We start from the raw sequence: 57,671 nt of genomic DNA, 5'->3' as shown, positions 1-57,671 counted from the left end.
CGTCCGGCGCCGTCGAGCTGGTCACCGGCAGCCGCGCCTGGCCCGACACCGGGCAGCCGCGCCGGGCCGGCGTCTCCTCCTTCGGCGTGAGCGGCACGAACGCGCACGTCATCGTGGAGCAGGCGCCCGCCGATGAGCCCGATGAGCCCGATGAGCCCGATGAGCCCGCCGAGCCGGTCCTGGCGGCCCCGGCCGGGATGGTGGCCACCGGCACCGTCGTCCCCTGGCCGGTCTCCGGACAGTCCGCCGCCGGACTGCGCGGACAGGCAGCGCGGCTGCGGGAGTTCACCGACGCCGCCGACACGTCCGCCGTCGACACCGGCTGGTCGCTGGCCACCACCCGCGCGGGCCTCGAACACCGCGCCGTGGTGCTCGGCGGCACCGCCGACGAGTTCGCCGCGGGCCTGGCCGCCGTCGAGAACGGCGAGCCCGCCGCGGGCGTCGTCTCCGGCGTCCTGTCCGGTGAGCTCTCCTCCGACGTGGTGTTCGTCTTCCCCGGCCAGGGCGCGCAGTGGGCGGGCATGGGCACCGAACTCCTCGACTCCTCACCGCTGTTCGCCGCCCGCTTCGCCCAGTGTGCGGCCGCCCTCGCCCCGCACATCGACTGGTCGCCCGAGGACGTGCTGCGCGAGCGCGAGGGCGCCCCGTCCCTCGACCGGGTCGACGTGGTCCAGCCGCTGCTGTGGGCGGTCATGGTCTCCCTGGCCCACTTGTGGCGCGGCCACGGCATCGAGCCCGCCGCCGTGGTGGGCCACTCCCAGGGCGAGCTGGCCGCCGCCGTCGTCGCCGACGTGCTCTCGCTCGACGACGCCGCTCGCGTCGTGGCGCTGCGCAGCCGCCTCATCGGCCGGCAACTCGCGGGCCAGGGCGGCATGGTCTCGCTGCCGCTGCCCCGGGCCGCCGCCGAGGAACTCATCGGCCCTTGGGGCGGCCGGATCGACGTCGCCACCGTCAACGGCCCGCAGTCCACGGTCGTCGCCGGTGAGGCCGCGGCTCTGGACGAGCTGATGGCCGCCTGCGAACGCGACGGGACACGCGCACGCCGCATCCCCGTGGACTACGCCTCCCACACCGCGCAGGTCGAGCGGCTCCGCGAGGACCTGCTCGAACTCGCCGCCCCGGTGACCCCGCGCCCGGCCCAGGTGCCGATGTACTCCACGGTCACCGCGGAGCTCCTTGAGGACGGCACGGCCGACGCCGAGTACTGGTACCGCAACCTCCGCGAGCCCGTCCGCTTCCACGACACGATCGAGACCCTCGTCAGCGAGGGCAGCACCACCTTCGTCGAGGCCAGCGCCCACCCGGTGCTGACCGCCGCCGTCGAGGACGTGGGCGGCGCCCTGGACACCGAGGTCGTCGCCGTCGGCACCCTGCGCCGCGGCGAGGGCGGCCCGCGCCGCCTGCTCACCTCCCTCGCCGAGCTGTGGGTGCGCGGCGTGGAGCCCGACTGGTCCGCCGTGTTCGCCGGGACCGGCGCGGCCCCTGTCGCCCTGCCCACCTACGCCTTCCAACGCCGCCGCTACTGGCTGGACAGCGCGGCGGGCGCCGCCGACGTCTCGGGCGCCGGGCTGACCGCCCTCGCCCACCCCGTGCTGTCCGCGGGCATCGCCCTCGCCGACGGCGAAGGGTACGTGTGCACCGGCCGCCTGGGCCTGGACTCCCACGCCTGGCTCGCCGACCACACGGCGGCGGGCCGCACCGTGGTGCCCGCCTCCGTCCTGCTCGAACTGGCCCTGCACGCGGGCGAGCACCTGGGCGCCGACCGCCTCGCGGACCTGGAGGTCCACCAGCACCTCGTGCTGCCCGACGCCGCGCAGGGCAGCGCGTCCGCCGTCGACATCCAGGTCGTCGTGGACGCCCCCGGCGAGCACGGTGACCGCCGCGTCCGGATCTTCGCGGCCGCCGACGCCTCCGACGAGCCCGAGCGCACCTGGACCCCGCACGCCACCGGCACCCTCGGCACCCGCTCCGACGCGGGTTCCCCCGGTGAACTCGGCGGCGCCTGGCCGCCCGTGGGCGCCACCGCGGCCGACCCCGATGAGCTGTACGCGCGCCTGGCCGAGGCAGGCCTCGCCCACGGCCCGGTCTTCCGCGGCCTGCGCGGACTCTGGCACAGCGGCCGCGACACCTTCGCCGAGGCCGAGCTCGCCGAGTCCGCGACTGGTGACGCCGCGCGGTTCTGCGTGCACCCCGCCCTGGTGGACGCCGCGCTCCAGCCGGACGAAGGGTCGAGCGCCGCCGCCTTCAAGGGCGTCGAGCTGCACGCCACCGACGCGACCGCCGTCCGCGTACGACTGCGCTCCACCGGAGCCGACACGGCCGAGCTGCTCCTGACCGACCCCACGGGCCGTCCCGTGCTCACCGTCGAGCAGGTGACGACCCACCCATTTGACGCCGCCACCGCCGAGGCGGCCGGGACGCCGCAGGCCCTGTCCTCGCTGTACGAGGTCTCCTGGACGGCGCTGCCGGACGCAACCGCCGTACAGGGCAACGACGTTCAGGCGGTCCTGGGCGGGGGGCAGGCGCCTGAGGGCGCCGTCCTCCTCGCCGACCTCGACGCGGTGCGCGCTGCCGTGGCGGGCGAAGGCGGGTCCACCGCACCCGACACGGTGTACCTGACCGTGCCGACCACCGCGGGCACGGGAGCGGACACCGGGGCCGGAACCCCGCAGGCCGCCAGGGCAGCCGCCGTCGACGCCCTCGAAGCCGTCCGCGCCTGGCTGACCGACGACGCACTCGAAGCCGTCCACCTCGTGGTGCTCACCCACCGCGGCACCGCCGTGTCCGCCGACGAGCCCGTCGAGGTCCCCGCGGCGACCGCGCGCGGCCTGGTGCGCTCGGCCGCCGCCGAGTATCCCGGCCGCCTCACCCAGATCGACCTCGACGGCACCGCCGCCTCCCTCGCGGCCCTGCCCGACGCCGTGACGGCGGCCAAGGCCGCCGGGGAGCCGGAGGTCGCGCTGCGCGAAGGCGCCGCCCGGGTGCCCAGGCTGTCCCGGGTCCGCGACGCCGAGCCCGCGCCCTTCCCGCGCGACGGCGAGGGCCCCGTCCTGATCACCGGCGGCACCGGGGTACTCGGCGCCGCCGTGGCCCGCCACCTGGTGACCGAGCACGGCGTGCGGAACCTCGTGCTCACCGGCCGCCGCGGCCCGAAGGCCCCCGGCGCCCGGGAGCTGGCCGCCGAACTGGCCGGGCTCGGCGCCGAGGCCCGCGTCGTGGCCTGCGACGTCGCCGACCGGCACGCCGTGGCCGAACTCGTCGCGTCCCTGCCCGGACTGCGCGGCGTCGTGCACGCCGCCGGTGTCCTGGACGACGGCGTGCTGTCCACCCTCACCCCCGAGCGCCTCGACACCGTCCTTCGCCCCAAGGCCGACGCCGCGTGGCACCTGCACGAGCTCACCGAGGACCTGGACTTCTTCGTCCTGTTCTCGTCCGCCGCCGGCGTCTTCGGCGCCCCCGGCCAGGGCAACTACGCGGCGGCCAACGCGTTCCTCGACGCCCTCGCCCAGCATCGCCGCGCCCAGGGTCTGCCCGCGCACTCCATGGCCTGGGGCCTGTGGGCCGACGCCAGCGCCATGACCGGCGTACTGGACCAGGTCGACCTGCGGCGCATCGGCAGGTCCGGCGTCCGTCCGCTGGACACCGCGACCGGGCTCGCCCTGTTCGACGCCGCCCTCGGTCTCGACCGGGCGCTCACCGTGCCCATCGGCCTCGACCTGGCCAAGGCCCGCACCGCCGACACCCTGCCCGCGCTGCTGCGCGGCCTCGTCCGCCCGCGCCGCGTCCTCGGCCGCGCGGCCGCCGAGAGCGCCACCCTGGAGCTCGGCGACCGGCTCGCCGCGCTCCCCGAGACGGAGCGCCGCCGCACCCTCGTGGAACTGGTGCGCGCCCAGGCCGCGGCCGTGCTCGGGCACGACGACACGGGCGAGGTCGGCGCGGACCGGCCGTTCAAGGCTCTGGGCTTCGACTCGCTCACCGCCGTCGAACTGCGCAACCGCGTCAACACCGCCACCGGCGTACGGCTCCCCGTCACCGCCGTGTTCGACCACCCCACGCCCCTCGCGCTCGCCGCGCACCTGCTGCCGCTGGTGCTGCCCGACGCCGCGCCCGCGACCCCGGACCGCCCCCTCACGGTCACCGCGGCCCGCGCCGACGACGAGCCCATCGCCATCGTCGGCATGGGCTGCCGCTTCCCCGGCGGCGTGACCTCGCCCGAGGACCTGTGGCGGCTCCTGGCCGAGGAGACCGACGCGCTCAGCGACTTCCCCACCGACCGCGGCTGGGACCTGGACGCCCTGTTCGACGCGGACCCGGACCGCGCGGGCACCTCTCACACGCGCACCGCCGGCTTCGTCGAGGACGTCGCCGGCTTCGACGCGGAGTTCTTCGGGATCTCGCCGCGCGAGGCGCTCGCCATGGACCCGCAGCAGCGGCTCCTCCTGGAGACCACCTGGGAGGCCATGGAGCGCGGCGGCATCGACCCGCTGAGCCTGCGCGCCACCCCGACCGGCGTCTTCATCGGCGGCGCCGTCTCCGGTTACAGCACCGACCTGTTCACGGCGGAGGACGGCCTCGACGGCCACCTGCTCACCGGCAACGCGACCAGCGTCGCCTCCGGCCGGCTCTCGTACACGTTCGGGTTCGAGGGTCCGGCGGTGACGGTGGACACGGCGTGCTCGTCGTCGCTGGTGGCGCTGCACCAGGCGGTGCAGGCGCTGCGGCAGGGCGAGTGCGGCCTCGCGGTGGCGGGCGGCGTCGCCGTCATGCCCACCCCTCGGCTCCTCGTCTCCTTCAGCAGGCAGCGCGGGCTGTCCCGGGACGGCCGCTGCAAGGCGTTCGCCGCGGACGCGGACGGCACCGGCTTCGCCGAGGGCGTCGGCGTCCTGCTGGTGGAGCGGTTGTCGGACGCGCGGCGCAACGGTCATGAGGTGCTGGCGGTGGTGCGGGGTTCGGCGGTGAACCAGGACGGCGCGTCCAACGGTCTGACCGCGCCGAACGGTCCCTCGCAGCAGCGGGTGATCCGTCAGGCCCTGGCGAGCGCGGGTGTGCGGGCCGCCGAGGTCGATGTCGTGGAGGCGCACGGCACCGGTACCCCGCTCGGCGACCCGATCGAGGCCCAGGCCCTGATCGCCGCCTACGGCCAGGACCGGGCGCCGGATCAGCCCCTCCTCCTCGGGGCCCTGAAGTCGAACATCGGTCACACGCAGGCCGCCGCCGGTGTCGCCGGGGTCATCAAGATGGTCGAGGCGATGCGGCGCGGCGTGGTGCCGAAGACGCTGCATGTCGACGAGCCGACCCCGCACGTGGACTGGTCTGCGGGCGCGGTGGAACTGGTGACCGAGTCACGGGAGTGGCCGGAGACCGGCCGCCCGCGCCGGGCGGGCGTCTCCGCGTTCGGTATCAGCGGTACGAACGCGCATGTCGTCCTGGAGCAGGCGCCTGCGGCGGAGCCCGTGACGGACCCTGTGGCGGAGCCCGTGGTGGAGGGCGTGCTGCCGTGGGTGCTCTCCGGCCGCACCGCCGCCGGGCTGCGCGGACAGGCCGCGCGGCTGCGGGAGTTCGCGGCCACGACGGACGCCGCCGACATGGACCTCGCCTGGTCGCTGGTGTCGACCCGGGCGAGCCTCGAACACCGCGCCGTCGTGCTCGGCGAGAACCGCGCCGAACTCCTGGCCGGGCTGGATGCCCTGGCCGCCGGAGAGCCGGCCGGGAACGTGGTGCGCGACATCGTCGCGGGCGACCGGCGCCTCGCCCTGGTGTTCTCGGGGCAGGGGGCTCAGCGGGTCGGTATGGGCCGTGAGTTGCTGGGTGTGCCGGGGTTCGGTGAGGTGTTTGAGGAGGTGTGCGGTGCTTTTGACGGGGTGTTGGAGGTGCCGTTGCGCGAGGTGTTGTGGGCTGGGGAGGGTTCACAGTTCGCGGGGCTGCTCGACGAGACGGTTTATACGCAGGCTGGGTTGTTTGCGTTCGAGGTGGCGCTGTTCCGGTTGTTGGAGCGGTGTGGGGTGCGTCCTGATTACGTGATGGGCCATTCCGTGGGTGAGTTGGTTGCGGCTCATGTGGCGGGTGTGTGGTCGCTTGAGGATGCGGTGCGGGTGGTGGCTGCGCGGGGTCGGTTGATGCAGGGCCTGCCTGTGGGTGGGGTGATGGTGTCGTTGGAGGCGTCGGAGGAGCAGGCACTGGCCTGGATTGCGGAGGCTGCGGCGGGTGAGTTGGTGTCGTTGGGGGCGGTGAACGGGCCGTCGTCGGTGGTGGTGTCGGGGTCCGGGGTGGCTGTGGAGCGGGTGGTGGAGCTGGCTCGGGCGGCTGGGTGCCGTTCGCGGAAGTTGCGGGTGAGTCAGGCGTTCCATTCGCCTTTGGTGGAGCCGGTGCTGGAGGAGTTCGCGGCGGTTCTGCGGGAGGTGTCATTCGGTGAGCCGGGTATTCCGGTCGTGTCGAATGTGTCGGGTTCCCTGGCTGGGGAGTTGGGGAGTGTCGAGTACTGGGTGCGTCATGCCCGTGAGGCGGTGCGGTTCGCCGATGGTGTGGAGTTTCTGGTTGAGCGGGGTGTGACGGAGTTCGTCGAGGTGGGTCCTGAGGCCGTGCTGAGCGGTCTGGTGCAGGGCCGGGGTGAAGGTGTGGTCGCGGTGCCCGCGGTGCGGGTGGGCCAGGGCGAACTGGCTTCGCTCGTCACGGCGTTGGCGCGGCTGCATGCTCGTGGCGCCTCGGTGTCGTGGCCGACGCTGCGTCCCGGGCGCCGGGTCGCGCTGCCCACGTACGCCTTCGACCGGCAGCGCTACTGGCCCCGGCGCTCCGCCCCGGCCGGTGTGGACGCCGCCGTCGGGTCCGTGGGGCTCGAAACCACCGGGCACCCGCTGCTCGGCGCCAGGGTCGGCCTGGCCGATGGCAACGGGGTGCTCCTCACCGGCAGGCTCTCACTGGCGGAGCAGCCCTGGCTGGCCGACCACGCGGTACTCGGCACCGTGCTCTTCCCCGGCGCGGGCTTCGTCGAGATGGCGCTGCGGGCCGGCGACGAGGTCGGCTGCGACGGCGTCGAGGAACTGACGCTGCACGCGCCGCTGGTCCTGCCCGAGGGCGTCGCAGCGCGGGTCCAGCTGACGGTGGACGAGGCGGACGACGACGGGCGGCGCCCCTTCGCGGTGTACGCGAGGCCCGGCGACGCCGGAGCCTGGGTCACCCACGCCACCGGAGTGCTCTCCCCGGCCGATGCGGCCCCCGAACCGCCGCCCGCGGCCCAGGTATGGCCGCCCGAAGGCGCCGTACCCGTCGAGGTGGACGGGCTCTACGACACGATGAGCGAGGGCGGTTTCGCCTACGGCCCCACTTTCCAGGGGCTCACGGCCGCATGGCGGCGCGGCCCCGAGGTCTTCGCCGAGGTGCGGCTGCCCGAGGGCGGGGAAGCGGGCGACGCGGGCGACTTCTGCCTCCACCCGGCCGTGCTCGACGCGGCCCTGCACGGCGTCTCCCTGCTGGAGGGCTCCGGCGGCAGTGAACCGCCGCGCGGCCTGCCGTTCGCCTGGGAGGGCGTGCGTCTGTACGCCACCGGCGCGGCCGCCGTGCGCGTCAGCCTCGCCCCCGCGGGCACCGGCGGCGTCACGGTCACCATGACCGACGGTGCGGGGCGGCCGCTGGCCTCCGTCGACACGCTCGTCCTGCGCCCGGTCACGGGCGACCAGCTGCGCGCGGCGCGAGGGCACAACGACTGGCTGTACCGGACCGGTTGGGCGGAGGTGTCCCCGGTGGCGGGCGACGGCTCCCGGCCTGCCTGGGCGGTCGTCGGCGACGCGGCCGCGGCCCTCACCCGCGCCGCGGACGCCGACACCGAGGCGTACGGGGATCTCGCGGACCTGGCCGCGGCGATCGACGCGGGAACCGCCGTGCCGGACGCCGTCGTCGTCGCCTGCCCCGACTCCTTTGCCGACGTACCGGAGGCCACGAAGGCGGCCACCGCCTGGGCGCTGGGGACGACCCAGACCTGGCTCGCCGACGACAGGTTCACCCCGTCCCGCCTGGTGCTCCTCACCCGCAACGCGGCGACCGTCGAAGGCGGCGCCCCCGACGAACCCGCCCCCGACCCGGCGCACGCCGCAGCCCGTGGGCTGCTGCGCTCTGCCCAGTCCGAGCATCCCGGCCGCATGGTGCAGTTCGACCTGCCTGCCGGCCCCGCCGACGACGACACGGCGGCGGCACTCGCGTCGGCGATCCGGACCGCCCTCGCGGCCGACGAGCCCGAACTGGTGCTTCGTGGCGGCGCGTTGTGGGCGCCCCGGCTCGCCCGCCCCGTCCCCGCGGCCCCCGCCACGCAGGACGGTGACGAGCAGGCACCGGTCTGGGACCCCGACGGCACCGTCCTCATCACCGGCGGCACCGGCGTCCTCGGCAGTGCCGTCGCCCGTCACCTGGCGGGCGAGCACGGCGTACGCCATCTGCTGCTGCTCGGCCGGCAGGGCCCCCGGGCCGCGGGCGCCCAGGAGCTGGTGGTCGAACTCGCCGGACTCGGCGCCGAGGCCACCGTCGTCGCCTGCGACGTTGCGGACCGGGAGAGCCTGGCCGCCGTCCTCGCGGACATCCCCGCCGACCGACCGCTGCGCGGCGTGGTCCACTCCGCGGGGGTCGTGGACGACGGCGTCATCTCCTCGCTGACCCCGGAGCGGGTCGACACCGTGCTGCGCCCCAAGTCGCAGGCCGCCTGGAACCTGCACGAGCTCACCGAGGACCTGGACTTCTTCGTCCTGTTCTCCTCCGCGGCCGGCATCCTGGGCGCGGTGGGCCAGGCCAACTACGCCGCCGCCAACACCTTCCTCAACGCCCTGGCCGAGCACCGCAGGGCCCAGGGGCTCGCCGCGCACGCCCTTGCCTGGGGCCTGTGGGAGCAGCGCAGCACGATGTCGGGCGTCATGAGTGAGCAGGACCTCGCCCGCGTCTCCCGCGGCGGCATGTCGGCCCTGTCCATCGAGGACGGCCTCACGCTGTTCGACGCGGCACTCGCCGCGGACGAACCGGTACTCGTCCCCATGGCGTTCGACCCCGCAGCCGTCCGCGGCGAGGCCGCCGGAATCCCCCCGGTGATGCGCGGCCTCGTCCGCGGGCCCTCCCGGCGAGCCGCGGGCGCCGAGCCCGTCGGCGGACTCCGCGACCGGCTGCGCGCCCTGTCCGCCGCCGCCCGCGAGGAGGCCCTGCTGCGGCTGGTGCTGCGGCACGTCACCGCCGTACTCGGCTACGCCCCCGACAGCGACCTGGAGCCCGACCGGGCCTTCTCGGACCTCGGCTTCGACTCGCTGACCGCGGTGGACCTGCGCAACCAGCTCGCCAACGCCACCGGAGTACGGCTGCCCGCCACCCTCGTCTTCGACTACCCGACGCCCGCGGCACTCGCCCGCCACCTGCGCTCCGAACTCTTCGGCGAGGCGGGCACGGAGATCGAAGCGGCGGCCACTGGCCGTACGGCGACTCCGGCGGCGTCCGGTGACGACGACCTGATCGCCATCATCGGCATGAGCTGCCGCTACCCCGGCGGCGTCCGCACGCCCGAGGAGCTGTGGCAGCTGGTCGCCGAGGGCAGGGACGGCGTCACACCGTTCCCCGAGGACCGGGGCTGGAACGTGCGCGAACTCGTCGACCGGGACGGCACGCGCCCCCACACCAGCTACGTCGGCGAGGGCGGATTCCTGCACGACGCCGCGGAGTTCGACCCCGAGTTCTTCGGGATCTCGCCGCGCGAGGCGCTCGCCATGGACCCGCAGCAGCGGCTCCTCCTGGAGACCACCTGGGAGGCGTTCGAGTACGCGCACATCGACCCCGCCGCCGTGCGCGGCAGCAGGGTCGGCGTGTTCGCCGGACTCATGTACCACGACTACGCCGCCCGTCTGCACTCCGTCCCCGAGGAAGTCGCCGGCTTCCTCGGGAACGGCAACACCGGCAGCATCGCGACCGGCCGCGTCTCGTACACGTTCGGGTTCGAGGGTCCGGCGGTGACGGTGGACACGGCGTGCTCGTCGTCGCTGGTGGCGCTGCACCAGGCGGTGCAGGCGCTGCGGCAGGGCGAGTGCACCCTGGCCCTGGCGGGCGGCGTCGCCGTGATGGCGACCCCGGACTCCTTCGTCGAGTTCAGCCGCCAGCAGGGCCTCGCCCCCGACGGCCGCTGCAAGTCCTTCGCGGCCGGCGCCGACGGCACCACTTGGTCGGAGGGTGTGGGCCTGCTCCTGGTGGAGCGGTTGTCGGACGCGCGGCGCAACGGTCATGAGGTGCTGGCGGTGGTGCGGGGTTCGGCGGTGAACCAGGACGGCGCGTCCAACGGTCTGACCGCGCCGAACGGCCCGTCGCAGCAGCGGGTGATCCGTCAGGCCCTGGCGAGCGCGGGTGTGCGGGCCGCCGAGGTCGATGTCGTGGAGGCGCACGGCACCGGTACCCCGCTCGGCGACCCGATCGAGGCCCAGGCGGTCCTTGCCACGTACGGCCAGGACCGCACCGACGGACAGCCGCTCCTGATGGGCTCCCTGAAGTCCAACTTCGGTCACACGCAGGCCGCCGCCGGTGTCGGCGGAATCATCAAGATGGTCGAGGCGATGCGGCACGGCGTGGTGCCGAAGACGCTGCATGTCGATGAGCCGACCCCGCAGGTCGACTGGTCGGCGGGCGCGGTGGAGCTCGTCACCGAGAGCCGCGCGTGGCCGGAGACCGGTTGCCCGCGCCGGGCCGCCGTCTCGTCGTTCGGCATCAGCGGTACGAACGCGCACGTCGTCCTGGAGCAGGCACCGGTGGAGCAGTCCGCCGAGCCGGCCGTGGACGAGCCACCCGCCGAGCCCGCCGAGAACGGCACGAGCGCCGTGGTGCCCTGGGCGCTCTCCGCACGGTCCGCCGCCGGGCTGCGCGGACAGGCCGCGCGGCTGCGGGAGTTCGCGGCCACCGCGAAGGCGTCCGACACGGACATCGCCTGGTCGCTGCTCTCCGCCCGGTCCGCCATGGAGCACCGCGCCGTGGTCACGGGCCGCACCCGCGAGGAACTCCTGCGCGGCCTCGACGCCGTCATCTCCGGCGACCCCGCCCCGCACACCGTCCTGGACCGCGCGAAGCCGGGCCGTTCCACGGCTCTGGTGTTCTCGGGGCAGGGGGCTCAGCGGGTCGGTATGGGCCGTGAGTTGGTGGGTGTGCCGGGGTTCGGTGAGGTGTTTGAGGAGGTGTGCGGTGCTTTTGACGGGGTGTTGGAGGTGCCGTTGCGCGAGGTGTTGTGGGCCGAGGAAGGATCGGACGCCGCGGCGCTGATCCACGAGACGCTCTATACGCAGACGGGTCTGTTCGCGTTCGAGGTGGCGCTGTTCCGGTTGTTGGAGCAGTCGGGGGTGCGTCCTGATTACGTGATGGGCCACTCGGTGGGTGAGTTGGCCGCCGCGCATGTGGCGGGTGTGTGGTCGCTCGATGACGCGGTACGGGTGGTGGCCGCTCGGGGCCGGCTGATGCAGGCGCTGCCCACCGGTGGCGTGATGGTCTCCCTGGAGGCCTCGGAGGAGCAGGCGGGGGAGTGGATCACGGAGGCTTCGGCCGGCGACCAGGTCTCGCTCGGCGCGGTGAACGGACCCTCCTCCGTGGTGGTCTCGGGCGCCGAGGCCGCTGTGGAGCGGGTCGCGGAGCTGGCGCGGGCGGCCGGTTGCCGTACGCGGCGGTTGCGGGTGAGTCAGGCGTTCCATTCGCCTTTGGTGGAGCCCGTGTTGGAGGAGTTCGCGGCGGTTCTGCGCGAGGTGGCCTTCGACGAGCCGTCCATCCCCGTGGTGTCGAATGTGACCGGGGCGGTCGCGGACGCGGGCGAGCTGGGTTCGGTCGAGTACTGGGTGCGTCATGCCCGTGAGGCGGTGCGGTTCGCCGATGGTGTGGAGTGCCTGGTCGGGCGGGGTGTGACGGAGTTCGTCGAGGTGGGTCCTGAGGCCGTGCTGAGCGGTCTGGTGCAGGGCCGGGGTGAAGGTGTGGTCGCGGTGCCCGCGGTGCGGGTGGGCCAGGGCGAACTGGCTTCGCTCGTCACGGCGTTGGCGCGGCTGCATGCTCGTGGCGCCTCGGTGTCGTGGCCGACGCTGCGTCCCGGGCGCCGGGTCGCGCTGCCCACGTACGCCTTCAACCGGCAGCGCTACTGGCTGGACGCCCCCGCCGGCACCGGCGATGCGCACGCCTCCGAGGTCGACCAGGCCTTCTGGTCCGCGGTGGAGGGCGAGGACATGGACGTCCTGGCCCGCACCCTCGGCGTCGACGAGGCGGAGCGGCAGGCACCGCTGCGGGAGATCCTGCCGGTCCTCGCCGACTGGCGCCGCAGGTCCAAGGAGCGTTCGGACCTCGGCGAACTCTGCTACGACGTGCACTGGCGCCCGCTCGCCGAACCGGCCGCACAGCCGACCGGCACCTGGGTGCAGATCACTGCGGGCGGGCCGGTGGCCGCCGCGTGCGTCGCCGCGCTGGAGCGGCAGGGCCTCGATATCGTCACCGTGGACGTCTCCGCCGACCTCGCGGGCGCCACAGACCCCGACGCCCTCGCCGAGCGGATCCGGGCCGCGCGCACGGACACGTCCGTGCGCGGCGTGCTGTCCCTCCTCGCCCTGGCGGACGGCCAGGACGACGCCTGGCCGCTGGCCGCCACCCACGCGCTGGTGCGCGCCCTGGGCGCGGCGGACGTGACGGCGCCCCTGTGGTGCGTCACCCGGGGCGCGGTCGCCGTCACCGCCGACGAGCAGGCCGGGCCGGCACAGGCGCAGGTCTGGGGCCTCGGTCGCGTGGCGGCGCTGGAGCACCCGGAGCGCTGGGGCGGTCTCGTCGACCTGCCCGAGGAGTTCGGGGCCCGGGACGCCGCACGGCTGGCCGCCGTCCTGGCCGGGGCCACCGGTGAGGACCAGGTGGCGTTGCGGCGGGCTCCTCGCCCGGCGGCTGCGGCGCGCCCTGCTCGCGGTCACGGCGGGCGGCGCGGGCTGGACCCGCGCGGCACCGCCCTGGTCACCGGTGGCACCGGCGCCCTGGGCGCCCACGTGGCCTGCTGGCTGGCGCGCTCGGGCGCGGAGCACCTGGTGCTGACCAGCCGCAGGGGCCCGCGGGCACCCGAGGCGGCGGCCCTGGAGGCCGAGCTGACCGGCCTGGGCGCCCGGGTGACCATCGCCGCGTGCGATGTCGCCGACCGGGGCGCGCTCGACGCGCTCCTCGGCAAGCTCGCCGCCGACGGCGTCCGCGTCAGCTCGGTGCTGCACACCGCGGGCGTCGCCCAGTCCACCCGCATCGACGAGACGCGAGCGGACGACGTGAGCGCCATCAGCGCGGGCAAGGCCGACGGCGCACGCCACCTCGACGAGGCGTTCGCCGACACGGAGCTGGACGCGTTCGTGCTGTTCTCCTCCACCGCCGGTGTCTGGGGCGGCGCGGGACAGGGCGCCTACGGAGCCGCCAACGCCTACCTCGACGCGCTCGCCGAACGGCGCAGGGCGCGCGGCGCCGTCGCCACGTCGGTGGCGTGGGGCCCGTGGGGCGAGGGCGGCATGGCGGCCCAGGGCGACGCCGAGGCGCACCTGCGCCGACGCGGCGTGCGGGCGCTCGCCCCGGACACCGCGCTGACCCTGCTGCGGCACGCGATCGACCAGGGTGTGGCCTGCCTGACGGTGGCCGACGTCGAGTGGGAGAAGTTCGCCCTGTCGTACACCTCGACGCGGCCGAGCACCCTGCTGTCGGACATCCCCGAGGCGCTGCGGGCACAGACACCGGCCGAGCCCGCCGAGGACGGCGCCGACGAACTCGTCCGGCGTCTCTCCGGGCTCTCGGAAGCCGAGCGGCGGCAGACCCTGACCGAGTTGGTGCGCACGCACGCGGCGGCCGTACTCGGGCACTCGGGGATCGCGGCGATCGAGGCGGACAAGCCGTTCCGCGACGTGGGCTTCGACTCACTGGCGGCCGTCGAGTTCCGCAACCGGCTGACCGAGGCCACCGGCCTCGCCCTGTCGGCCACCTCGATCTTCGACTACCCCACCCCGGCCGAGCTCGCGGAGCACCTGCGCTCCGAACTGGGCGAGGACGAACTGTCGGAGAAGTCGGTGCTGGCCGAGATCGACCGCCTCGAGGGCAGGCTCGCCGCGGTCGCGGCCCAGGCAGCCCCCTCCCCGGACGTCCTGGCCAGGCTGACGGCCCTGGTGGAGCGCTGGTCCTCGGACGCGCCCCGCGAGGCGGCGGCCGAGCACCTGCGGTCCGCGTCGCGGGACGAGGTCTTCGACTTCATCGAGAACGAGCTCGGCCTGTGAACGACAGCGGACCGGGCGGCACGAACGGGCCGGCACACGCCGGCGGAACCGCGCGCGGCGGCGGGCGGCAAGGCGTAAGGCGGCGAGACACACGAATGGGACCCACCATGGATGAGGACAAGACTCTCGACTACCTCAAGCGGGTCACCGCCGACCTGCACAAGGTCCGCGGCCGGCTGCGCGAGGTCGAGGACGCCGAGCGGGAGCCCATCGCCATCGTGGGGATGAGCTGCCGGTTCCCCGGCGGCGTCGGCTCCCCCGAGGAGCTGTGGCAGCTGGTGCTCCAAGGGGCCGACGGCGTCAGCGGGTTCCCCGAGGACCGCGGCTGGGACCTGCCCGCGCTCTTCGAGGGCGGCCCCGGCCAGGAGGCCGGATCGGCCACCCGCGCCGGTGCGTTCCTGCACGACGCCCCCGACTTCGACGCGGACTTCTTCGGGATCTCGCCGCGCGAGGCCCTCGCCATGGACCCGCAGCAGCGCCTCCTCCTGGAGACCTCCTGGGAGGCCATCGAGCGGGCCGGGCTCGACTCCAAAGCCCTGCGTGGCAGCAGGACCGGTGTGTTCGTCGGCACCAACGGCCAGGACTACGCCACCCTGATGCTCGGCAACAACCAGTCCGAACTGGCCGGCTTCATGGGCACCGGCAACGCGGCGAGCGTCGCCTCCGGCCGTGTCGCCTACACCTTCGGCTTCGAGGGCCCCGCGCTCACCGTCGACACGGCCTGCTCGTCGTCCCTGGTCGCGCTGCACCTGGCCGCGCACGCGCTGCGCAAGGGCGAGTGCACGATGGCCCTCGCGGGCGGCGTGACGATCATGTCGACGCCCAGCATGTTCACCGAGTTCACCAAGCAGCAGGGGCTGGCGTCCGACGGCCGCGTCAAGGCGTTCGCCGCCGCGGCCGACGGCACCGCCTGGGGGGAGGGCGTCGGCGTACTGCTCGTCGAGCGGCTCTCGGACGCCCGCCGCAACGGCCACCGCGTCCTCGCCGTGCTGCGCGGCTCCGCCGTCAACCAGGACGGCGCGTCCAACGGCCTGACGGCACCGAACGGTCCGTCGCAGCAGCGCGTCATCCGCCAGGCGCTCGGCAGCGCCCGCCTGTCGGCCGCCGAGGTCGACGTCGTCGAGGCGCACGGCACCGGCACCACCCTCGGCGACCCCATCGAGGCGCAGGCGCTGCTCGCCACCTACGGCCAGGACCGCCCCGACGGCCGCCCGCTGCTGCTCGGCTCCGTGAAGTCCAACATCGGGCACACGGCGGCCGCCGCGGGCGTGGCGAGCGTCATCAAGACGGTGCTCGCCCTCCGGCACGGTGTCGTACCGCCCACCCTGAACGTGGACGAGCCCACCCCGCACGTCGACTGGACGGCGGGCGACGTCCGCCTCGTCACCGAGGCCACCGACTGGCCGAGCACCGGTCAGCCGCGCCGCGCCGGCATCTCCGCGTTCGGCGTGAGCGGCACCAACGCCCACGTGATCCTGGAGCAGTACGAAGAAGAAGCCGCCGAGCCGAAGCCCGCCGACGCGTCCTCCCCGGCCCCCGCCCCGCTCGCCGCCGACGGCGCCACCGTGCCGTGGGTCGTCTCCGGCCACACGCCCCGCGCGCTGCGCGAACAGGCCGCCCGGCTGCGCGAGTTCGCCGCGGGCGCCGAGGCGGACACCCTCGCCACCGGCCGCGCGCTCGCCCTGCACCGCACCGCGCTGCGCCACCGCGCCGTCGTCCTGTCGGGGGAGCGGGACGGGCTGCTCTCCGGTCTCGACGCCGTCGTCGGGCAGGAGACCTCCGCGCACGTCGTGACGGGCGAGGCCGCCTCCTCCGACGCCAAGGTCGTGTTCGTCTTCCCCGGACAGGGCTCCCAGTGGGCGGGCATGGCCATCGACCTCATGGCCGCGTCCCCGGTGTTCGCCGCGTCCATGCGCGAGTGCGCCGACGCGCTGGCGCGGCACCTCGACTGGGACCCGATCGAAAGGCTGCGCAGCGGCGAGAAGCTGGAGCGCGACGACGTCGTCCAGCCCGTGCTGTGGTCCGTCATGGTCTCCCTGGCCCGGCTGTGGCGCTCCCTCGGTGTCGTGCCCGCCGCCGTCGTCGGCCACTCCCAGGGCGAGATCGCCGCCGCCTGCGTGGCGGGCGCGCTGTCCCTGGCCGACGGCGCCCGCCTCGTGGCCCTGCGCAGCCGGGTGTTCGACGAGCACCTGTCGGGCAAGGGCGCCATGTACTCGCTCTCCGCCACGCCCGAGCAGGCCGCCGCCCTCATCGGGGACCGCGCCGGGGTGTGGATCGCCTCGACCAACGGCCCCGAGTCCACCGTCGTGGCCGGCGACCTCGACGCGCTCGCCGAGGTGAACGCCGAGGCCGAGGCCGCCGGACTGCGGCCGCGGAAGGTCGGCATCGAGTACGCGTCGCACACCCCGCACACCGAGCGGGTGCGCGAGCAGCTCCTCGACCTCGCCGCGCCGGTCGCCCCGCGCGCCGGGGACACCCCGCTGTACTCGACCGTCACCGCCGCGCCCGCGCGCGGCGAGACGCTGGACGCCGAGTACTGGTACCGCAACCTGCGCGAGCCCGTCCGCTTCCACGAGACCATCCGGCTCCTCCTGGACGAGGGCAACACCGCCTTCGTGGAGGTCAGCCCGCACCCCGTCCTGATGACCGCCGTCCAGGACACGGTCGCGAACCAGCCGGCGGGCGCCCGCGCCGTCACCGTCACCGGCACCCTGCGCAGGAACGACGGCGGGACCCGCCGCCTGCTGACCTCCCTCGCCCAGCTGTGGACCGGCGGCGTACACGTCGACTGGGACGCGGTGTACGGGCCGGGCACCACCGACGCCGTCGACCTGCCCACCTACGCCTTCCAGCGCAAGCGCTACTGGCTGCCGGCGGGCACCGGCGGCGCGGCCGACGTCTCCGGCGCGGGGCTCTCCCTCGTGGGGCACCCGCTGCTGTCCGCGGGCGTCGAGGCCGCCGACGGCGACCGCTACGTACTCACCGGCAGGATCTCCACCCGCACCCACCCCTGGCTCGCCGACCACCAGGTCCTCGGCCGCGTCCTCGTACCCGGCACCGCCCTGCTCGAACTCGCGCTGCGCGCCGGGGAGTACGCGGGCTGCGACCAGGTCGCCGAACTCATCCTGGAGAGCCCGCTCGCCCTGGCCGCCGAAGGACCCGGTGCCGACGTCCAGGTCACCGTCGGCGAGGCCGACGAGAGCGGCGCCCGCCAGGTGCGGATCTTCTCCCGCGCCGCCGGTACCGAAGGCGGCACGCGGGAGTGGACGGGCCACGCCAGCGGCACCCTGACCGCCGAGCCCGCCGCCGCGCCCGCGCCCGAGGACGGCGCCTGGCCCCCGGCCGACGCGACGCCGGTGCCCGTCGAGGGCCTGTACGACCGGCTGACCGAGTGGGACTACGCGTACGGCCCCGTCTTCCAGGGGCTGAGCGCCCTGTGGCGGCGCGGCGACGAACTCTTCGCCGAGGTCGCCCTGGACGAGCGGGGCGGCGCCGAGGCCGCCCGGTTCGGCGTGCACCCGGCGCTGGTCGACGCGGCGCTGCACAGCCAGATCGCCACCGCCCTCGACCAGGACAGCGGCGTCGAGCCGAGGCTGCCGTTCTCCTTCGGTGGCGTACGCCTGCACGCCACCGGAGCCACCACGGCCCGCGTGAGGCTCACGCCGACCGGCGCCAACTCCCTGTCCCTGACCATGACCGACCCCGCCGGTCTGCCCGTGCTCACCGTCGACGAGCTCACCTCGCGGCCCGTGGCCGCCGCCGACGTCCGCGAACGCCCGCGCGTGGACGGCCTTTTCCGCCTCGACTGGGTGGCGCTGCCCGAGGCCGCCGAGGCCAGGCCCCTGGCCGTGCTCGGTGGCGCGGGCGACCTTCCTGAAGCCGCCGGGGGAACCGTCCGCTTCGACGGACTCGCCGCGCTCCAGGACGCCGTCCGCGCCGGGGATGAGCCGCCCGGCGTGGTGGTGCTGCCCGTGCCCGCCGGAGGCGACGACACCGTGGCCGCCACACGTGAGGTGACCGGCGCCGTCCTCGACGCGCTCCAGGCCTGGCTCGCCGCCGAGGAGACCGAGGACATCCGCCTCGCGGTCGTCACCCGCGGCGGTGCCGCCGCCGTGCCCGGCGACAGCGTCGACCCGGTGCACTCCGCGGTCCGCGGCCTGGTGCGCTCGGCCTGCTCCGAGAACCCCGGCCGGATCGTCCAGGTGGACCTGGACGGCGACGCCCGCTCGGCCGCCGCCCTGCCCGCCGCCGTCACCGCCGCCGTCGCCGCGGGGGAGACGGAGAGCGTGGTGCGCGCGGGTGCCCCGCTGGTGCCCCGGCTCGCCCGCGTGGCGCCCGCCGACACCCTCGTCCCGCCCGCCGACGGCGCCTGGAGCCTCGACGTGGACGGCAGCGGCACCCTCGAAGGGCTGCGGCTCGTCTCGTGCCCGCAGGCCGAGGCACCGCTGACCGAGGGCCAGGTGCGGGTGGAGGTCCGCGCCACCGGTGTCAACTTCCGGGACGTGCTGCTCGCCCTCGGCGTGGTCGACGTCGCCAAGTCCTTCACCGAGATGGCCTTCGGCTCCGAGGGCGCGGGCCTGGTCACCGAGGTCGGCCCCGGCGTCACCGGAGTCCGTGTCGGTGACCGCGTCATGGGCCTGCTCTCCGGCTCGTACGCGGGACCGCTGGCCGTCACCGACGCCCGCACCATCGCGCCGGTCCCCACCGGCTGGTCCTTCGCCCAGGCCGCCGCCGTGCCCACCGTGTTCCTCACCGCCTACTACGCGCTGCAAGACCTCGCCCGCGTCAAGGAGGGCGAGTCGCTGCTCGTGCACGCCGCGGCCGGCGGCGTCGGCATGGCCGCCGTCCAGCTGGCCCGCCACTGGGGCATCGAGGTGTACGCCACCGCCAGCGAGCCCAAGTGGCCGACCGTGCGGGCCTGCGGCATCCCCGCCGAACGCCTCGCCTCCTCGCGCACCCTGGACTTCGCCGAGACCTTCCGCGAGGCCGGCGGCGGCCGGGGCGTCGACGTGGTACTCAACTGCCTGGCACGGGAGTTCACCGACGCCTCGCTCGACCTCCTCGTACCGCACGGCCGGTTCATCGAGATGGGCAAGACCGACATCCGCGAGCCGGAGGCCGTCGAGGCCTCCTGGCCCGGCACGTTCTACCGCTCCTTCGACCTCGGCGAGGCGGGCGCCGAACGGATCGGCGAGATGCTCACCCACCTCGCCCGGCTCTTCGAGGAGGGCGTGCTCACCCCGCTGCCTGTGACCACCTGGGACGTCCGCCGGGCCCCCGAGGCCTTCCGCCACCTCAGCCAGGCCAGGCACGTCGGCAAGGTCGCCCTCACCCTCCCCACGGCCACCCTTGACGGCACCGTCCTGGTCACCGGCGGCACCGGCTCCATCGGCGCCTCCGTGGCCCGGCACCTGGCCGAGCGGCACGGCGTCACGGACCTCGTGCTCACCAGCCGCCGCGGCCCCGACGCGCCCGGCGCCGCCGAACTCGTCGCCGAACTCGCCGGACTCGGCGCCACCGCCCGCATCGTGGCCTGCGACGCCGCCGAACGCGCCGACCTCGCCCGCCTGCTGGACGGCATCGAGGACCTGCGGGGCGTCGTGCACGCCGCGGGCGTCATCGACGACGGCGTACTCACGGCCCTGAACCGCGAGCGGTTCGACACGGTGCTGCGGCCCAAGGCCGACGCCGCCTGGCACCTCCACGAGCTCACCCGCGACAAGGACCTCGCCCTCTTCGCGCTGTTCTCCTCGGCCTCCGGGGTGTTCGGCGCGCCCGGCCAGGCCAACTACGCGGCGGCCAACGCCTTCCTGGACGGCCTCGCGCACCACCGCCGCCGCCTCGGACTGCCCGCGCAGTCCCTGTCCTGGGGGCTGTGGGCGCAGGCCAGCGGGATCACCGGCGAGCTCGACAAGGCCGACCTCGACCGGATGGCACGCACCGGCGTCCGCGCCCTGTCCACCGGCGACGGCCTCGCCCTCTTCGACGCTGCCACCGGCGACAACCACACCCACACCGTGCCCGTGCAGCTGGACCCCTCCCGGTTCACCGGCGACGTCGCACCCCTGCTGCGCGGCCTGGTCAAGGCCCCCGCCAAGCGGGCCGCGTCCACCGCGGCCGCCGCCGAGGCCGGGGCGGCCGGCGGGCTCGCCGAACGCCTGGCGCGGCTGTCCCCGCAGGAGTGCGAGGAACTGCTCACCGAAGAGGTGCGCCGGCAGGCCGCGGTCGTCCTCGGCCACGACGACACCGAAACCGTGAGCGCGGAGCGGCCGTTCAAGACCCTCGGCTTCGACTCGCTCACCACCGTCGAGCTGCGCAACCGGCTCAACGCGGCCACCGGCCTGCGGCTCCCGGTCACCCTGCTGTTCGACCACCCCACGCCCGCCGCCGTCGCCGCGCACCTCAAACAGCAGCTCCTGCCGGAGGCCGACCCGGCCGCGCTCGCCGCGAGCCGGCTCTCCGCCCTGGAGGCACTGCTCGACGAGGTCCCCGAGGACGACCCGGGGCGCGCCAACCTCACCGTGCGGCTGCGCGCGGTGCTCGCGAAGTGGACCGAGAAGGAGGTGGCGGGCGACTCCGTCGACCTGGACGACGCCACCGACGCGGAACTGTTCGAGCTCATGGACAACAAACCCTGGTCCAGCTGACCGGCAGGCGGGCCACCCCGCTGCCATGTGAACCCACCTGCTGACCGCATTCGTTGGATCGGAAGAGGATTGGATGTCGAACGAGCAGAAGCTCCGCGAGTACCTGAAGCAGGCGGTCGCCGACGCCCGCGACTCCTACGCACGGCTGCGCGCCGTCGAGGAGGCCGCCCGTGAGCCGCTCGCCGTCATCGGCATGAGCTGCCGGTTCCCCGGCGGGGTGCGGACCCCCGAGGACCTGTGGGAGCTGGTCGCCGAGGGGCGCGTGGGCATCGCGGACTTCCCCGCGGACCGCGGGTGGGACCTGGGGGCCCTCTACGACCCGGAGGGGCTGCGCCCGCACAGCTCGTACATCCGCAAGGGCGGTTTCATCGACGGCGCCGCGGACTTCGACGCCGAGTTCTTCGAGATATCCCCGCGCGAGGCCCTCGCCATGGACCCGCAGCAGCGGGTGCTCATGGAGGCCTCCTGGGAGGCGTTCGAGCGGGCCGGGATCGACCCGGGCACGCTGCGCGGCGAGAGCGCGGGGGTCTTCGTCGGCGGCGTCCTGTCCGGCTACGGCTCGAACGTGGGCAACACGCAGGACAGCGAGGGCTACCTCCTGACCGGCAACGCCTCCAGCATCTTCTCCGGCCGCCTCTCCTACACGTACGGCTTCGAGGGTCCCGCCGTCACCGTCGACACGGCCTGCTCCTCCTCGCTGACCGCGCTGCACCTCGCGGCGCAGTCGCTGCGCAACAAGGAGAGCTCGCTCGCCCTGGTGGGCGGCGTGATGGTCATGTCGACACCGGCCGCCTTCACCGAGTTCAGCAAGCAGCGCGGGCTCTCCCAGGACGGCCTCGTCAAGGCGTTCGCGGCCTCCGCCGACGGCACCGCCTGGGGGGAGGGCGTCGGCGTACTGCTCGTCGAGCGGCTCTCGGACGCCCGCCGCAACGGCCACCGCGTCCTGTCCGTCATCCGCGGCTCCGCGGTCAACCAGGACGGCGCGTCGAACGGCCTGACCGCGCCCAACGGCCCCTCGCAGCAGCGGGTCATCCGCCAGGCGCTCGCCAACGCGGGCCTTTCCGCCTCCGACATCGACGCCCTGGAGGCGCACGGCACCGGCACCACCCTCGGCGACCCCATCGAGGCGCAGGCGCTGCTCGCCACCTACGGCCAGGACCGCCCCGACGGCCGCCCGCTGCTGCTCGGCTCGGTGAAGTCCAACATCGGCCACACGCAGTCGGCGGCCGGTATCGCGGGCGTCATCAAGATGGTGCTCGCCCTCCAGCACGGCGTGGTCCCGCCCACCCTGAACGTGGACGAGCCCACCCCGCACGTCGACTGGACGGCGGGCGCCGTCGAGCTGGTGACGGACGTCGTCGCCTGGCCCGAGACGGGCAGGCCGCGGCGTGCGGCGGTGTCGTCGTTCGGCATCAGCGGCACCAACGCCCACGTCATCCTCGAACAGGCCCCGGAGCCCACGAAGTCGGAGCCGAAGACCGGGGAACCGGCCGCAGGCGACGCGGTGACCCCGGTGCTCACCGGCGTCGCCGCGCCCTGGCCGCTGTCCGCCAAGAACGACGCCGCGCTGTACGAGCAGGGTGCCAGGCTGCGCGCCTTCCTCGCCGACGCGGGCGCCCCCGACGCGGACGCCGTCGCCGCCGCCCTGGTCCGCACCCGCGCCTCCTTCGCCCACCGCGCCGTCGTCTTCGGCGACGAGCGCCCCGCGGCCCTCGCCGCGCTCGCCGACGGCACGGCGGACGCGCCCGGCCTGGTGCACGGCACCGCACGCGCCGGCGCCAAGGTCGCCTTCGTCTTCCCCGGCCAGGGCGCCCAGTGGACCGGCATGGCCACCGGACTGCTCAAGACCTCGCCGGTCTTCGCCGACGTCCTGCGCGCGTGCGCCGACGCACTGGCTCCGCACACCGACTGGCGGCTGCTCGACGTCCTCGGGGACGAACAGGCCCTGAAGCGCGTCGACGTGGTGCAGCCCGCCTTGTGGGCCGTCATGGTCTCGCTCGCCGAGGTCTGGCGGGCCGCGGGCGTCACCCCCGATGTCGTTGCGGGCCACTCACAGGGCGAGATCGCCGCCGCCTGTGCCGCGGGCATCCTCTCGCTGGAGGACGGGGCGCGCCTGGTCGCACTGCGCAGCCGCACCATCGCCGAGGACCTCGCGGGGCAGGGCGGCATGGTCGCCCTCGCCGCCTCGGCCGAGCGCGCCGCCGAACTCCTCGGCGGCCGCGACGGCGTGTGGGTGGCCGCCGTCAACGGCCCCGGCGCGACCGTCGTCGCCGGCGCCCCCGACGTACTCGCCGAGGTCTCCGAGTCCGCCGAGGCGGCGGGGATCCGGGCCCGCACCATCCCGGTCGACTACGCCTCCCACACCCCGCACGTCGAGAGCGTCCGCGACCGGCTCCTGCGGGTCGCCGAGCCCATCACGCCCCGCGCCGGATCCATACCGATGCACTCGTCGGTGACCGTGGAACCCCTCACCGACGGCCAGGCCGACGCGCGGTACTGGTACCGGAACCTCCGCGAGCCCGTACGGTTCGCCGAGACGGTCACCGCGCTCCTGGACCGGGGCATCGACACGTTCGTCGAGATCAGCCCGCACCCGGTCATCGCCCCCGCCATCGAGGACCTCGCGGCGGCCGCGGACCGTGCCGACGTGGTCGTCTCCGGGACGCTCCGCCGCGACCAGGACGAGAGCACCGCCCTGACCCGCGCCGCCGCCACGCTGTGGACCCGCGGCGCCGCCATCTCCTGGGACACCTTCCTGGACGGCGCGGCCGCCACCGCGACCCCGGCCGACCTGACCGGGACCGCCGGGCTGCCGACGTACCCGTTCCAGCGGCGGCGCTTCTGGCTGGAGGGCCCGGCGAACACCGGCGACGCCGCGGGCATCGGGCTCGACCCCGTCGCCCACCCGCTGCTCGCCGCCGCCACGCTCCCCGCCGAGTCCGGCGCGGCCGTCTTCACGGGCAGGATCTCCCTGCCGACCCACCCCTGGCTCGCCGACCACGCCCTCCTGGAGACCGTGCTCCTGCCGGGCACCGCCTTCCTCGAACTCGCCCTCGCCGCCGGCCGGGAGAGCGGCTGCGGCCGGGTGCGGGAACTCACCCTGGAGCGCCCCCTCACCATCACCGCGGACACCGGAGTCACCCTCCAGGTCCAGGTCGCCGAGGCCGACGGGACCGGCGAGCGGACCGCCACCATCCACTCCCGGACCGGCACCGCAGACCAGGAGGAACCCGCCGAGTGGGTCCGGCACGCCACCGCCACCCTCACCCCCGAAGAGCCCCGGGAACCGGCGGAGCTCGGTGACCTCCAAGGCGCCTGGCCGCCCGTCGGGGCCACCTCCGTGGAGCTGGGCGACTTCTACGGCGCGCTGTTCGAGCGCGGCTACGAGTACGGTCCCGCCTTCCAGGGCCTGCGGTCCGTCTGGCGACGCGGCGACGAGGTGTTCGCCGAAGTGGCCCTGCCCGAAGAGGCCACCGCCGACGACTTCCTCGCCCACCCCGCCCTCCTCGACGCCGCCCTCCACGCCATGGGCCCCGGCGGCCTGTTCGGGGACGAGGACACCGTGCGCCTGCCGTTCGCCTGGTCCGGCGTCCAGACCTGGACCGACGGCGCGACCTCGCTGCGCGTACGGCTGACCAGGTCCGGAGCTGACGGCGGCGACGGCGTACGGCTGCTCGCCACGGACGCCGCGGGCACTCCCGTGGCCTCCGTGGACGAGCTGGTCCTGCGCCCGCTCGCCGCCGCCGACGTCCGCGCGGTCCCCGCCCGGTCGCTGTACGTCCCGCGCTGGGACGCCTGGCGGCCCGCGACCGCGGCCGCCCCCCTCACCGTCTTCTGGCACCCGGGCACGCCGCTCGCCGAAGTCCTCGCCGGCGATCCCGAGCTGGTGCTGCTCGACTGCACGACCCGGGGCCTGCCCGACGGCGCCGGCGACGACGTGCCGGCCGAGGCCCGCGCCCTGACCGGCGCCGTGCTGGCCCACGTCCAGGAGTGGCTGGCGCAGGAGACGCCCGCGCGGGCCCGGCTCGCCGTGCTGACCCGCGGCGCCGTCGGCATCACGCCCGAGGAGCTGCCCGATCCAATGCAGGCCCCCGTGCGCGGCCTGCTGCGCTCCGCCCAGTCCGAACACCCGGACCGTTTCCTGCTGGTGGACACCGACGGTGAGGCCGTCGATGTGCCCGTGGCGGTCCTTGCCGCGGCCGTGGCTGCCGACGAGCCGGAGTTCGCCCTGCGCGGCGACGCCGCGTTCGTCCCGCGCCTGACCCGCCCCGACGCCCCGGCCCTCTCTGACGGCGCCGATGACGGTGGTGTGTCGTGGTCGGGTGGGGGTTCGGTGCTGGTGACGGGTGGCACGGGTGTGGTGGGTGCCGCGGTGGCGCGGCATCTGGTGGTCGCGCATGGTGTGCGTGAGCTGGTGTTGGTCAGTCGGCGTGGTGAACAGGCGCCGGGGGCCCGTGAGTTGGTGGATCAGCTGGTGGAGCTGGGTGCTGTGGCGCGGGTGGTGGCCTGTGACGTGGCTGATCGCGCGGCGGTGGATGGCTTGCTGGCGGAGCTGCCCGACGTGCGTGGTGTCGTGCATGCGGCGGGTGCGGTGGACGACGGTGTGGTGACGGGTCTGACGGTGGAGCGGTTGGAGTCGGTGCTGCGGCCGAAGGTGGATGCCGCGTGGCATCTGCATGAGGCGACGCATGGTCGTGGGCTTGAGTTGTTCGTGTTGTTCTCGTCTGCGGCGGGTGTGTTCGGTTCTCCGGGTCAGGCGAACTACGCGGCGGCGAATGTGTTCCTGGACGCGTTGGCGGTACGTCGTCGTGCGGAGGGTCTGCCCGCGCAGTCCCTGTCGTGGGGGCTGTGGGAGGAGACCAGCGAACTCACCGCCACCCTCGGCGAAGCCGACAAGGCACGGCTCGGCCGCGGCGGACTACAGGCCCTCGGCACCGATGAAGGCCTCGCCCTCTTCGACCAGTCGCTGTCCCTCGACGCCCCGCACCTGGTCCCCGTACGCCTGGACCTGTCCCGCGCCCGCGCCGAGGGCCGGCAGGTGCCCCCGCTGCTGCGCGCCCTGGTGCGCACCCCCGCGCGCCGCGCTGCCGGCACTTCCGCGGGCCGCGGCTGGCGCGCGAAGTACGACGCGACGCCCGAGGACGGGCGCGAGAGCCTGCTCGTCGACCTCGTCCGGGCCCAAGTAGCCTCCGTGCTCGGCCACTCAGGCGCCGACGCGGTCCCCGTCGACCGGGGCTTCAAGGACCTGGGCTTCGACTCCCTGACCGCCGTGGAGCTGCGCAACCGCCTCAACGAACTGACCGGCACCCGGCTGCCCGCGACCCTGGTGTTCGACTACCCGACACCCGCCGCGCTCGGCGCCCATCTGCACGGCCTCCTCGCCGGTACCACCGCACGGCGGGAGAACGCCGTGGCGCGGGTCGTCGCGGACGACGAGCCCATCGCGATCGTCGGCATGAGCTGCCGCTTCCCCGGCCACGTGGACTCCCCCGAGGAGCTGTGGCAGCTGCTCGCCGACGGTGGTGAGGGCATCAGCGCCTTCCCGACGGACCGCGACTGGGCCCTCGACTCGTTCTTCGACCCCACGGGCGAGCGCCCTGGCACCTCCCTGGTGGACCGGGGCGGATTCCTGCACGACGCCGCCGACTTCGACGCCGCCTTCTTCGGCATATCGCCGCGCGAGGCCGTGACCATGGACCCCCAGCACCGGATGCTCCTCGAACTGACCTGGGAGGCCATCGAGCGCGCGGGCGTCGACCCGACGCGGCTGCGCGGCAGCAGGACCGGCGTGTTCTCCGGCCTGATGTACCACGAGTACGCGGCGCGCCTGCGCTCCGTGCCCGAGGACGTCGCCGGTTTCCTCAGCAACGGCAACGCGGGCAGCGTGGCCACCGGGCGCGTCTCCTACACCCTCGGCTTCGAGGGCCCTGCCGTGACCGTGGACACGGCCTGCTCCTCGTCCCTGGTCGCCCTGGACATGGCCGTCAGCGCCCTCCAGCGCGCCGAGTGCGACCTGGCGCTCGCCGGTGGTGTCACCGTCATGTCGACCCCGACGATCTTCGCGGAGTTCACCCGCCAGCGCGGCCTCGCGCAGGACGGCCGCTGCAAGGCGTTCTCCGACGCGGCGGACGGCATGGGGGTCGCCGAAGGCGCCGGCATGGTCCTCGTCGAGCGGCTCTCGGACGCGCGCCGCAACGGCCACCGCGTCCTCGCCGTCATCAAGGGCTCGGCCGTCAACCAGGACGGCGCGTCGAACGGCCTGACCGCGCCCAACGGCCCCTCGCAGCAGCGCGTCATCCGCCAGGCGCTCGCCAACGCCGGTCTCACCACGTCCGACGTGGACGTCGTCGAGGCGCACGGCACGGGCACCTCGCTCGGCGACCCGATCGAGGCCCAGGCGCTGCTCGCCACGTACGGCCAGGACCGGGACGGCAACCAGCCGGTCCTGCTCGGCTCGGTGAAGTCCAACATCGGTCACACCCAGGCCGCCGCCGGTATCGCGGGCGTCATGAAGATGGTGCTCGCCCTGCGGCACGGCACCGTGCCCAGGACCCTGCACGCCGAGCGGCCCAGCGAGCACATCGACTGGACGGCGGGCGCCGTCGAGCTGGCCACCGAGGCCGTCGCCTGGCCCGAGACGGGCAGGCCGCGGCGTGCGGCGGTGTCGTCGTTCGGCATCAGCGGCACCAACGCCCACGTCATCCTCGAACAGGCCCCCGAGGCCCACGAAGCCTCCGCGACCCCCGAAGCCTCCGAGGCCCCAGAGGCCTCCCGGCAGGAGACACAGCGGCCCGAGCCGGTGCTCGCCGCCGCCGACGGCGCCGTCCTGCCATGGCTCGTCTCTGCCAAGTCCGCGGCCGCGCTGCGCGGCCAGGCCGAGCGGCTGCGCGCCTTCGCCGACCGGGGGGCCGACCCCGCGGCGACGGCCGCCGCGCTCATCGGCGGCCGTACCGCCTTCGACGAACGCGCGGTCGTCCTCGCCGCCGACCCCGCCGGCTTCGCCGAAGGCCTCGCGGGCCTGGCCCGCCAGGACCCCGAGGCACCCGGACTCGTCACCGGAACCGTGCGCCCCGGCGCGAACGTGGCCTTCGTCTTTCCCGGCCAGGGCGCCCAGTGGACCGGCATGGCGCTCGGTCTCCTGGAGTCCTCGCCGGTCTTCGCCGAGGCCCTGCGTGAGTGCGCCGACGCGCTCGCGCCGCACGCGGAGTGGCGGCTGCTCGACGTCCTCGGGGACGAAGAGGCCCTGAAGCGCGTCGACGTGGTGCAGCCCGCGCTGTGGGCCGTCATGGTCTCCCTGGCGAAGGTCTGGCAGCACTCCGGCATCACGCCCTCCGTGGTCGTCGGCCACTCCCAGGGCGAGATCGCGGCGGCCTGCGTGGCCGGTGCCCTGTCGCTCGCCGACGGCGCCCGCCTCGTGGCCCTGCGCAGCCGCGTCATCGCCGAGGAACTCGCCGGACGCGGCGGCATGGCCTCGCTGACCGTGCCCGCCGCCGAGGCCGAGGCCCTCATCGACCGGTACACGAACCCGGACGGCGCCGCCGACCCCGCCACCGGCGTGGTCATCGCCGCCGTCAACGGCCCCGGCGCCGTCGTCGTCGCCGGTGACGAGGGACCGCTGCGACAGCTCCTGGACGGCTGCGAGGCCGACGGGATCCGCGCCCGCCGCATCCCCGTCACCTACCCCTCGCACGCGCCGCAGGTCGAGCTCATCAAGGACCGGCTTCTCCAGGAACTCGGCGACATCAGCCCGGCACGGCCCCAGGTCACCTGGCGCTCCACCGTGACCGGCGAGGACGTGCGGGGCCCGGAGGCCGACGCCGAGTACTGGTACCGCAACCTCCGGCAGCCGGTGCGCTTCGCCCAGGTCGTCGCCGACCTCATGGAGAGCGGCGTCGACACCTTCGTCGAGATCAGCCCGCACCCGGTCACCACCGCGGCCCTGGAGGACGCCGCGCTGAAGGCCGACGGGCGCGAGGTCGTCGTCACCGGCACCCTGCGCCGCGACGAGGACGAGCGCACCGCCCTGCTGCGCAACGCCGCCGCCCTGTGGACCCGCGGCCTCGGCGTGGACTGGACGGCGCTCACCCCGGCCCCGGACGCGCCGGCCGACACCGTGGACCTGCCGACGTACGCCTTCCAGCGCGAACGCTACTGGCTCGACGCCCCGCAGGACTTCGGGGACCCGGGCGGTGTCGGCCAGGAGGCCACCGACCACCCGGTGCTCGCCGCGGCCGTCGTCCCCGCCGGTACGGACACCATCCTGTTCACCGGCAGGCTCACCGCCCCGGCCGTGGCCTCGCCCGCGGAGCACACCGTGCTCGACACGCCCGTGCTGCCCGGCGGCGCCCTGCTCGACTGGGCGCTGTACGCCGCCGACCGCCTCGGCCTGCCCGGCGTCGCGCACCTGGAGCAGCACGAGCCGCTGCTCCTGGCCCCCGACGGCGCCGTCCGCGTCCAGGTGATGGCCGCGGCACCCGACGACGCCGGGCACCGCCGTCTCACCGTCCACGCACAGCCCGACGGCGACACCACTGCGGAGTGGACCCTGCACGCCACCGCCGAGCTGCGCCCGACGGCCGAGGAGACCGACGAGGCGTACGCGCGGCTCGCGGGCGCCTGGCCGCCGGCGGATGCCGCCCCGGTGGACACGTCCGCCCTCTACGGCGAGCTCTTCGCAGCGGGGCAGCAGTTCGGCCCCGCCCTCCAGGGACTGCGCGCGGCCTGGCGTACCGGCGAGGACGTCTACGCCGAGGTCGAGCTCGCCGAGCGGGCCGCCGACGGCCTGGCGCCGCGCGCCGCGCTGCTGGAGTCCGTCTGCCACGCCTGGCGCCTGACCGACGCGGGCGGCCCCGGTACCGCGGGCGCCCTTCAGCCCACCGGCTGGCAGGGCATCCAGGTACGGGCAGGCGGCCTCGACACCGCCACCGGTCCGGACGCGGCCGACGACGCCCGGATCGTACGGGTCCTGCTGACCCCGGCCGACGACGGCGCCCTGCGGGTGCGCGCCACCGGCGCCGACGGCACCCCGCTGCTCGGCGCCGACCGGGTCGAGCTGCGCCCGCTCACCGCGGCCCGGCTCCGCTCGGCCGGTGCCACCGCGGCGCGCTCGCTGTACGAGGTGCGCTGGGAGCGCCGCAGGTTCGACGAGCCCGCGCAGCCGCCGAGTTCGATCCTGTGGGACGCCGCGCGGTCGGCCGAGGAGATCGGGGCCGCCGTCGCCGACGGTGCGCGGCTCGTCCTCCTGGACGCCGCTGCCCTGGCCGCCCACGGGCACGAAGAGACCGGCGGCGAGGAGCTGCCGGAGCGGGTCCGTGAGGCGGTGACCGCCGCCCTCGCGCGCGCCAAGGACTGGCTCGCCGACGAGGCGCTCGCCGACGCGCGGCTCGCCGTGGTCACCCGGGGCGCCGTCGCCGTGTCGGGCACCGGCCCGGTGGACCTCACGCAGGCCGCCGTACGCGGCTTCCTGCGCTCGGCCCGCGCCGAACACCCGGACCGTTTCCTGCTGGTGGACACCGACGGTGAGGCCGCCGATGTGCCCGTGGCGGCCCTTGCCGCGGCCGTGGCTGCCGACGAGCCGGAGATCGCCCTGCGCGAGGGCGAGACGTACGTACCCAGGCTGGCCCTGGTCGGCGCGGATGCCGCCGGCGCCGATGACGGTGGTGTGTCGTGGTCGGGTGGGGGTTCGGTGCTGGTGACGGGTGGCACGGGTGTGGTGGGTGCCGCGGTGGCGCGGCATCTGGTGGTCGCGCATGGTGTGCGTGAGCTGGTGTTGGTCAGTCGGCGTGGTGAACAGGCGCCGGGGGCCCCTGAGTTGGTGGATCAGCTGGTGGAGCTGGGTGCTGTGGCGCGGGTGGTGGCCTGTGACGTGGCTGATCGCGCGGCGGTGGATGGCTTGCTGGCGGAGCTGCCCGACGTGCGTGGTGTCGTGCATGCGGCGGGTGCGGTGGACGACGGTGTGGTGACGGGTCTGACGGTGGAGCGGTTGGAGTCGGTGCTGCGGCCGAAGGTGGATGCGTGGCATCTGCATGAGGCGACGCGTGGTCGTGGGCTTGAGTTGTTCGTGTTGTTCGTCTGCGGCGGGGTGTTCGGTTCTCCGGGTCAGGCGAACTACGCGGCGGCGAATGTGTTCCTGGACGCGTTGGCGGTACGTCGTCGTGCGGAGGGTCTGCCCGCGCAGTCCCTGTCGTGGGGGCTGTGGGAGGAGACCAGCGAACTCACCGCCACCCTCGGCGAAGCCGAGCTGCGGCGTATGAGCGCCGGTGGTGTCCTCCCCTTCAGCACGGAGGAAGGGCTCGCGCTCTTCGACCGTGCGCTCGCGAGCGGCCTGCCGCACATCGCGCCGGTCCAGCTGGACCGCGCCCGGCTACGCGGCGGCGAGGACACCCCCGCGCTGCTGCGCGGCCTCGTGCGCTCGGCGCCGCGCCGCGCCACGGCGCCGGACGCACAGGCGCTGCGCGGCCGGCTCTCCGCACTGCCCCCGGCCGAACGGAACGAAGCCCTCCTCGAAACGGTGCGCGGGCAGATCGCCGCGGTCCTCAAGTACGGCACGGCCGACCGGATCTCGGCCACCCGGCCGTTCACGGAGCTCGGCTTCGACTCGCTGACCGCCGTCGAACTCCGCAACCGCCTCGCCCGGATGGCCGGCACGAGGCTGCCCACCACGCTCGTCTTCGACTACCCCACGCCCGAGGCGCTCACCGGCCGGCTGCTGGAGATCCTGCTGCCGGGGACAGAGGCCGAGGAGTGGGGCAAGGAGGCCGTCGACCGGCTCGAGGCCATGCTCGACGACGAGCGCGACGAGGCCGAGGTCAACAAGCTGACGGCCCGTCTGGAGACCCTGCTGCTGCGCTGGCGGGAACGCTCCAGGACGCTGGCCGGCACCGCGCCCGGCGGCGGCAGGGCCGAGGACGCGGGGGCCGACGAACTGAGCGAGGTCAGCGAGGAAGAGCTGCTGCGCTACATCGACGACGAGATCGGGCTGAGCTGATGCACGCACGGCCCACCAGCACGTTCTGCACGACGAGGGGTTTCGGACATGGCTGAGAAAGAGCAGGTCGTCGAGTACCTGAAGCGGGTGACGGCGGACCTCAAGCGCACCAGGGACCGTGTCCGAGACCTGGAGGAGGCCGAGCGCGAGCCCATCGCGATCGTCGGCATGGGCTGCCGGTTCCCGGGCGGGGCCGGCACGCCCGAGGCCTTCTGGGAGCTGCTGCGCGACGGCGTGGACGCCATGAGCGACTTCCCCGCCGACCGCGGCTGGCAGCAGCCCGAGGGCGGCACCCGCCCGCAGGGCGGCTTCCTCGACACGGCCACCGAGTTCGACGCCTCCTTCTTCGGCATATCGCCGCGCGAGGCCCTGGAGATGGACCCGCAGCAGCGGCTGCTCCTGGAGACCTCCTGGGAGACCTTCGAGCGCGCCGGGATCGACGTCACCGGCCTGCACGGCAGCAAGGCCGGCGTGTTCATCGGCGTCAACGGCGCCGACTACCCCGGCATGCTCAACCACGCGGGACACGAGTCCCTCGGCCACCTGCTGACCGGCAACGCCTCCAGCGTCGTCTCCGGCCGCATCTCCTACACCCTCGGCTTCGAGGGCCCCGCCGTGACCGTCGACACCGCCTGCTCCGCCTCCCTCGTGGCGCTCCACCTCGCGGCCCGCGCGCTGCGCTCGGGTGACTGCCCGCTGGCCCTGGTCGGCGGCGTCACGGTGATGGCGACCCCGGGCGTGTTCGCCGAGTTCGGCAAGCAGGGCGGTCTCTCCGCCGACGCCCGCTGCAAGGCGTTCGCCGAGGGTGCCGACGGCACCGCGTGGGGCGAGGGCGTCGGTGTCCTGCTGGTGGAGCGCCTCTCGGACGCGCGCCGCAACGGCCACCGCGTGCTTGCCGTCGTCCGTGGTTCCGCGGTGAACCAGGACGGTGCGTCGAACGGCATGACGGCGCCGAACGGCCCGTCCCAACAGCGCGTGATCCGCGAGGCGTTGGCGAGCGCGGGTGTCGGCGCCGCGGACGTGGACGTGGTGGAGGCGCACGGTACGGGGACGTCGCTCGGCGACCCGATCGAGGCGCAGGCGCTGCTCGCCACGTACGGCCAGGACCGGGACGCCGGCCGGCCGCTGCTGCTGGGTTCGGTGAAGTCGAACATCGGTCACACGCAGGCGGCCGCGGGTGTCGCCGGGGTCATCAAGATGGTTCTGGCGATGCGGCACGGTGTCGTACCGCCCACGCTGCATGTGGACGAGCCGAGCAGCCACGTCGACTGGGCTTCCGGCGCCGTGGAGTTGGCGACGGAGAGGGTCGCGTGGCCGGGGGAGGGGACGCGGCGCGCTGGTGTGTCCTCCTTCGGGATCAGCGGTACGAACGCCCATGTGATCCTGGAGCAGGCGCCTCCGGAGACCGCGGGCCAGGAGGCCGGGGAGCCGGTTTCCGGCGGGGTGGTGCCGTGGGTGCTGTCCGCCAAGTCGCCCGCCGCGCTGCGGGCCCAGGCGGCGCAGCTCAGGGATCACGTCGAGCGGGACGTCGACCTCGCGGGAACAGCGGTCGCGCTGGCCACCACCAGGACCGCCTTCGAACACCGCGCCGTCGTCCTGGCCGAGGACGCCACGGGCTTCGCCGCGGGCCTCGACACCCTGGCGGACAAGGGCACCGCGGGCCGCCACCTCGTCCACGGCACGGCGCGGCCCGGTGCCAAGACCGCCTTCGTCTTCGCGGGGCAGGGCGCGCAGTGGGCGGGCATGGGAGGGCAGTGGTACGAGCGGCTGCCCGCGTTCGCCGCGGCGTTCGACGCCGTCTGCGCCGCCGCCGACCCGCAGCTCGACGTCCCCCTGGCCGACGTGGTGCTCGCGGGCTCCGCCGGACGCTCCTCGGACCACGCGGACCTGATCCACCGGACCGGCTACACCCAGATCGCCCTCTTCGCCGTCGAGGTCGCGCTGTTCCGCACCCTGGAGGCATGGGGCGTGCGCCCGGACGTCGTCCTCGGCCACTCCATCGGTGAGATCGCCGCCGCCCACGTGGCCGGGGTCCTCTCCCTGGAAGACGCGGTCACGCTGGCCGTCGCCCGTGGCGCCCTCATGCAGCGACTCCCCGACGGTGGCGCCATGCTGGCCCTCGACGCCACCCGGGCGCAGGCCGAGGCGTGGCTGCGCGCCCTGCCCGAGCAGCACCGGGAGCAGGTGGCCGTCGCCGCGGTCAACGGCCCCTCCGCCGTCGTCGTGTCCGGCGCGTCGGACGCCGTGGACCAGGTGGCGGAGGCCGCCGCCCGGGCGGGCAGGCGCACGCGCAGACTCCAGGTCAGCCACGCCTTCCACTCGCCGCTCATGGAGCCGGTGCTCGACGAGTTCCGCTCCGTGCTCACGCGGCTCACCTTCTCCCGCCCGGCCGTCCCGATGGTCTCCACCGTCACCGGCAGGCTCGCGGCGGACGACATCACGTCCCCGGACTACTGGGTGCGGCACGCCCGCGATGCCGTCCACTTCCAGGACGCCGTGCGCGCCGCGGAACCACGGGTGGACGCCTTCCTGGAGATCGGCCCGCACGCCGTGCTCACCCGCTCCCTGGAGGAGAGCCTCTCCGAGGGCCACCGCGCCACCGTCACCTCCGTCGCCCACCGCGAACGGCCCCTGGTCGCCGCTCTGCTGCGGGCGGTCGGCGCCCTGTGGACCGGCGGCGCCGACGTGGACTGGCGCGCGCTGCTGCCCGCCGTACCCGCGGTCCAGGACCTGCCCACGTACCCCTTCGAACGGCAGCGGTTCTGGCCCCGCGTCCCGCCGCGCCGCGCGGGCGACGTGAGCGGGGCGGGCCTCGCCGGGCTCGACCACCCGCTGCTCGGCGCCGCCGTCAGCGTCGCCGACGGCGGCACCGCGGGCGGCTCCGTCCTCACCGGCCGCGTCTCGCTCGCCACCCACCCCTGGCTCGCCGACCACGCCGTCGTGGGCGCCGTGCTCCTGCCGGGTACCGCTTTCGTCGAACTCGCCCTGCGCGCCGGGCAGAGCGTGGGCTGCGGCCACCTCCGCGACCTCACCCTGGAGACCCCGCTCGTCCTCGCCCCCGAGGACGCCGTGCAGATCCAGGTCGGCGTCGGCGCCGCCGACGACGAGGGCCGCCGCCACGTCGTCGTGCACTCCCGCATCGAACCGTCCGACGACGGCACGAGCGGCGTCGAGACCGAGTGGATCCGGCACGCCCAAGGCGTCGTCGCCCCCGCCGTCCCGGGCCCCGACGCCGACGACTTCGGCGCCGTCACGGGCGCGGTGTGGCCGCCCCGCGGCGCGGCCCCGGTCGAGACCGAGGACTTCTACCCCGCCCTCGCCGAGCAGGGCTATGCCTACGGCCCCACCTTCCAGGGGCTGCGCAGGGCCTGGCGGCGGGACGGTGACTTCTACGCCGACGTGGAGCTGCCCGAGGGCGCGGCGGACGACGTCACCGGCTTCGGCATCCACCCGGCCCTGCTCGACGCCGCCCTGCACGGCATCGGCCTCGGCGGCGTGGTCGACGACGCCGAGAACACCTCGCGGCTGCCGTTCGCCTGGTCCGGCGTGCGGCTGTGGGCGAGCGGCGCCCGCACCGTCCGCGTCTGCCTGACGACCACGGGCACCGCCGCCGTACGCGTACGGATCGCCGACGCCACGGGCACCCCCGTCATCGGCATCGACGAACTCGTGCTGCGGCCCGTCTCCCAGACCCCCGTCGGTCCGAGGCGCGCGGTCGTCGCGGAGTCGCTGTTCACCGAGGCCTGGGAGCCCAGGAAGGCGGTCGCGCGGGACGCCGCCGCGAGCGAGGCCCCGCGGCTCTGGGGCCCGGACACCTCCCTCGACGCGCTGGCGGGCACCGACACCGTGCTCCTCGACTGCGCGGGGGACGGCGGCACCGACACCCTCGAAGGGGTACGTGCCCACGTGGGCCACGCCCTGGCACACATCCACGCATGGCTGGCGCACGACGCCTCGGCCCCCGCCCGGCTGACCGTCCTGACCAGGGGCGCCGTCGAAGTGCACCCCGGCGAAGGCGCCGACCCGGTCCAGGCCGCCGTGCACGGCCTGGTGCGCTCGGCACGCTCCGAGCACCCCGAACGGTTCGCGCTGCTCGACCTGGCACCCGGCGCCGACCCCGCCGACATCCCCTGGACGGCCGTGGGCGCCGCCCTCGCCGACCAGGAGACCGAGATCGCGGTCCGGGGCGGCGACGTCTTCGTGCCCCGCCTGGTGCGTACCGCACCCGACGCCGAGGCCCCGGCCCCCTGCTCCGGGCAGGGCACCTTCCTGGTCACCGGCGGCACCGGCGTCATCGGCTCCGCCGTCGCCCGCCACCTGGTCACCGCCCACGGCGTACGCGACCTGGTCCTCGCCGGGCGGCGCGGCGCCGACGCGCCGGGAGCCACCGAACTCGCCGAGGAGCTGCGCGCGGCCGGCGCCGAGGTGCGCCTCGCCGTCTGCGACGTATCCCAGCGGTCCGCGCTGGCCGAACTCATCGGCTCGCTCCCCGAGTTGCGCGGCGTGGTGCACGCGGCCGGCGTCCTGGACGACGGCATGGTCACCGCGCAGACCGCCGAACGCCTGGACACCGTCCTGCGGCCCAAGGCCGACGCCGCCTGGCACCTGCACGAGCTCACCAAGGAGCGGGACCTCGACCTGTTCGTCCTCTTCTCCTCCGCCGCCGGCGTCTTCGGCTCCCCGGGCCAGTCCAACTACGCGGCCGCCAACACCTTCCTGGACGCGCTCGCCCGGCACCGCCGCGCGTCGGGCCTGCCCGCGCACTCGCTGGCCTGGGGCCTGTGGGCCGACCTCAGCGCCATGACCGGCACGCTCAGCGACACCGACCTGAGCCGGCTCGACCGCGGTGGCCTGCGCGCCTTCAGCGCCGACGAGGGCCTCGCCCTGTTCGACGCCGCGGTACGGCTCACCGCGCCGGTCGCCGTCCCCGTACGCCTGGACCTGCGCGGCCAGGACGACCCGCCCGCACTGCTGCGCTCCCTGGCCAGGCCCGGCCCGCCGTGCCGCGGCCGCCCCCGCGGCCGCCTCGTCGGCCTGGCACGAACGGCTGCTCGGCCTGCCGGACGCGGAGCGCGCCGCCGCGCTCGTGGACCTGGTGCGCGAACACGTCGCCACCGTCCTCGGCCACACCGCGCCCGAAGACATCGCGCCGGAGCAGTCCTTCGACGCCCTCGGCTTCGACTCGCTGACCGCCGTCGAACTCCGCAACCGACTGGCCGAGTTCACCAAGGTCCAGCTGCCCACCACCCTCGTCTTCGACTACCCGAGCCCCGAGGCGCTGGCCGGCTTCCTCGACGAGGCGCTGGCAGGCCCCGCCGAGCGGGGCGCACACGCCGTCCGGGCGCGGGCCACCGACGACGACCCCATCGCCATCGTCGGCATGGCCTGCCGCTACCCCGGCGGCGTCGGCTCCCCCGAAGAGCTGTGGGACATGGTCGCCGGCGGCCGCGAGGGCATCGGAGGCTTCCCCGCCGACCGCGGCTGGGACCTCCAGCGGCTCTACGACCCCGAGCCCGGCCGCACCGGATCGACGTACGTCCGCGAGAGCGGTTTCCTGTACGACGCCGCCGAGTTCGACGCCGGATTCTTCGGTGTCTCGCCGCGCGAGGCCACCACGATGGACCCGCAGCACCGCCTGCTCCTGGAGACCTCCTGGGAGGCCATCGAGCGCGCGGGCATCGACCCGACGAGCCTGCGGCGCAGCAGGACCGGCGTGTACGCGGGCCTCATGCACCACGACTACGTGGCACGGCTCCAGGAGATCCCCGAGGAGATCGCGGGCTATCTCAGCAACGGCACCGCGGGCAGCGTCGCCTCCGGCCGCATCGCCTACACCTTCGGCTTCGAGGGCCCCGCCGTGACGATCGACACGGCCTGCTCCTCCTCCCTCGTCGCCCTGGACATGGCCGTGTCCGCGCTGCGCGGCGGCGTCTGCGACCTGGCACTCGCGGGCGGTGTCGCCGTCATGGCGACCCCCGGTGTGTTCACGGAGTTCGGCAAGCAGGGCGGCCTCGCCCCCGACGGCCGCTGCAAGGCGTTCGCCGACGGCGCCGACGGCACCGCGTGGGGCGAGGGCGCCGGAATGCTCCTGGTGGAGCGCCTCTCGGACGCGCGCCGCAACGGCCACCACGTCCTCGCCGTCGTCCGGGGCACCGCGGTGAACCAGGACGGCGCGTCGAACGGCATGACGGCGCCGAACGGCCCGTCCCAACAGCGGGTCATCCGCGACGCGTTGGCGGTCGCCGGGGTGAGCGCCGCCGAAGTCGACGTGGTCGAGGCGCACGGTACGGGGACGTCGCTCGGCGACCCGATCGAAGCGCAGGCCCTCCTCGCCACGTACGGCCAGGACCGGGACGCCGGGCGGCCGCTGCTGCTGGGTTCGGTGAAGTCGAACATCGGTCACACGCAGGCGGCCGCGGGTGTCGCCGGGGTCATCAAGATGGTTCTGGCGATGCGGCACGGTGTCGTACCGCCCACGCTGCATGTGGACGAGCCGAGCAGCCACGTCGACTGGGCTTCCGGCGCCGTGGAGTTGGCGACCCAGAAGGTCGCGTGGCCGGGGGAGGGGACGCGGCGCGCGGGTGTGTCCTCCTTCGGGATCAGCGGTACGAACGCCCACGTGATCCTGGAGGAGGCCCCCCGGGACACCGCGGGCCAGCAGGCCGGGGAGCCCGCTTCCGGGGTGGTGCCGTGGGTGCTGTCCGCCAAGTCGCCCGCCGCGCTGCGGGCCCAGGCGGCGCGGCTGGGCGAGCACGCCGTCGCGCCGGACGTGGACCTCGCGGGGACGGCCGTCGCGCTGGCCACCGGCCGGACCGCCTTCGAGCACCGCGCCGTCGTCCTGGCCGAGGACGCCACGGGCTTCGCGGCGGCCCTCGACACCCTGGCGGCCGGGGACGCTCCCGGTGACGACGCCGTGCTCGGCACGGCGCGCGGGGCACTCAGGACCGCGTTCGTCTTCCCCGACCGGGCCGAAGGACTGCCCGAGGCCGCACGCGAACCTCCCTGAAGCCCCACCGTTCGCCTCCACCTGCGGCCGAGTGCGCCGCCCCGGCCCCTGCGCCACCGGATCTGCGCTGCTTCGGACGTCGTCCTGCGTGAGCTGCCCGGCTCGCCGACCCGGCCGTCGCCCACCCCGTCCTGTGGGCGGTCACGGTGTCGCTCGCCGAGGTGTGGTCGGCCGCGGGCATCACCCCCGCCGCCGTCGTCGGCATCGGCGGCGGCGAGATCGCCGCGGCCTGCGCCGCCGGCGTCCTGTCCCGCGCCGACGGCGCACTGCTCGCCGCCGAGCGGGGCCGCCTCCTCGCCGAGCACAAGCCCGAGCACAAGCCCGAGCACGAGTCCGAGCACGAACCCGTGGCCGTGCGTGATGAGCGCTTCCACGCCCCTGCGACCTGACGCCCTGCGCGGGAGATGGTGTCGACGGTACCCGGCAGGGGCTTGATCACCACGGGCGTGACGCACGCATGGATGTACTTCGCCGCCACTGTCCTGGCCCGGCGCCGAGGACCTGGACGCGACGTACTGGCACGACACCCCGCCCGAGGCGGTCAGGCCGGACGCCGCGGTGAAGGCGCTCCTCGGCGACGGCGTCGAGGCTATCATGAGTCGGGCACCTCGTTTCGGAGACGACCGCCGTCGAGCGGAAGCTGACACGCTGACGGCCCCACCCCTGTCATTGTTGTTTACGGACGCCTACGAGGGTTCCCGGCTCGACCGCCGCGGCACTGTGGGCACGCGGCGGCACCAGGACTGACGGCTTTGTTCAGCCTCCAGCTGGATGTCACATGTCGAATCAACATCAACTTCCAAACCATCCGTCCGGTTTCCTGGAGAATAATGGCACTGAGGACTGATATGGATTAGGATGGACAACGGATGCTTTGCCCAGGTCCATCCGGCATATCCGGACGATAATCGAATTGATCTGATGAGATCCAACTCGACCATAATTGGGTAGGCCGCGGGCTTCATTCCAGACGGTGACAGCAGAGATGTCCGGTGCCCCATGAACGCGTCTTCCAGCGATGGCAACCGGTCGTGAGGCAGCCCGGGCTGACGTCAGCCACGTGAGGGCGGGCTCACCGCGGCACCGTCGTCCTGGACACCTTCCAGGCCGGCACGGAGTTCTCCGCCGACCTGAGCCGGGCCATGATGGAGGGCCTCTTCGCCCGCGAACACCTCTTCGGCAGCGGGGCGTTGAGCGGCGTACGGCTCAGCGCCATGGGGCATTACCACACGCTCATGGACGAGTGCGAGATCGCGCCGACCGAGGCTCCGACGCTGTTCGTACGCGCCGAGGACCCCCTGAAGCACCAGGCCGACGGCTTCGACGACGAGAGCTGGCGGGCCTCCTGGTCGCTTCCGCACACGCTGGTCACCGCACCGGGCGACCACTTCACGCTCATGGAGGAGAACATCGGCGCGACCACCGCCGCGATCCGCGCCTGGCTCGCGGAGCAGGGCATCTGAACCACCGGTCGGCACAGGGCAGTTCGCCCACCCCTTTCATAGGAGACAGCGCAGTGATAGTTCTTGGTTACAACGGGTTCTCCCGCGCCGCCGAGCTCTTCGGCAAGCTCTACGGCTATACGCAGGACAGCGTCGACCGGCACAGCTTCCTCGGCCACGACGCTGCCGCGTCGCTGTTCATCGACGGCAAGCTGGTCGCCGCCGTCGAGGAAGAGCGCATGAACCGGCAGAAGAAGACCACCGCCTTCCCGATCAACGCCATGCGCTGGGTCCTCGGCCAGGCGGGGATCGACTTCGCCGACGTCGACTACTACGCCTTCGGCTGGCGGTTCAGCCCGGAGTTCGCCGACGACGCCATCTCCAAGCTCGCCGGGGCGCCCATACCCCCCGAGTACAAGTTCCAGGCCATCTCCGGCTTCGGCGAGCTCTACACCGGCATGCTCGGCAAGACCGCCATCCTGGAGGACTTCGCCCGCAACACCGGGCACGAGCTGACCGAGGACAAGCTCATCACGGTCCCGCACCACCGGGCACACCTCGCCTGCGGCCGCACCTTCGCCGGTTTCGAGGACGCCGCCTTCCTCATCAGCGACGGCCAGGGCGAAGCGGACAGCGCCATCATGGGCGAGGTCCGCGACGGCGAGGTGAAGGTCTTCGAGCAGTTCACGATCGACTCCCGCAACTCGATCGCCCAGCTCTTCGCCGAGATCACGCGGTACCTCGGATTCACCCCGAACAACGACGAGTACAAGGTCATGGGCCTCGGCGGGTTCGGGCAGCCGCCGGCCCGGGAGGACAACCCGCTCCTGAACCACGTCATCACCTTCGACGGCCCCGGGCGCTACGCGCTGGCCCTGGCCGACGACCCGCGCGGCCCCCGCGCCTACCTCCCCCTCTTCGACGAGATCTTCGGCGGCGACGACGACAACCGGGGCGAGTTCGAGTTCCAGGTCCGGGTCGCGAGCGCCGCCCAGCAGGCCCTCGAAGTGGTCACCGCGCACCAGCTGCGCGCCCTCGCCGACGTCACCGACCTGCGCGACCTCATCTACGAGGGCGGTGTGGCGCTCAACTGCGTCAACAACACCAAGCTGCTCGAGGACCTGCCCTTCGAGCGCGCCGAGGTCAGCTTCGGCGCCAGCGACCCGGGTGTCTCCATCGGCGCCGCGGCCCACGTCGTCCGCGAGAGGAACGTCCCGATCGTGCCGGTGAAGACGCCCTACCTCGGCCCGGAGTACACCGCCGAGGAGATCGTCGCCACCCTGGACGGCTACACCGACCGCGTCACCTGGGAGGAGTACGCCGACGGCGCGATCGTCGCGAAGACCGCCGAACTGCTCAGCGGCAAGACCGTCATCGGCTGGTTCCAGGGCCGCACCGAGTACGGCCCGCGCGCGCTCGGCAACCGTTCCATCCTGGCCAACCCGTCGCACGCCGACATGAAGGACGTCATCAACACCCGCGTCAAGCACCGCGAGCCGTTCCGTCCGTTCGCCCCCATCGTCCTGGAGGAGAACGCGGCCGCTGTCTTCGAGCTCGGCAAGAAGCAGCGCTCGCCGTACATGACCTTCGTGTTCCCCGTGAAACCCGAGTACACGGAGAGGATCGCGGCCGCCACACACGTCGACGCCACCTCGCGCATCCAGACCGTGACGGACGACAGCAACCCCCGACTGGCCGCGCTGCTGCGCGAGTTCACCGCGCGCACCGATGTGCCGTGCCTGGTCAACACCTCCTTCAACGTCGCGGGCGAGCCGGTCGTCTGCTCCCCGAAGGACGCGGTCGAGTGCTTCCTCGGCACCGACATCGACTACCTGGTCCTCGGCGACCACCTGGTCACGAAGCGATGAGCGCACCCACCGGAATCGCCTGGCGCGCCCGTACGGCGCTCGTCCTGGAAGCGGTCGGGGCGGTGGCGACGGTCGGCCCCGTCCTCGCCGTCATCGAGGTGTGCAGGGAACTGCTCGACGGCGACCCCGACGAGGGCAGGATCGGCCGGCTCGTCCTCCTGGTCGCCGCCGCGGCGGTCGTCGGATTCGTGGCCCAGCTGGCGGGCCGCGTCCTGAGCAAGGAGGCGGGGGCGCGCACCCAGTACGCCCTGCTCCTCGCGGTCACCGGCAGGCTGCGCGGCGCCCATGCCGCCCGCCCGCTGCACGCCGCCTGGCGGGAGCACGGCACCACTCTGGGCCGTGACATCCACTCGATGGGCGTGATGGTCGGCCGGGCCGGATCGGAGCTCCTCTCGGCCGTCCTGGTCTTCGTCCTGTCGATCGGCTATCTGTTCTGGGTCGACTGGCTGATGGCGCTCATCACCCTGGCGCCGATCCTGCTGGGCTTCGCCGTCTTCGGTTTCATCTCCGCCCGCTTCTTCAAGGAGATGGCGACCGACTACGCGACGAGCATCGGCGGCATCGACGCCGTGCGGCCCACTCTCACCCTGCCCCAGCGCGTCAACCCCGTGGGCACCCGGTCCGACACGGCCGAGGCCACCCGCACCTCGGCCCGCAGGCTGGCCGACGTCACCGACGAGTTCAGCGAGTTCTTCCGCGTACGGATCGGCTCGCTGCTCGGCGGCCGCGCCCTCGCGGAGATCGCCTTCTCGCCGCTGACCGTGCTCATCTTCGTGCTGTGCGGGGGAGCGCTGCTGATCCGCTCGGACTCGCTGGCGCCCGCCGACCTGGTGCCGTTCCTGCTCCTCGGCGCGGGGCTCGCGGCGCCCCTGCTGGCCATCACCTACTTCCTGGAGGAAGTGGGCGAGGGCAAGAAGGCAGCGGCGCGCCTGACGCGGTTCGCCACGGGGAGCGCACCGGCAGGACCCGGCGACGCGAAGCCGAAGTCCAAGCCGAAAGCGAAGGCGGACGCGGCGGAGGAGCCGGAGCCGCAGGAGGACCCGGGCCCCGCCGTCGAGCTGCCCGAGCTGCCCGAGCGGGGCGTGGTGACGGTCGTCGCCGCCACCGACGCGGACGCCGACGCGATCGTCGACGGGATCACCGCACAGACCCCCGCGGAGCGGTTCGCCGCGGTCGAGGCCGACCCCGCGGTCGTCATCGGCGCGATCGGCGCGTACATCACCGCCGACCGTGCCGACGGCGATCCGAAGGAGGCAGAGCGGGCCGCGCGCGCCGCAGGCTGCCACGAGTCGATCGCCGCGCTGCCGCGCGGCTACGACGCGATCGTGGGCACCGAGGCCCCCCAGTCCTACCCCGAACTCCAACGGCTCGCGCTCGCCCGGCTGCTCGCCGCCGACCGCGACGTCGTCCTGCTCGACCAGCGTGCCTTCCCCGGCGACCCGGACACCTTGCGGAGCGCGGTCACCGGCTTGCGGGAGCGGGCCTGTGTGGTCGTCGTCGCCACCGGTCCGCCGGTGGTCGCCGACGGGCGGTTCGTGGTGAGCGAGGCGGGAAAGGTGGTCGCGTCCGGCACCCACGAGGAGCTGGCGGGACCCGGCGGACCGTACGCCGGACTGTTCGACCCGGCCCGGGACGCGCGGCTCGCCGCGGGCTCCGCGGCCCTTTCCACGGCGCCCGCGGGATCCACCGGAGCCGCGGCGTCCCAGGAGGTGTCCCGATGAGGCCCGTACTCGCTCTCTTCCTGCACGCCACGGGGCGGCGGGCGCTGCGCTCGCTGTGCCTGTTCCTGCTGGTCGGCTCCGTGATCCAGGGCGTCGCTTTCGCCCTGGTGGTGCCGGTCACCGAGGACCTGCTCACGCCCGGCGCGGCGGTGCCCTGGACCTGGATCGGCGTCATGGCCGCCGCCGGTGTGGTGTACGGGGTCCTCCACCACCGCAGCGTGCCGATGGGCAACGACCTGGGCGCCGAGCTGGTGACCACCCTGCACAGGGCGGTCGCCGAGCGCACGCAGAAGCTGCCCAACCGGGAGCTCGACGCGAGCCACTCCGACCGGCTCGCGGCGCTCGACGGCACCGCGGTCGTGGTCCTGATGGGCCTGCCCGCCCACGTGCTGCGCCCGGCGGTCGCGGCCGTCGCCACCCCGCTGACGGTGATCGTCATCAGCGCCTTCTTCGACGTACGCGTCGCGCTGACGCTGGCCGGGGGCCTGGCCGTCCTCGCGCTGTGCTCCCTCCTCGTGGCCCGGCTGCTCGTGCGGCGCGAGGAGCCGGACGGGGCGGAGTGGCTGCGGCGGAGCTACGGAAAGCCGGGCACGCCGCACTCCGGCGGCCACGTGCTGCCCGCCACCGGCGAGGTGCTGCTGTGGCGTGTGGTCGAACTCGCCGCCTGCGCCGCGGTCGGTGTGTGCGCCTGGCTGGCCGCCGGCGACGACGGCCTGTCCGGGACGGAGGGCGTCGCGCTGATCGTCCTGGCGGTGCTCACCTACCGGCCCATGATGGAGGCCGTCCTGTTGACGAGCACCATCATGAACGCCCGCGAGGTGATGGCCGGCATCGGCAAGCTCCTCGGCACGCACGAGGAGGGCGGCGCGCACGACGACCGCCCTGCCGCCGACTGGCCCGGCAGCGCCGACGTCGTCTTCGACGGTGTGGGCCTGACGGTCGAGGGCACGGCGGTGCTCGACGGGGTCTCCTTCGCGACCGCGGACGGCACCACCACGGCGCTCCTCGGCGCCCCCGACGGCATCCGGCTGCTCCTCGGCGACCTGCTGACCGGTGATGTCACCCCGACCTCGGGGCAGGTGCGGATCGGCGGCACGGACGTCGCCGCCCTCGCCCCGCCCGTGGTCGAAGGGCACATCGCCCGGGTCTCCCCGCAGGCACCGGGCCTCACCCGCGAGGAGGCGGCCCTGGTGCTCGGCTCCTTCCCCGAGGGGTCGGCGGAGCGGCCCGGCGTGCGCGAGGCGCTCGACCGGCTGCGGGCCGCGGTGGACGAGGAGGCGGCGCTGTCCGAGCGGGACCGCTGGCGGCTCGCGCTGCTGCGGGCTCTGCGGGACGACCCGTCGCTGGTGGTCGTGGACGCCACCGCGGGCACGGACCCGTTCGTCGCCGACGCGCACCTTGCCGAGCTGCTCGCGGAGGTCACCCGTGACCGCACCTGCTGGCTGATCGCGGGCATCGGCGCTGAACTGCCGCCGTGCGACAGCCTGTTGGAGGTCACGGCTACCGGTGTGACCCCGAGGACGCCCGCGCAGAGCTGACGGGCGCGCCCACGAGGACGGTGCCGGGCCGCAGCCGCGAAGCTGTGGCCCGGCACCGTCCGGGGTTCCGGAGCGGGGCGCGTTACGCGCCGTCCGCCCACAGGCCGTGGTGCTGCCGGTACCAGTCGACCGTCGCCGCGAGCCCGTCGTCGAACGGCACCGCCGGCTTGTAGCCCAGGGCGCCGGAGATCTTGGAGATGTCCATCGCGTACCGCCGGTCGTGGCCCTTGCGGTCGGTCACCCGCTCCACCATCGACGTGTCCTTGCCGAGCAGGTCGAGCAGTCGCCCGGTCAGCGCGCGGTTGGTCAGCTCCGTGCCGCCGCCGACGTTGTAGACCTCGCCGGGTTCGCCGCCCGCGGCGACCAGCGCGATGCCCTGGCAGTGGTCGTCGACGTGCAGCCAGTCCCGTACATGCGTGCCGTCCCCATAGAGCGGCACCTTCTGGCCGGCCAGCAGACGGGAGACGAACAGCGGGATTATCTTCTCGGGATACTGATACGGGCCATAAGTGTTGGAACCGCGGGTGACACAGACCGGAAGTCCATGCGTCCGCTGAAAAGCGAGAGCCATCAGGTCGGAGGAGGCCTTCGACGCCGCATAAGGAGAGTTCGGGGAGAGGGGTGCCTCTTCCGTCCATGGCGTCCCTTCGGCGTCGAGCGAGCCGTACACCTCATCGGTCGAGACATGCACGAATTTCCCCACGCCCGCCTCCAGGGCGGCACTCAGGAGCGTCTGCGTCCCGAGTACATTGGTCCGCACGAACTCCTCGGCCCCGGAAATGGAGCGGTCGACGTGCGACTCGGCGGCGAAATGCACGACGAGATCGCTGTCGCGCAGCACGTCACGCATCAAGGGGGCGTCGCAGATATCGCCCTCCACGAAACGCAGCGAGGGATTGTCGAGGACCGGGGTGAGGTTTTCTTTCCGGCCCGCGTAGGTGAGCTTGTCGAGCACCACCACATCGGCTCCCGCGAGGGCCGGATATGCACCCTGCACCGCGTGCCTGACGAAATTCGATCCGATGAAGCCGGCACCACCGGTGACAACTATGCGCACTGGACGCCTTTCAGTCTTGACGGGCTTGTCGGGAAATATCCATCAGATACTTTCCGTAATCGGTTTTCCCCAGCCGACTGCCGAGGTCATAACAGGCCGCGGCGTCGATGAAGTCCATACGGAAAGCGATCTCCTCCAGGCACGCTATCCGTACCCCCTGACGCTGCTCCAGCGTCTGCACGAACTGCGAGGCCTGGAGGAGGGAGTCGTGGGTGCCGGTGTCCAGCCAGGCGAACCCGCGTCCCAGGTTGACCATCCTGGCCCTGCCCTGCTCCAGGTAGACGCGGTTCACATCGGTGATCTCCAGCTCGCCGCGGCGCGACGGCCGCAGGTTCTTGGCCACGTCCACGACGTCGTTGCCGTACACGTACAGGCCGGTGATGGCCAGGTTGGACCGGGGTGACGTGGGCTTCTCCTCCAGGGAGACGAGCTGCCCGTCGGCGTCCACCTCGCCGATGCCGTACCGCTCGGGATCTCCGACCGAATAGCCGAAGAGGACGCAGCCGTCGACGTTCCGCGTCTCGGCCTGGATCATTCTGCCAAGGCCGGGACCGTGGAAGATGTTGTCGCCGAGCACCAGCGTCACGGCGTCATCGCCGATGAATTCCGCGCCGATGATGAATGCCTCGGCGATGCCATTCGCCTCCGCCTGCTCGGCGTATTCTATGCTCAGGCCGAGTTGGCTGCCGTCCCCGAGTAGATCGCGGAACGTGCCCAGATGCCGTGGCGAAGAGATGACAAGGATTTCCTGTATGCCGCCCAGCATGAGTGCCGAGAGCGGATAATAGATCAGGGGTTTGTTGTACACCGGGAGTATCTGCTTCGACACGGCGTACGTTAACGGGTAGAGCCGGGTGCCATTGCCCCCGGCCAGAATGATGCCCTTCATGAGGCCAATATCTCCGTAAACGACTGGGTGGACTGGACGTTTCCGAAGGGTGGCCGGGAGGTTGGGTGCGGTCACATCCGCTTCGGATGCCGCTGACACACGCTCAAAGCGACGTTGTCTTACCGTTGTTCAAAAGCGAGCGTAGGCTTGCGTGATCGCCTCTGTCAATGTGACTCCTGACTCGTCCAGTTGTAAACATGGATATCCCAACTCCGTTCTTACGTAACCATGTTGTCTTCGCTCCTTTTCGGCCCGCACCGGCCGGTTGTCGCGCGCCGCCCCACCCTGTGCCGCCCCCGTCGACGCGACCCCTCGGCCGTGGCCGGCTCGCCGATCCGTGGGACCTCGGGTAACCTTTCGACGTAAGGCAGGCCCACTGTCCTGCGCATGAGCCCCCGTACCTCTTTGGAGGACCAGACATGGTCGGGGGCGTTTTGCTGTGTCTTTGTGGGAGTGACCTGCGCCGTTTCGCGTGAAAATGTGAGACTTATGCGTTTCCTTGAGCCCGGTACGGGGCGGCATGTATCAACTCCTCCGGTTCCCTACGACCTGACGTACGACGACGTCTTCATGGTCCCGAGGCGCTCCGCCGTCGGTTCCCGCCAGGGCGTCGACCTGACCTCGCCCGACGGCACCGGCACCACGATCCCGCTGGTCGTCGCCAACATGACCGCGATCGCCGGCCGGCGCATGGCCGAGACCGTCGCCCGCCGCGGCGGCCTCGTCGTCATCCCCCAGGACATCCCGATCGAGGTCGTCACCGACGTCGTCTCCTGGGTCAAGACGCGCCACCACGTCCTGGACACCCCGATCGTCCTGGCCCCGTCGCAGACCGTCGCGGACGCCCTCGCGCTGCTGCCCAAGCGCGCGCACAACGCCGGTGTCGTGGTCGACGCCGACCAGAAGCCCGTGGGCGTCGTCACCGACACCGACCTGAACGGCGTGGACCGCTTCACGCAGCTCTCCGAGGTCATGTCCAGGGACCTGCTGCTCCTGGACGCCGACATCGACCCGCGCGACGCGTTCAACAAGCTGGACCACGCCAACCGCCGGTACGCCCCCGCAGTGGACAAGGACGGCCGCCTCGCCGGCATCCTGACCCGCACGGGCGCGCTGCGCGCCACCCTCTACACCCCGGCCGTCGACGCCGACGGCGGCCTGCGCATCGCCGCCGCCGTCGGCATCAACGGCGACGTTGCGGGCAAGGCCAAGCAGCTCCTCGACGCGGGCGTCGACACGCTCGTCGTGGACACCGCCCACGGCCACCAGGAGTCGATGATCGCCGCGGTCAAGGCCGTGCGCGCGCTCGACCCGCGGGTGCCGATCGTCGCGGGCAACATCGTCGCCGCCGAGGGCGTGCGCGACCTCATCGAGGCAGGCGCCGACATCATCAAGGTCGGCGTGGGCCCCGGCGCCATGTGCACCACGCGCATGATGACCGGCGTCGGCCGCCCGCAGTTCTCCGCGGTCTTCGAGTGCGCCGCCGAGGCGAAGAAGTACGGCAAGCACGTGTGGGCCGACGGCGGTGTCCGCCACCCCCGCGACGTCGCCATGGCGCTGGCCGCCGGTGCCTCGAACGTCATGATCGGCTCCTGGTTCGCGGGTACGTACGAGTCCCCGGGCGACCTCCAGCACGACGCCCAGGGCCGCGCGTACAAGGAGTCCTTCGGCATGGCCTCCGCCCGCGCGGTGCGCAACCGCACGAGCGAGGAGTCGGCGTACGACAGGGCCCGCAAGGCGCTCTTCGAGGAGGGCATCTCGACCTCCCGCATGTTCCTCGACCCGACCCGTCCGGGCGTCGAGGACCTGATCGACTCGATCATCGCGGGCGTCCGCTCCTCCTGCACCTACGCGGGCGCGGCCTCCCTCGCCGAGTTCACCGAGAAGGCCACGGTGGGCATCCAGAGCGCCGCCGGGTACGCGGAGGGCAAGCCGCTGCACGCCAGCTGGAGCTAGTCACCTCCGTACCGGACATCTCACGAAAGGCCCCGTCGGAACACCCCGAGGGGGCCTTTCGTCGTTGTCGCGAAAAGGGCGGAACGCAACGGACGAAACGGACCGCGCAACGAAGACGCACATATGACGGAAGTGCGCAATGATCAACTGGTGTTGCGCAAGGTTGCTGCATTACGGTCGGGAAGGCGCGGACCTTAGAGTCAGGCGCTGAACGTGGTGTGGCGGGGACTGCCTGCTCGGTGGTTCCCGTCTTCCGACACGGGTGCCACGGGTCCCCGCCGCCGTGACCGGCAGCGATGAAGGAGCCAGCGCGTGCTCGACCAAGGCGCACCCCCGCAGAACCGCCCAAGCCCCCCGGGCCTCTCCGGGCTCGGCGGCCGTTTGATGCGCCGCAAGCCGGTGGAACTCCTGGTCGCGGAGGGTGGCCAGGGTGAGGGAGGCTCGCTGAGGCGCTCCCTCGGCATGTGGCAGCTCACCATGATCAGCATCGGTGCCACGCTCGGCACCGGCATCTTCGTCGTCCTCGGCGAGAGCGTCCCCAAGGCCGGCCCCGCCGTGACCGTGTCGTTCGTGATCGCCGGACTCACCGCCCTCTTCTCGGCACTCTCGTACGCGGAACTGGCGGGCTCCATACCCGTCGCGGGCTCCTCATACTCGTACGCGTACGCAACGATGGGCGAACTCATCGCCTGGGTCTGCGGCTGGTGTCTCGTCCTGGAGTACGGCGTCTCGGTCGCGGCCGTCGCCGTCGGCTGGGGCGAGTACCTCAACGAACTCCTCGACGGGACCATCGGCGTCACCATCCCCGACGTGCTCTCCTCCGCACCCGGCGAGGGCGGCGTCATCAACCTGCCCGGCCTGATCGTCGTGCTGCTGGCCATGGTGTTCCTGCTCGGCGGCGCCAAGGAGTCGGCGACGGCCAACACGGTCATGGTCATCGTGAAGATCGCCGCGCTCGTGCTCTTCTGCACCATCGGCTTCATGGGCTTCAAGTCCGGCAACTACTCGGACTTCATGCCGCTCGGCACGGCCGGCGTCAGCGCCGCCGCCGCGAGCCTGTTCTTCTCGTACATCGGCTTCGACGCCGCCTCCACCGCCGGTGAGGAGGCGAAGAACCCGCAGCGCGACCTGCCGCGCGCGATCATGCTCTCGCTGATCATCGTCACGGCCCTCTACGTCCTGGTCGCGGCCGTCGCCGTCGGCGCCTGGAACTGGAAGGACTTCGAGGGCTCCGAGGCCACGCTCGCCGCGATCATGAACGACGTCAGCGGCCAGAACTTCTGGGGCACGCTGCTCGCCGCCGGCGCGGTCATCTCCATCGCGTCCGTCGTCCTGACCGTCCTCTACGGCCAGACCCGCGTGCTGTTCGCCATGTCGCGCGACGGCCTCGTCCCCAAGGCCTTCGGCAAGGTCAGCAAGAAGACGGGCACGCCCCGCGTGAACACCGTCATCGTGTCGCTGTTCTGCGCCGCGCTCGCCTCGGTCATCCCGCTCGGCAAGCTCGTCGACGCCACCAGCATCGGCACGCTCTTCGCCTTCGGCCTGGTCAACATCGCCGTGATCGTGCTGCGCCGCACCCGCCCGGACATGCCGCGCACCTTCCGGGTGCCGCTCGGCTGGCTCTTCCCGGTGCTCGGCTTCGGCTTCTGCGCGTACAACATGTTCAGCCTCGACTCCGTGACGTGGGTCGTGTTCGGTGTCTGGATGGCTGTCGGCCTCGTGTTCTACTTCCTGTACGGCATGCGCCGCTCCCGATTGGCCACAGCAGAAAAGTGATCGACCCCCCGTGCGACTGAACGATCTCGACGAACGCATCGTGCACGCCCTCGCCGAGGACGCCCGCCGCTCCTACGCCGACATCGGCCAGCTGGTCGGGCTCTCCGCGCCCGCCGTCAAGCGGCGCGTCGACCGGCTGCGGGCCACCGGAGCCATCACGGGCTTCACGGTGCGGGTGGACCCGGCGGCTCTCGGCTGGGAGACCGAGGGGTTCATCGAGATCTACTGTCGCCGCAATACCTCGCCGGAGGCGATCAAGCGGGGGCTCGAGCGGTACCCGGAGATCGCGTCCGCCTCCACCGTCACGGGGGACGCGGACGCGATCGTTCAGGTCTTCGCCGCGGACATGCGGCATTTCGAGCGGGTGCTTGAGCGGATCGCGGGGGAGCCGTTCGTTGAGCGGACGCGGTCGGTGCTGGTGCTTTCGCCGTTGATGCGGAGGTTTTCTTCGGGGTCGCCGGCGTAGCTGGTCGGTTTGCGGGCGGGTGCGGGTGCGAGTGCGGGTTGGTGGGGGCGGGGTGCGCAGGTCCCCGCGTGCCTTACGGGGCCTTCGGGTACGGGACCTTCCACGGGGTTACGTGGAAGTCGCCCGTGCCGCTCTTGACCTTCTCGTGCGGGGCCGAGCTGGTGCACTTCGGGAGGTTCTTCGTGCCGTCGGGGCCGCCCACGGCCGCCCAGCTGTAGCCCACGCGGTCGGTGCCGCCCGTGTCGTGGACCGTGAAGCCGACCCGGCCGCCCTTGATGTCCCTCAGGTTGGTGGCGGTGATGATCCCGGTCGCCGTGGCCACCTTGCCGCCCGTCATCAGGCAGTCGATGCGGCCCTTCGCCCAGCCGCCCTCGCCGCCCGGCTTGTCCAGATGGACGAAGCGGAAGGTGCCGGTCGCCTTCGACGGGTCGCCGTTGTCCCGAGCCGCCAGATGCGCGTCGAAGGTGAACGTCACGTCCTCCGTCGTCTTGCGGTACATCTTCGCCGTGCCGGTGAGCGCGGCGGCCTCGCGCTTGGTGGCCTTGTCGGCCGTGTGGGGCGCTGCGGCCGACGAGGCGGGGCGTGACGCGTCCTCCCCGGACGCGACGGCCACGCCCGCCACCCCCGCGGTCATGAGGAGCGCGGCGCCCACCGCCAGGGCGCGGCGGCGGTCGAGGACGCGGTCGATGGTCGTACGGCTCATGGGAGGCCTTCCCTCTGCCAGGCGTTGACCCGGTCTCTCCGGGTGTCATCACGCTCTCGCGGAACGGGGGCCCGGCACGTCCGGCCACGGGCGGCACTCCGCTTCCCCCGCGCGGCGGGGACGGCCGCGCGGGCCCTGCGCCCGCAGGTGGAGACCGCTGATACGTGAGGCGCGTCTCCCCGCGCAACGAATCACCGCCGATGACCCGCCACGCGCAACGGATCGCGCGGCTGCCCGCAACGCTCGCGCCTTGTCCCGGTAAGGCCGCCGACCGTACCGTCTAACGGACCCCACCTGCCCCTTCGTACGCCCTGAGGATCAGCCATGCCTGCGCTGCGCACCGCCCTGCTCCAGAGTTCCGGGCAGCTCGGATCCGTCACCGAGAACCTCACGGCGCTCGACGAGGCGGCGGGACGCGCGGCCGCGGCCGGGGCCGGGCTGCTGGCCGCTCCCGAGCTGTACCTCACCGGCTACGCGATCGGCGACGACATCGCCCGCCTCGCCGAGCCCGCCGACGGCGCATCGGCCACGGCCATCGCCGAGATCGCGGCCCGCCACGGCGTCGGCATCGTCTACGGCTACCCGGAGCGCGAGGGCGAGGCGGTCTACAACTCCGCGCAGCTGATCGGCCCCGACGGCGCCCGGCTCGCGAACTACCGCAAGACCCACCTCTTCGGCTGCTTCGAGCGCGATTCCTTCACGCCGGGCGAACAGTCCGTCGTCCAGGCGGAGTTGGGCGGCGTCCGCGTCGGCCTCATGATCTGCTACGACGTGGAGTTCCCGGAGAACGTCCGCGCGCACGCCCTCGCCGGCACCGACCTCCTGGTCGTCCCCACCGCGCAGATGCACCCCTTCCAGTTCGTCGCCGAGTCCGTCGTGCCGGTGCGCGCCTTCGAGAACCAGATGTACGTCGCGTACGTCAACCGGGTCGGCCCGGAGGGAGAGTTCGAGTTCGTCGGGCTCTCCACGCTGGCCGGTCCCGACGGCGTGGCGCGCGCCCGCGCGGGCCGCGGCGAGGAGCTGGTCATCGGTGACGTCGACCCGGAGTTCCTGAGCGCGTCCCGCGAGAACAACCCCTACCTGCGCGACCGCCGCCCCGGCCTGTACGCGTCCCTCGTCTGAGCCCAGCCCCCCCACCTGCCTTTTTCAGTTCCGTGCAAGGAGTCCGTACCCCATGACGTCCACGGTGCCCACCGCCATCCAGCACACCGACGCCCAGCCGCCGATCACCATGTTCGGCCCGGACTTCCCCTACGCGTACGACGACTACCTCGCGCACCCCGCGGGCCTCGGCCAGATACCCGCCACCGAGCACGGCACCGAGGTCGCCGTCATCGGCGGCGGCCTGTCCGGCATCGTGGCCGCGTACGAACTGATGAAGATGGGCCTCAAGCCCGTCGTGTACGAGGCCGACCAGATCGGCGGCCGGCTGCGCACCGTCGGCTTCGAGGGCTGCGACCCCTCGCTCACCGCCGAGATGGGCGCGATGCGCTTCCCGCCGTCCTCCACGGCGCTCCAGCACTACATCGACCTGGTGGGCCTGAAGACCAGCCCGTTCCCCAACCCGCTCGCCGAGTCGACCCCCTCGACGGTCGTGGACCTCAAGGGCGAGTCGCACTACGCCGAGACCGTCGCCGACCTGCCGCAGGTCTACCGCGACGTGGCGAAGGCATGGGCGGACTGCCTGGAGGAGGGCGCGGACTTCTCCGACATGAACCGCGCCCTGCGCGAGCGCGACGTGCCGAAGATCCGCGAGATCTGGGCCAAGCTCGTCGAGAAGCTCGACAACCAGACCTTCTACGGCTTCCTCTGCGACTCCGAGGCCTTCAAGTCCTTCCGGCACCGCGAGATCTTCGGCCAGGTCGGCTTCGGCACGGGCGGCTGGGACACCGACTTCCCGAACTCCATCCTGGAGATCCTGCGCGTCGTCTACACCGAGGCCGACGACCACCACCGCGGCATCGTCGGCGGCAGCCAGCAGCTGCCGCTGCGCCTGTGGGACCGCGAGCCGCAGAAGATCGTGCACTGGCCGCTCGGTACGTCCCTGAAGTCGCTGCACGGCGGCGAGCCCAAGCCCGCCGTGACCCGCCTGACCCGCACCGCCGGGAACCGCGTCACCGTCACCGACGCCTCCGGCGACATCCGCACCTACCAGGCGGCGATCTTCACCGCGCAGTCCTGGATGCTCCTGTCGAAGATCGAGTGCGACGACTCGCTCTTCCCCATCGACCACTGGACGGCGATGGAGCGCACCCACTACATGGAGAGCTCGAAGCTCTTCGTGCCCGTCGACCGGCCGTTCTGGCTGGACAAGGACGAGGAGACCGGGCGTGACGTCATGTCGATGACGCTCACCGACCGCATGACGCGCGGCACCTACCTGCTGGACGACGGGCCGGACAAGCCCGCCGTCATCTGCCTCTCGTACACCTGGTGCGACGACAGCCTGAAGTGGCTGCCCCTGTCGGCGAACGAGCGCATGGAGGTCATGCTCAAGTCGCTCGGCGAGATCTACCCGAAGGTCGACATCAGGAAGCACATCATCGGCAACCCGGTGACGGTCTCCTGGGAGAACGAGCCCTACTTCATGGGCGCCTTCAAGGCGAACCTGCCGGGCCACTACCGCTACCAGCGGCGCCTGTTCACCCACTTCATGCAGGACCGGCTGCCCGAGGACAAGCGCGGCATCTTCCTCGCGGGCGACGACATCTCCTGGACGGCCGGCTGGGCCGAGGGCGCGATCCAGACCGCGCTGAACGCCGTGTGGGGCGTGATGCACCACTTCGGCGGCTCCACCGACGCCACCAACCCCGGCCCCGGCGACGTCTACGACGAGATCGCCCCGGTCGAGCTGCCCGAGGACTGACGGGCGGCGCCGGGCGGCCGGGGCGGCGTCCTCTGGACCCCGGCCGCCCGCGCGGCCTCGTACACCGCGGCGGCGACGTCCTTGAGCTCCTGGGCGTCCCGCGCGGACACGGCGAGCTCCACGATGATCTCCTCGACGCCGACCGCCGCGTGCGCCGCGAGGTCCTCGGCGATCTGCGCGGCGTCGCCCTGGAAGGGGGCGCGGCCCTCGCCGACGTACGCCCTCGGCGCGTAGCGGGCGTTGGCCCGCACCACGCTCCGGAGGGGCCGCTCCCGGCCCCGCTCCGCGGCCGCCTCCCGCACCTTGGCCCACTGCGCGGCGAGGGCCTCGGCCCCCATGCCCAGCGGCATCCAGCCGTCGGCCCGGTCCACGAGCCTGCGCAGCGCGCGCGGGCTGTTCGCGGGCAGCAGGATCGGGATCGGCCGGGCGGGCTTGGGGCCGACCGCGGCGGGCACGATGGTCGTCAACTCCCCTTCGTACGCCACCGGGTCGGGCCCCCACACCGCGTGGCAGACGTCGATGAGCTCGTCCAGGACCTTGCCGCGCCGGGTGAAGGGCGCCACCGACGCCGCCGCGTACTCGTCCAGGGACCAGCCCGTGCCGAGGCCCGCGACGACACGGCCGCCGCTCGCCGCGTCCAGCGTGGCGAGTGAGCGGGCGAGCTGGAGGGGGACGTGCAACGGGGCGATGAGGACGCTGGTGCCGAGCGCGACCCGGTCCGTGGTGGAGGCGGCGAGCGCCAGGGTGATCAGCGGGTCGGCGACCGAGCGGTAGTGGTCGGGCCAGGCGCGGCCCGGAATGCCGTACAGGCCCTGCGTGGCGGGGTCGGGGCACAGGACGCGCTCGAAGACCCACACGCTCGCGTAGCCGATGTCCTCGGCGGCCCTGGCCACCGCCGGGACGTCGCGTCCGATGGCGTACTGCCTGCCCTGCGGGAGGCTCAGTCCGAGTCGGGTCGCCATGCCTGTGCTCCTTCGCGTCGGGGCCTTCGACGCAACGTACAGGGAGCGCGGTGCCGGGTGGGCGGTTCGGTCAGTCCGGCAGCGGCGTCAGCAGGATGCGGCCCACCAGTCCCACCGCCCCGTCGAGTCGCTCCCCGAACTCCCGCGCGACGCCCGGCAGATCGCGCAGGGCCCACAGGGCGCGGGCGGCGCCCCACGCGCCGTCGCGGGCCCGCTCCAGGCTCCAGGAACCCGCCAGATGCGTCAGCGGATCGCCGATCTGGAGGAGGTCGGGGCCCGGCATCAGCTCTTCGCGGATGCGCTCCTCCAGCGTGACGAGGATGTCGCCCACGCCGTCGAACTCGTCCTCCAGATCGTCCGGTTCACAGTCGAGCGCACGGCAGGAGTCGACGAGGGCGAGCGCCAGGTCGTGGCCGATGTGCGCGTTGATGCCGGCGAGGGCGAACTGCAGCGGACGTACGCCGGGATGGTGCCGGTACTGGAACAGCGGGCGCCAGCAGGCGGGCGGCCGGCGCTCCTCGGCCGCCGCGTCGACGGCGGCGAGGTAGCGCTCGGCGAACCGGACGCCGAGCGTGGTCGCCGCCCGGGCGTCCGGGAAGACGCCGAGGCCGAGGTGCCGGCCGACCTCCTCGGTGACGGAGAGATAGACCCGGTTGAAGACGGCCACCCCGTCGCGCGGCGGCAGGTCGCCGCCGAGCGCCCGCATCCGCGCCACCACGCCGTCGACCCCGCGCCGCGGGACCCTGGACTCTGCGAACCGCTCCAACTGCGCCATGCGGGCAGCGTCGCAGCCCCGCCCCGCCCCGCACACCGGCGCACCGCCCACTTCCCCGAAACGAGGGACGCGGGGTGCCGGGAGCCGGGGTGTGTGGGGGTGGCGTGAGGGGCGGGGATGTGGTGGCGCCGGCCGCCTTCGGCTGTGGCCACCGACGCCGTTCCACTGCCGCCGGGCGCACCCGTCGGCTCAGGCGGAGGGCCGCGCCTCCCGCTCACGTTGCGTCGGGGCGGGGGCCGGGCGAGTTGGGCGCGTCTGCCGTCGCCTCGCCCGGCGTCTTCGCTTTGTCCTACGCCGGCGAGTCGGCGCGTGCTTGAGCCGCTGTCGCCGTCTGGCGCACGCGGCGGCTGAGGCGGAGGGCTGTGGCTCCGATGGTCAGGGCCGTTGCCACGAGGAGCGCGCTGGTCCACAGGGGTGAGCGGTAGCCGAGTCCGGCGGAGATCGCGAGGCCGCCGCACCAAGGGCCGAGCGCCCCGCCCACGTTGAACGCGGCCGTGGCGAAGCCGCCGGCCAGGGTGGGGGCGGCCGTCGCCGCGTAGAGGGCCTGCGAGATCAACGTGGAGCCGACGCCGAACGACAGCGTGCCCTGGACGAGGACCAGCAGGAGCACGGCCACCGGGGACGCGGCGGTCACCGCGAGGAGGACCCAGCCGCCGAGCAGCGCGAGCGAACCGAGGGCCAGGAGCGGCACGGGCCGCACGTCGGCGACGCGACCGCCCACGGTGACCCCGACGAACGAACCGATGCCGAAGAGTGCCAG

18 protein-coding genes and 3 pseudogenes (2 of these 21 running past the window's edge) are annotated in these 57,671 nt (G+C 73.6%); 15 read left to right on the top strand and 6 right to left on the bottom strand.

The annotated features are described in order from the left end of the window. The 10 genes and pseudogenes from KKZ08_RS06390 to KKZ08_RS06345 form a co-directional block, all read left to right on the top strand. Positions 1 to 14,252, top strand: partial view of a type I polyketide synthase gene (locus tag KKZ08_RS06390; RefSeq protein WP_223773507.1) — the 3' portion only. The gene continues 1,252 nt to the left of window position 1, outside the view; the window shows 14,252 of its 15,504 coding nt (coding positions 1,253-15,504); its start codon lies beyond the left edge, outside the window; the stop codon is at positions 14,250 to 14,252. 107 nt (positions 14,253 to 14,359) lie between these two features. Next, positions 14,360 to 20,899: a type I polyketide synthase gene (locus KKZ08_RS06385; RefSeq protein ID WP_223773506.1), complete on the top strand. Its 6,540-nt coding sequence runs from the start codon at positions 14,360 to 14,362 to the stop codon at positions 20,897 to 20,899. Positions 20,900 to 20,972: 73 nt separating this feature from the next. After that, positions 20,973 to 31,886 (top strand): type I polyketide synthase, encoded by a 10,914-nt coding sequence (locus KKZ08_RS06380; RefSeq protein WP_223773505.1) that lies wholly within the window; start codon positions 20,973 to 20,975, stop codon positions 31,884 to 31,886. A 48-nt stretch (positions 31,887 to 31,934) separates the two neighbouring features. Further along, positions 31,935 to 31,988, top strand: a pseudogene (locus tag KKZ08_RS06375) (polyketide synthase docking domain-containing protein); the annotation flags it as partial. A 45-nt stretch (positions 31,989 to 32,033) separates the two neighbouring features. Continuing rightward, positions 32,034 to 38,727: pseudogene (locus tag KKZ08_RS06370) on the top strand (SDR family NAD(P)-dependent oxidoreductase); the annotation flags it as partial. Positions 38,728 to 39,017: 290 nt separating this feature from the next. Then, positions 39,018 to 39,281 (top strand): annotated as a pseudogene (locus KKZ08_RS06365) (acyltransferase domain-containing protein); the annotation flags it as partial. 753 nt (positions 39,282 to 40,034) lie between these two features. Continuing rightward, positions 40,035 to 40,355, top strand: coding sequence for a thioesterase domain-containing protein (locus tag KKZ08_RS06360; RefSeq protein WP_223773504.1), 321 nt, complete (start codon positions 40,035 to 40,037; stop codon positions 40,353 to 40,355). 53 nt (positions 40,356 to 40,408) lie between these two features. After that, positions 40,409 to 42,202 carry a carbamoyltransferase C-terminal domain-containing protein gene (locus KKZ08_RS06355; RefSeq protein WP_223773503.1) on the top strand — a complete coding sequence of 598 codons (1,794 nt, stop codon included), beginning with the start codon at positions 40,409 to 40,411 and terminating at the stop codon, positions 42,200 to 42,202. Then, positions 42,199 to 43,923 carry a hypothetical protein gene (locus tag KKZ08_RS06350; RefSeq protein ID WP_223773502.1) on the top strand — a complete coding sequence of 575 codons (1,725 nt, stop codon included), beginning with the start codon at positions 42,199 to 42,201 and terminating at the stop codon, positions 43,921 to 43,923. The genes KKZ08_RS06355 and KKZ08_RS06350 overlap by 4 nt, the downstream gene beginning before the upstream one ends. After that, the gene (locus KKZ08_RS06345; protein ID WP_223773501.1) at positions 43,920 to 45,461 is read left to right on the top strand and encodes a hypothetical protein; all 1,542 of its coding nucleotides are present in this window, start codon (positions 43,920 to 43,922) and stop codon (positions 45,459 to 45,461) included. The genes KKZ08_RS06350 and KKZ08_RS06345 overlap by 4 nt, the downstream gene beginning before the upstream one ends. Positions 45,462 to 45,543: 82 nt before the next feature. Here the strand turns inward: KKZ08_RS06345 and rfbB are convergent, their stop codons facing one another. Then, the gene (gene rfbB / locus KKZ08_RS06340) at positions 45,544 to 46,518 is read right to left on the bottom strand and encodes a dTDP-glucose 4,6-dehydratase (protein ID WP_223773500.1); all 975 of its coding nucleotides are present in this window, start codon (positions 46,516 to 46,518) and stop codon (positions 45,544 to 45,546) included. A 10-nt stretch (positions 46,519 to 46,528) separates the two neighbouring features. Continuing rightward, positions 46,529 to 47,407 (bottom strand): glucose-1-phosphate thymidylyltransferase RfbA, encoded by an 879-nt coding sequence (gene rfbA, locus KKZ08_RS06335; RefSeq protein WP_223773499.1) that lies wholly within the window; start codon positions 47,405 to 47,407, stop codon positions 46,529 to 46,531. A 489-nt stretch (positions 47,408 to 47,896) separates the two neighbouring features. On the opposite strand from rfbA, the gene KKZ08_RS06330 reads away from it, so the two are divergent. The 3 genes from KKZ08_RS06330 (at position 47,897) to KKZ08_RS06320 (ending at position 51,605) form a co-directional block, all read left to right on the top strand. Next, entirely contained in the window at positions 47,897 to 49,363 is a 1,467-nt protein-coding gene (locus tag KKZ08_RS06330; RefSeq protein WP_223773498.1) for a GuaB1 family IMP dehydrogenase-related protein, read from the top strand. Between the two features lie 312 nt (positions 49,364 to 49,675). Next, positions 49,676 to 51,139, top strand: a complete 1,464-nt coding sequence (locus KKZ08_RS06325; RefSeq protein WP_223773497.1) for an amino acid permease — start codon at positions 49,676 to 49,678, stop codon at positions 51,137 to 51,139. 10 nt (positions 51,140 to 51,149) lie between these two features. After that, entirely contained in the window at positions 51,150 to 51,605 is a 456-nt protein-coding gene (locus KKZ08_RS06320) for an Lrp/AsnC family transcriptional regulator (RefSeq protein ID WP_223773496.1), read from the top strand. Positions 51,606 to 51,678: 73 nt separating this feature from the next. On the opposite strand, the gene KKZ08_RS06315 is transcribed toward KKZ08_RS06320, so the two are convergent. After that, positions 51,679 to 52,308 carry a Repetin gene (locus KKZ08_RS06315; RefSeq protein ID WP_223773495.1) on the bottom strand — a complete coding sequence of 210 codons (630 nt, stop codon included), beginning with the start codon at positions 52,306 to 52,308 and terminating at the stop codon, positions 51,679 to 51,681. A 324-nt stretch (positions 52,309 to 52,632) separates the two neighbouring features. Between KKZ08_RS06315 and KKZ08_RS06310 the strand changes: the two genes are divergently transcribed. Further along, positions 52,633 to 53,430, top strand: a complete 798-nt coding sequence (locus tag KKZ08_RS06310) for a carbon-nitrogen hydrolase family protein (RefSeq protein WP_223773494.1) — start codon at positions 52,633 to 52,635, stop codon at positions 53,428 to 53,430. A 52-nt stretch (positions 53,431 to 53,482) separates the two neighbouring features. Then, positions 53,483 to 55,174: an NAD(P)/FAD-dependent oxidoreductase gene (locus KKZ08_RS06305; protein ID WP_223773493.1), complete on the top strand. Its 1,692-nt coding sequence runs from the start codon at positions 53,483 to 53,485 to the stop codon at positions 55,172 to 55,174. Here the strand turns inward: KKZ08_RS06305 and KKZ08_RS06300 are convergent. The 3 genes from KKZ08_RS06300 to KKZ08_RS06290 all read right to left on the bottom strand — a co-directional run. Continuing rightward, entirely contained in the window at positions 55,135 to 56,136 is a 1,002-nt protein-coding gene (locus KKZ08_RS06300; protein WP_223773492.1) for an LLM class F420-dependent oxidoreductase, read from the bottom strand. The two genes, KKZ08_RS06305 and KKZ08_RS06300, sit on opposite strands and share 40 nt — an antisense overlap. A gap of 70 nt (positions 56,137 to 56,206) precedes the next feature. Next, positions 56,207 to 56,911 carry a DUF5995 family protein gene (locus KKZ08_RS06295; RefSeq protein ID WP_223773491.1) on the bottom strand — a complete coding sequence of 235 codons (705 nt, stop codon included), beginning with the start codon at positions 56,909 to 56,911 and terminating at the stop codon, positions 56,207 to 56,209. Between the two features lie 289 nt (positions 56,912 to 57,200). Then, positions 57,201 to 57,671: the final stretch of a Cmx/CmrA family chloramphenicol efflux MFS transporter gene (locus KKZ08_RS06290; protein WP_223773490.1), read on the bottom strand. Its footprint extends 732 nt past the window's final position; 471 of the gene's 1,203 nt are visible here — the last part of the coding sequence; the start codon falls outside the window, past its right edge — the gene reads right to left on this strand; it ends in the stop codon at positions 57,201 to 57,203.

Origin of the sequence: Streptomyces sp. 135, from assembly GCF_020026305.1 — a bacterium.
Taxonomy (GTDB): Bacteria; Actinomycetota; Actinomycetes; order Streptomycetales; family Streptomycetaceae; genus Streptomyces.
Note: the sequence above shows the minus strand (reverse complement) of the source record. Positions and strands in the feature narration are given on the sequence as shown.

Coding starts and splice junctions, on each gene's coding strand:
- KKZ08_RS06385 (WP_223773506.1), top strand. CDS start 14,360: ATGGATGAGGACAAGACTCTCGACTACCTCAAGCGGGTCACCGCCGAC.
- KKZ08_RS06380 (WP_223773505.1), top strand. CDS start 20,973: ATGTCGAACGAGCAGAAGCTCCGCGAGTACCTGAAGCAGGCGGTCGCC.
- KKZ08_RS06360 (WP_223773504.1), top strand. CDS start 40,035: ATGATGGAGGGCCTCTTCGCCCGCGAACACCTCTTCGGCAGCGGGGCG.
- KKZ08_RS06350 (WP_223773502.1), top strand. CDS start 42,199: ATGAGCGCACCCACCGGAATCGCCTGGCGCGCCCGTACGGCGCTCGTC.
- KKZ08_RS06345 (WP_223773501.1), top strand. CDS start 43,920: ATGAGGCCCGTACTCGCTCTCTTCCTGCACGCCACGGGGCGGCGGGCG.
- rfbA (WP_223773499.1), bottom strand. CDS start 47,407: ATGAAGGGCATCATTCTGGCCGGGGGCAATGGCACCCGGCTCTACCCG.
- KKZ08_RS06330 (WP_223773498.1), top strand. CDS start 47,897: ATGCGTTTCCTTGAGCCCGGTACGGGGCGGCATGTATCAACTCCTCCG.
- KKZ08_RS06315 (WP_223773495.1), bottom strand. CDS start 52,308: ATGAGCCGTACGACCATCGACCGCGTCCTCGACCGCCGCCGCGCCCTG.
- KKZ08_RS06310 (WP_223773494.1), top strand. CDS start 52,633: ATGCCTGCGCTGCGCACCGCCCTGCTCCAGAGTTCCGGGCAGCTCGGA.
- KKZ08_RS06305 (WP_223773493.1), top strand. CDS start 53,483: ATGACGTCCACGGTGCCCACCGCCATCCAGCACACCGACGCCCAGCCG.
- KKZ08_RS06300 (WP_223773492.1), bottom strand. CDS start 56,136: ATGGCGACCCGACTCGGACTGAGCCTCCCGCAGGGCAGGCAGTACGCC.
- KKZ08_RS06295 (WP_223773491.1), bottom strand. CDS start 56,911: ATGGCGCAGTTGGAGCGGTTCGCAGAGTCCAGGGTCCCGCGGCGCGGG.